This is a genomic window from Pseudomonas sp. 8 R 14 (genome assembly GCF_900005955.1).
GTDB classification, from domain to species: Bacteria; Pseudomonadota; Gammaproteobacteria; order Pseudomonadales; family Pseudomonadaceae; genus Aquipseudomonas; species Aquipseudomonas marginalis.
In genome coordinates this window covers 1-54,854 of sequence record NZ_CVTH01000045.1, presented here as the reverse complement: position 1 = coordinate 54,854, position 54,854 = coordinate 1, and the positions used below count along the sequence as shown (strand labels likewise).

Annotated in this window: 56 protein-coding genes, 4 tRNA genes, 4 pseudogenes and 1 riboswitch; of the genes and pseudogenes, 27 read left to right on the top strand and 37 right to left on the bottom strand. The window is 61.6% G+C overall.

The features are described 5' to 3' along the window. Positions 1-15 precede the first annotated feature (15 nt). From BFQ01_RS09640 to uvrB, 10 genes are all read right to left on the bottom strand, one after another. Positions 16-975, bottom strand: coding sequence for a tRNA dihydrouridine synthase (locus tag BFQ01_RS09640; protein WP_065925087.1), 960 nt, complete (start codon positions 973-975; stop codon positions 16-18). Positions 976-1,030: 55 nt separating this feature from the next. After that, complete coding sequence (locus BFQ01_RS09635) at positions 1,031-1,465, bottom strand: acyl-CoA thioesterase (protein WP_065925086.1); 435 nt, start codon at positions 1,463-1,465, stop codon at positions 1,031-1,033. A 39-nt stretch (positions 1,466-1,504) separates the two neighbouring features. Beyond that, the gene (locus BFQ01_RS09630) at positions 1,505-2,338 is read right to left on the bottom strand and encodes an alpha/beta hydrolase (RefSeq protein ID WP_065925085.1); all 834 of its coding nucleotides are present in this window, start codon (positions 2,336-2,338) and stop codon (positions 1,505-1,507) included. Positions 2,339-2,352: 14 nt separating this feature from the next. Next, a complete protein-coding gene (locus BFQ01_RS09625; RefSeq protein ID WP_027604060.1) occupies positions 2,353-2,892 on the bottom strand; it encodes a TetR/AcrR family transcriptional regulator in 540 nt (179 codons plus the stop codon). Positions 2,893-3,074: 182 nt separating this feature from the next. Continuing rightward, positions 3,075-3,150: transfer RNA gene (locus BFQ01_RS09620), tRNA-Glu, on the bottom strand. 80 nt (positions 3,151-3,230) lie between these two features. After that, positions 3,231-3,306: transfer RNA gene (locus BFQ01_RS09615), tRNA-Ala, on the bottom strand. Positions 3,307-3,356: 50 nt separating this feature from the next. Then, positions 3,357-3,432, bottom strand: a tRNA-Glu gene (locus BFQ01_RS09610). Positions 3,433-3,510: 78 nt separating this feature from the next. Then, positions 3,511-3,586 (bottom strand) — tRNA-Ala (locus BFQ01_RS09605). 147 nt (positions 3,587-3,733) lie between these two features. Further along, positions 3,734-5,215, bottom strand: coding sequence for a glutamate--tRNA ligase (gene gltX, locus BFQ01_RS09600; RefSeq protein ID WP_065925084.1), 1,482 nt, complete (start codon positions 5,213-5,215; stop codon positions 3,734-3,736). A 440-nt stretch (positions 5,216-5,655) separates the two neighbouring features. After that, positions 5,656-7,671 carry an excinuclease ABC subunit UvrB gene (uvrB, locus tag BFQ01_RS09595; protein ID WP_065925083.1) on the bottom strand — a complete coding sequence of 672 codons (2,016 nt, stop codon included), beginning with the start codon at positions 7,669-7,671 and terminating at the stop codon, positions 5,656-5,658. 342 nt (positions 7,672-8,013) lie between these two features. On the opposite strand from uvrB, the gene BFQ01_RS09590 reads away from it, so the two are divergent. Continuing rightward, entirely contained in the window at positions 8,014-9,210 is a 1,197-nt protein-coding gene (locus BFQ01_RS09590; RefSeq protein ID WP_065925082.1) for an amino acid aminotransferase, read from the top strand. Between the two features lie 101 nt (positions 9,211-9,311). Beyond that, positions 9,312-9,521, top strand: a complete 210-nt coding sequence (locus BFQ01_RS09585; RefSeq protein ID WP_016970937.1) for a hypothetical protein — start codon at positions 9,312-9,314, stop codon at positions 9,519-9,521. On the opposite strand, the gene BFQ01_RS09580 is transcribed toward BFQ01_RS09585, so the two are convergent. Further along, positions 9,518-10,390, bottom strand: a complete 873-nt coding sequence (locus tag BFQ01_RS09580; RefSeq protein WP_065925081.1) for a putrescine utilization regulator PtrR — start codon at positions 10,388-10,390, stop codon at positions 9,518-9,520. The two genes, BFQ01_RS09585 and BFQ01_RS09580, sit on opposite strands and share 4 nt — an antisense overlap. A 103-nt stretch (positions 10,391-10,493) precedes the next feature. Between BFQ01_RS09580 and BFQ01_RS09575 the strand changes: the two genes are divergently transcribed. From BFQ01_RS09575 to BFQ01_RS09565, 3 genes are all read left to right on the top strand, one after another. Then, a complete protein-coding gene (locus tag BFQ01_RS09575) occupies positions 10,494-11,885 on the top strand; it encodes an aldehyde dehydrogenase family protein (RefSeq protein WP_065925080.1) in 1,392 nt (463 codons plus the stop codon). Positions 11,886-11,958: 73 nt separating this feature from the next. Next, positions 11,959-13,401 (top strand): ATPase domain-containing protein, encoded by a 1,443-nt coding sequence (locus tag BFQ01_RS09570; RefSeq protein ID WP_065925079.1) that lies wholly within the window; start codon positions 11,959-11,961, stop codon positions 13,399-13,401. 23 nt (positions 13,402-13,424) lie between these two features. Beyond that, on the top strand, positions 13,425-13,781 hold the full coding sequence (locus tag BFQ01_RS09565) for a response regulator (protein WP_027604054.1): 357 nt from the start codon (positions 13,425-13,427) through the stop codon (positions 13,779-13,781). Between the two features lie 2 nt (positions 13,782-13,783). On the opposite strand, the gene BFQ01_RS09560 is transcribed toward BFQ01_RS09565, so the two are convergent. Then, entirely contained in the window at positions 13,784-14,089 is a 306-nt protein-coding gene (locus BFQ01_RS09560; RefSeq protein ID WP_027604053.1) for a protealysin inhibitor emfourin, read from the bottom strand. A gap of 14 nt (positions 14,090-14,103) precedes the next feature. After that, positions 14,104-15,165 (bottom strand): M4 family metallopeptidase, encoded by a 1,062-nt coding sequence (locus BFQ01_RS09555; RefSeq protein ID WP_065925078.1) that lies wholly within the window; start codon positions 15,163-15,165, stop codon positions 14,104-14,106. 129 nt (positions 15,166-15,294) lie between these two features. On the opposite strand from BFQ01_RS09555, the gene BFQ01_RS09550 reads away from it, so the two are divergent. The 4 genes from BFQ01_RS09550 to BFQ01_RS09535 all read left to right on the top strand — a co-directional run bounded on the left by BFQ01_RS09550 (position 15,295) and on the right by BFQ01_RS09535 (position 19,343). After that, positions 15,295-16,224, top strand: coding sequence for a DNA/RNA non-specific endonuclease (locus tag BFQ01_RS09550; RefSeq protein WP_065925077.1), 930 nt, complete (start codon positions 15,295-15,297; stop codon positions 16,222-16,224). 36 nt (positions 16,225-16,260) lie between these two features. Next, positions 16,261-16,455: riboswitch (cobalamin riboswitch) on the top strand. 115 nt (positions 16,456-16,570) lie between these two features. Then, the gene (locus tag BFQ01_RS09545) at positions 16,571-17,581 is read left to right on the top strand and encodes an ABC transporter substrate-binding protein (protein ID WP_065925076.1); all 1,011 of its coding nucleotides are present in this window, start codon (positions 16,571-16,573) and stop codon (positions 17,579-17,581) included. Then, positions 17,578-18,582, top strand: a complete 1,005-nt coding sequence (locus BFQ01_RS09540; protein WP_065925075.1) for a FecCD family ABC transporter permease — start codon at positions 17,578-17,580, stop codon at positions 18,580-18,582. The genes BFQ01_RS09545 and BFQ01_RS09540 overlap by 4 nt, the downstream gene beginning before the upstream one ends. Beyond that, on the top strand, positions 18,579-19,343 hold the full coding sequence (locus tag BFQ01_RS09535) for an ABC transporter ATP-binding protein (RefSeq protein WP_065925074.1): 765 nt from the start codon (positions 18,579-18,581) through the stop codon (positions 19,341-19,343). The genes BFQ01_RS09540 and BFQ01_RS09535 overlap by 4 nt, the downstream gene beginning before the upstream one ends. A 417-nt stretch (positions 19,344-19,760) precedes the next feature. Here BFQ01_RS09535 and BFQ01_RS09530 read toward each other — a convergent pair whose 3' ends face one another. The 5 genes from BFQ01_RS09530 to BFQ01_RS09510 form a co-directional block, all read right to left on the bottom strand. Continuing rightward, entirely contained in the window at positions 19,761-20,129 is a 369-nt protein-coding gene (locus BFQ01_RS09530) for a GNAT family N-acetyltransferase (protein ID WP_256097717.1), read from the bottom strand. Then, positions 20,126-20,665, bottom strand: coding sequence for a hypothetical protein (locus BFQ01_RS09525; RefSeq protein WP_074847333.1), 540 nt, complete (start codon positions 20,663-20,665; stop codon positions 20,126-20,128). The genes BFQ01_RS09530 and BFQ01_RS09525 overlap by 4 nt, the downstream gene beginning before the upstream one ends. 208 nt (positions 20,666-20,873) lie before the next feature. Next, entirely contained in the window at positions 20,874-21,800 is a 927-nt protein-coding gene (locus tag BFQ01_RS09520; protein ID WP_065925073.1) for an alpha/beta hydrolase fold domain-containing protein, read from the bottom strand. Further along, entirely contained in the window at positions 21,800-22,240 is a 441-nt protein-coding gene (locus BFQ01_RS09515) for a tryptophan-rich sensory protein TspO (RefSeq protein ID WP_065925072.1), read from the bottom strand. The genes BFQ01_RS09520 and BFQ01_RS09515 overlap by 1 nt, the downstream gene beginning before the upstream one ends. 68 nt (positions 22,241-22,308) lie before the next feature. Further along, the gene (locus BFQ01_RS09510; protein ID WP_065925071.1) at positions 22,309-22,881 is read right to left on the bottom strand and encodes a nucleotidyltransferase family protein; all 573 of its coding nucleotides are present in this window, start codon (positions 22,879-22,881) and stop codon (positions 22,309-22,311) included. 129 nt (positions 22,882-23,010) lie between these two features. On the opposite strand from BFQ01_RS09510, the gene chrA reads away from it, so the two are divergent. Both chrA and BFQ01_RS09500 read left to right on the top strand, forming a co-directional pair. Next, positions 23,011-24,219 (top strand): chromate efflux transporter, encoded by a 1,209-nt coding sequence (gene chrA, locus BFQ01_RS09505; RefSeq protein WP_065925070.1) that lies wholly within the window; start codon positions 23,011-23,013, stop codon positions 24,217-24,219. A 317-nt stretch (positions 24,220-24,536) separates the two neighbouring features. Beyond that, entirely contained in the window at positions 24,537-24,767 is a 231-nt protein-coding gene (locus tag BFQ01_RS09500; protein ID WP_065925069.1) for a DUF6124 family protein, read from the top strand. 3 nt (positions 24,768-24,770) lie between these two features. On the opposite strand, the gene BFQ01_RS09495 is transcribed toward BFQ01_RS09500, so the two are convergent. Then, on the bottom strand, positions 24,771-25,004 hold the full coding sequence (locus tag BFQ01_RS09495; protein ID WP_027604039.1) for a hypothetical protein: 234 nt from the start codon (positions 25,002-25,004) through the stop codon (positions 24,771-24,773). Between the two features lie 182 nt (positions 25,005-25,186). On the opposite strand from BFQ01_RS09495, the pseudogene BFQ01_RS32855 reads away from it, so the two are divergent. Continuing rightward, a pseudogene (locus tag BFQ01_RS32855) lies at positions 25,187-25,357 on the top strand (VOC family protein); the annotation flags it as partial. A gap of 300 nt (positions 25,358-25,657) precedes the next feature. Further along, positions 25,658-26,815 (top strand): tetratricopeptide repeat protein, encoded by a 1,158-nt coding sequence (locus tag BFQ01_RS09490; RefSeq protein ID WP_256097716.1) that lies wholly within the window; start codon positions 25,658-25,660, stop codon positions 26,813-26,815. A 261-nt stretch (positions 26,816-27,076) separates the two neighbouring features. Here the strand turns inward: BFQ01_RS09490 and BFQ01_RS09485 are convergent, their stop codons facing one another. The 3 genes from BFQ01_RS09485 to BFQ01_RS09475 form a co-directional block, all read right to left on the bottom strand. Further along, positions 27,077-27,763: a tetratricopeptide repeat protein gene (locus BFQ01_RS09485; RefSeq protein WP_174562739.1), complete on the bottom strand. Its 687-nt coding sequence runs from the start codon at positions 27,761-27,763 to the stop codon at positions 27,077-27,079. A gap of 14 nt (positions 27,764-27,777) precedes the next feature. After that, complete coding sequence (locus tag BFQ01_RS09480) at positions 27,778-28,443, bottom strand: hypothetical protein (protein WP_083244860.1); 666 nt, start codon at positions 28,441-28,443, stop codon at positions 27,778-27,780. Between the two features lie 346 nt (positions 28,444-28,789). Next, the gene (locus BFQ01_RS09475; RefSeq protein ID WP_065925066.1) at positions 28,790-29,398 is read right to left on the bottom strand and encodes a LysE family translocator; all 609 of its coding nucleotides are present in this window, start codon (positions 29,396-29,398) and stop codon (positions 28,790-28,792) included. A 112-nt stretch (positions 29,399-29,510) separates the two neighbouring features. Here BFQ01_RS09475 and BFQ01_RS09470 point away from each other — a divergent pair, with 112 nt between their 5' ends. The 4 genes from BFQ01_RS09470 to BFQ01_RS09455 all read left to right on the top strand — a co-directional run bounded on the left by BFQ01_RS09470 (position 29,511) and on the right by BFQ01_RS09455 (position 31,719). After that, the gene (locus BFQ01_RS09470) at positions 29,511-30,374 is read left to right on the top strand and encodes a LysR family transcriptional regulator (RefSeq protein WP_065925065.1); all 864 of its coding nucleotides are present in this window, start codon (positions 29,511-29,513) and stop codon (positions 30,372-30,374) included. 41 nt (positions 30,375-30,415) lie between these two features. Then, positions 30,416-30,787 carry a hypothetical protein gene (locus tag BFQ01_RS09465; protein ID WP_065925064.1) on the top strand — a complete coding sequence of 124 codons (372 nt, stop codon included), beginning with the start codon at positions 30,416-30,418 and terminating at the stop codon, positions 30,785-30,787. Between the two features lie 78 nt (positions 30,788-30,865). After that, entirely contained in the window at positions 30,866-31,297 is a 432-nt protein-coding gene (locus tag BFQ01_RS09460; protein WP_065925063.1) for a YeeE/YedE family protein, read from the top strand. Positions 31,298-31,299: 2 nt separating this feature from the next. Then, positions 31,300-31,719 (top strand): DUF6691 family protein, encoded by a 420-nt coding sequence (locus tag BFQ01_RS09455; RefSeq protein WP_065925062.1) that lies wholly within the window; start codon positions 31,300-31,302, stop codon positions 31,717-31,719. 38 nt (positions 31,720-31,757) lie between these two features. Here BFQ01_RS09455 and BFQ01_RS09450 read toward each other — a convergent pair whose 3' ends face one another. Continuing rightward, positions 31,758-32,480, bottom strand: coding sequence for a hypothetical protein (locus tag BFQ01_RS09450; protein ID WP_065925061.1), 723 nt, complete (start codon positions 32,478-32,480; stop codon positions 31,758-31,760). 142 nt (positions 32,481-32,622) lie between these two features. Here BFQ01_RS09450 and BFQ01_RS09445 point away from each other — a divergent pair, with 142 nt between their 5' ends. The 3 genes from BFQ01_RS09445 to BFQ01_RS09435 all read left to right on the top strand — a co-directional run bounded on the left by BFQ01_RS09445 (position 32,623) and on the right by BFQ01_RS09435 (position 35,148). After that, complete coding sequence (locus BFQ01_RS09445) at positions 32,623-33,003, top strand: cupin domain-containing protein (protein ID WP_065925060.1); 381 nt, start codon at positions 32,623-32,625, stop codon at positions 33,001-33,003. A 162-nt stretch (positions 33,004-33,165) separates the two neighbouring features. Beyond that, positions 33,166-34,422, top strand: a complete 1,257-nt coding sequence (locus tag BFQ01_RS09440) for a hypothetical protein (RefSeq protein ID WP_065925059.1) — start codon at positions 33,166-33,168, stop codon at positions 34,420-34,422. 99 nt (positions 34,423-34,521) lie between these two features. After that, positions 34,522-35,148, top strand: a complete 627-nt coding sequence (locus BFQ01_RS09435; protein WP_065925058.1) for a glutathione S-transferase family protein — start codon at positions 34,522-34,524, stop codon at positions 35,146-35,148. A 29-nt stretch (positions 35,149-35,177) separates the two neighbouring features. On the opposite strand, the gene BFQ01_RS09430 is transcribed toward BFQ01_RS09435, so the two are convergent. From BFQ01_RS09430 to BFQ01_RS09420, 3 genes are all read right to left on the bottom strand, one after another. After that, on the bottom strand, positions 35,178-36,917 hold the full coding sequence (locus BFQ01_RS09430; protein WP_065925057.1) for an OPT family oligopeptide transporter: 1,740 nt from the start codon (positions 36,915-36,917) through the stop codon (positions 35,178-35,180). A gap of 131 nt (positions 36,918-37,048) precedes the next feature. Next, positions 37,049-37,507, bottom strand: coding sequence for an REP-associated tyrosine transposase (locus BFQ01_RS09425; protein ID WP_065925056.1), 459 nt, complete (start codon positions 37,505-37,507; stop codon positions 37,049-37,051). Between the two features lie 702 nt (positions 37,508-38,209). After that, a complete protein-coding gene (locus tag BFQ01_RS09420; protein ID WP_065925055.1) occupies positions 38,210-39,118 on the bottom strand; it encodes a hypothetical protein in 909 nt (302 codons plus the stop codon). 126 nt (positions 39,119-39,244) lie between these two features. Here BFQ01_RS09420 and BFQ01_RS09415 point away from each other — a divergent pair, with 126 nt between their 5' ends. Continuing rightward, on the top strand, positions 39,245-40,366 hold the full coding sequence (locus BFQ01_RS09415) for a lactonase family protein (RefSeq protein ID WP_065925054.1): 1,122 nt from the start codon (positions 39,245-39,247) through the stop codon (positions 40,364-40,366). 59 nt (positions 40,367-40,425) lie between these two features. Here BFQ01_RS09415 and BFQ01_RS33300 read toward each other — a convergent pair whose 3' ends face one another. The 4 genes and pseudogenes from BFQ01_RS33300 to BFQ01_RS33185 form a co-directional block, all read right to left on the bottom strand. Beyond that, complete coding sequence (locus BFQ01_RS33300; protein ID WP_370671250.1) at positions 40,426-41,118, bottom strand: methyl-accepting chemotaxis protein; 693 nt, start codon at positions 41,116-41,118, stop codon at positions 40,426-40,428. A 1,676-nt stretch (positions 41,119-42,794) separates the two neighbouring features. Next, the gene (locus BFQ01_RS09405; protein ID WP_065925052.1) at positions 42,795-43,490 is read right to left on the bottom strand and encodes a tRNA (adenine(22)-N(1))-methyltransferase; all 696 of its coding nucleotides are present in this window, start codon (positions 43,488-43,490) and stop codon (positions 42,795-42,797) included. A 13-nt stretch (positions 43,491-43,503) separates the two neighbouring features. Then, positions 43,504-44,214, bottom strand: a complete 711-nt coding sequence (locus BFQ01_RS09400; protein ID WP_065925051.1) for a FadR/GntR family transcriptional regulator — start codon at positions 44,212-44,214, stop codon at positions 43,504-43,506. A gap of 61 nt (positions 44,215-44,275) precedes the next feature. Continuing rightward, positions 44,276-44,365: pseudogene (locus BFQ01_RS33185) on the bottom strand (outer membrane lipoprotein carrier protein LolA); the annotation flags it as partial. A gap of 275 nt (positions 44,366-44,640) precedes the next feature. On the opposite strand from BFQ01_RS33185, the gene BFQ01_RS09395 reads away from it, so the two are divergent. Further along, a complete protein-coding gene (locus tag BFQ01_RS09395) occupies positions 44,641-46,002 on the top strand; it encodes an MFS transporter (RefSeq protein WP_065925050.1) in 1,362 nt (453 codons plus the stop codon). A gap of 19 nt (positions 46,003-46,021) precedes the next feature. After that, complete coding sequence (gene gudD / locus BFQ01_RS09390; protein WP_065925049.1) at positions 46,022-47,347, top strand: glucarate dehydratase; 1,326 nt, start codon at positions 46,022-46,024, stop codon at positions 47,345-47,347. 186 nt (positions 47,348-47,533) lie between these two features. Here the strand turns inward: gudD and BFQ01_RS09385 are convergent, their stop codons facing one another. Both BFQ01_RS09385 and BFQ01_RS32850 read right to left on the bottom strand, forming a co-directional pair. After that, the gene (locus tag BFQ01_RS09385; protein ID WP_065925048.1) at positions 47,534-47,923 is read right to left on the bottom strand and encodes an addiction module antidote protein; all 390 of its coding nucleotides are present in this window, start codon (positions 47,921-47,923) and stop codon (positions 47,534-47,536) included. 1 nt (position 47,924) lies between these two features. Next, a pseudogene (locus BFQ01_RS32850) lies at positions 47,925-48,226 on the bottom strand (type II toxin-antitoxin system RelE/ParE family toxin). Positions 48,227-48,451: 225 nt separating this feature from the next. On the opposite strand from BFQ01_RS32850, the gene BFQ01_RS09380 reads away from it, so the two are divergent. Further along, complete coding sequence (locus tag BFQ01_RS09380; RefSeq protein WP_141691263.1) at positions 48,452-49,093, top strand: hypothetical protein; 642 nt, start codon at positions 48,452-48,454, stop codon at positions 49,091-49,093. Positions 49,094-49,192: 99 nt separating this feature from the next. Further along, on the top strand, positions 49,193-49,639 hold the full coding sequence (locus BFQ01_RS32845; RefSeq protein ID WP_065925046.1) for a hypothetical protein: 447 nt from the start codon (positions 49,193-49,195) through the stop codon (positions 49,637-49,639). Between the two features lie 14 nt (positions 49,640-49,653). Here BFQ01_RS32845 and BFQ01_RS09370 read toward each other — a convergent pair whose 3' ends face one another. From BFQ01_RS09370 to BFQ01_RS09355, 4 genes are all read right to left on the bottom strand, one after another. Beyond that, positions 49,654-49,896: a hypothetical protein gene (locus BFQ01_RS09370; protein ID WP_065925045.1), complete on the bottom strand. Its 243-nt coding sequence runs from the start codon at positions 49,894-49,896 to the stop codon at positions 49,654-49,656. Between the two features lie 12 nt (positions 49,897-49,908). Beyond that, a complete protein-coding gene (locus tag BFQ01_RS09365) occupies positions 49,909-50,388 on the bottom strand; it encodes a hypothetical protein (RefSeq protein WP_065925044.1) in 480 nt (159 codons plus the stop codon). Positions 50,389-50,526: 138 nt separating this feature from the next. After that, the gene (gene msrA, locus BFQ01_RS09360) at positions 50,527-51,033 is read right to left on the bottom strand and encodes a peptide-methionine (S)-S-oxide reductase MsrA (protein ID WP_065925043.1); all 507 of its coding nucleotides are present in this window, start codon (positions 51,031-51,033) and stop codon (positions 50,527-50,529) included. A gap of 94 nt (positions 51,034-51,127) precedes the next feature. Further along, on the bottom strand, positions 51,128-51,709 hold the full coding sequence (locus BFQ01_RS09355) for a CGNR zinc finger domain-containing protein (protein ID WP_065925042.1): 582 nt from the start codon (positions 51,707-51,709) through the stop codon (positions 51,128-51,130). Positions 51,710-51,805: 96 nt separating this feature from the next. Here BFQ01_RS09355 and BFQ01_RS09350 point away from each other — a divergent pair, with 96 nt between their 5' ends. After that, entirely contained in the window at positions 51,806-52,741 is a 936-nt protein-coding gene (locus BFQ01_RS09350) for an alpha/beta fold hydrolase (RefSeq protein ID WP_065925041.1), read from the top strand. Between the two features lie 444 nt (positions 52,742-53,185). Further along, positions 53,186-53,515 (top strand): annotated as a pseudogene (locus BFQ01_RS09345) (DUF6124 family protein); the annotation flags it as partial. Between the two features lie 49 nt (positions 53,516-53,564). Here the strand turns inward: BFQ01_RS09345 and BFQ01_RS31290 are convergent. Then, a protein-coding gene (locus tag BFQ01_RS31290) for an IS3 family transposase (protein ID WP_370467938.1) occupies positions 53,565-54,784 on the bottom strand; the annotation gives its coding sequence in 2 pieces (ribosomal slippage) (positions 53,565-54,439 and positions 54,439-54,784; 1,221 coding nt in all). Positions 54,785-54,854 lie beyond the last annotated feature (70 nt).

The following is a 54,854-nucleotide window of genomic DNA, read 5'->3' as shown; positions in this document are numbered from 1 at the left end:
CAGCGCTTTAAGAGGTCAGGCTGCGACCGGAGTATCCATCCCCAACAACCGGCTGACCTGCTCCAGTTCGGTCTCGCGGCGCAACGCGGTAAACAGCGCGACAGCTTCGGGGTAGTTGCGCGTCAGCATTGCCAGCCACTGCTTCAACCGGCCAGGGGCCTGGCGCTCGGTCAACTGTGCGACCGACTGGGTCCAGAAGTCCTGGAGCATGGGTTGCATTTGCGCCCAGGTCATTTCCACGACGTCTTCGCCTGCACGCGCGGCGGCGATTTGCCGGGCCAGGTCCGGGCGCGCCACCAGGCCGCGACCGAGCATGATGTCTTCGACACCACTGATCTCCCGACAGCGCCGCCAGTCTTCGACGCTCCAGATATCGCCGTTGGCGAACACCGGCACCTTGACCACCTCCTGCACACGCGGAATCCACTCCCAGTGGGCGGGCGGTTTGTAGCCATCGGTCTTGGTGCGCGCATGCACCACGATATGCGCCGCACCGCCTTCGGCCAGGGCCGTGGCACACACCAGCGCGCCATCCGGGCTGTCGAAGCCCAGGCGCATCTTGGCGGTCACCGGGATATGGGCAGGCACGGCACGACGCACGTGTTCGACGATCTGGTTGAGCAGCTCCGGCTCCTTGAGCAGCACCGCACCGCCGCGGGATTTATTGACGGTCTTGGCCGGGCAGCCGAAGTTCAGATCGATCACCTCGGAACCCAGCTCGCAGGCCAGGGCGGCGTTTTCCGCCAGGCATACCGGGTCGGAACCGAGCAATTGCACGCGCAACGGCACACCGGCTGCGGTGTGGGCACCGTGCAGCAGTTCCGGGGCGAGCTTGTGGAAATACGCCGGGGTGAGCAAGCGGTCGTTGACGCGGATGAACTCGGTCACGCACCAGTCGATACCGCCCACGCGGGTCAACACGTCCCGCAGGATGTTGTCGACCAACCCCTCCATGGGCGCCAAAGCAATTTGCATGGAAAACACTCAACAAAAATCGTGGCGCAGTTTACTGGGTTTCCCGCGGCAACCGTTAACCCCCTGTCAGGGCGGGACCATAACCGTCGAGAAATTCGGCCGGCATGCGCTTGGGCCTGCCGCTGGACAATTCGATGCAGACAAAGGTGGTGTGCGCCCGCAGCAAGGTGGCACCGTCACGCGGGCGTACCAGCTGGAAACGACGGGTCATCTTCAGGCGCCGGTCCCAATCGACGATCCAGGTGGCCAACTGCAACTCGTCGCCTTCGTAGCCTGCCGCGAGGTAATCGATTTCATGGCGCACCACGGCCATGGCACGGTCCAGGCGGCGGTACTCGGTGAGGTCCAGCCCCAGACGCTGGGAATGGCGCCAGGCGCAGCGCTCGAGCCAGGACACGTACACCGCGTTATTGGCGTGCCCCAGGCCGTCGATGTCTTCAGGGGCGACCTGCAGATCGATGATAAACGGCGTTGCCAAATCCCAGCCCATGCCTTGCTCCAGTCGATTGATGTCGGCGGGAGCAGTGTATCAGGCGGTTTGCCGGTCCTGTAGACGACGGCCGGCCAACAGCGCCAGTACGCCCTCGATCACCCGGGGATCGGCCAGCACTTTCTGGTGCCCGCCCTGCTCCAGGCGCAGCAGGCGGCTGTCGAACCAGGCTTCGTGGATGGCTTGAGACGCCTTGACCGGAACAAAGGTATCGTCCTCGGCGTGCACGACCAGGCCAGGGATGTTCATTTGGTAGTGCGCCACATCCAAGTGCTTGAGCGGCATTCCGAACGCCAGCTCCACCTCCTGGATAAACGCCGAGCGTGCCCGCGCCGGCAGACCGACCATCGTGGTAAAGCCGCGCAGCACATCCAGGAAGCGCGACGGGGCGGCGATGCTCACCAACGCCTCGGTACGCAGCCCCAACTGCACTGCCAGCATCGCACTGGCGCCGCCCATGGAATGCCCGATCACGGCGTGCAGCGGCGGCAGTTCGGCAGCCGCCTCCAGCATGGCTCGGGCGAACAGCAGCACGTGAGCTTCCCGTCCCGGCGAACGACCATGGGCCGGACCGTCCAGGGCAATCACGGCGTAACCGTTGCCTACCAACGCGGTGATCAAGCTGGCGAACTGGGTTGGCCGGCCTTCCCAGCCGTGCATCAACAACACCGCAGGGCCTTGGCCCCAGCGCAGGGCCGACAGACCGAAACGCAAGGTGATGCGCTCCGATTGCGCCAGCAGCGGCAGCTCCCAGTCACGTGGCGGCAGGTCGCGCGGCGTCATGAAGGCACGCCGCATCTTGTTGGCCACGGTTTGCGGTGCCAGGTGTCCAACGGTGCCGTTGAAGCGACGAATCCAGGTTAACGCGCCCATCCTCGCACCCTCTTCTAACGCACAGCCGACTTGGCCGCGCGTAACACTCGGTCCGACAACTCGCCCGGCCCCAGGGCACGCGCCAAGGCCAGCCCGCCGATCATCAACGCCATATCAGCCAAGGCTTTGTCAGTGTCTTCGGGACTCGCGGCAAGCTGGGCCGCCATCAGTTCCACATGCTCGCTCAGCGCCTCGCGGAAGGCGTCCGGCAGCCGCGCCATCTCGCCCACTGTGGCCGGTATCGGGCATGCCTGGACTGTTGAATCGCGGTGCTTGCGTGACAGATAAAACGCCGCCACCAGGCCCCTGCGCTCTTCTCCCGTCAGCTGTGCGTCCATATCGTCGATAGATGCACGCCGCCGCGCCAACAACTGGGTGAACGCCTCCAGCATCAAGGCGTCCTTGCTTTCAAAGTGTGCGTAGAAACCACCGACGGTCAGCCCCGCCGCGCCCATGACTTCGCCCACACTAGGCTCGGCCGGACCACGCTGGGTCAATGCAGCGCTGGCGGCTTGCAGAATACGTTCGCGGGTTTGCGCTTTTTTATCGCTCATCGTTGCCTCCGACTTTCATGGGTTGAATATTATTACCATAATAATATTTGGCAAGCGACAAGCATGACCACTGGTCAGCAAAGCAAAGGGAATGGGGGGAGAGAATTGGCCAAACGCCAGACAAACAAAAGGGCCATTCAATAATTGAATGACCCTTAAAAATCCCGCAGAGCGGGTAATCGTGGCGTCCCCTAGGGGACTCGAACCCCTGTTACCGCCGTGAAAGGGCGGTGTCCTAGGCCACTAGACGAAGGGGACACAAACCTTCTATACACCTGATCAGCGCTGAGAACTGATCTGATTCAAGGATGGTGTGGCCAGACCTTGAACCTGTAAATTGGTGGAGCTAAACGGGATCGAACCGTTGACCTCTTGCATGCCATGCAAGCGCTCTCCCAGCTGAGCTATAGCCCCGGATTTTTCGCCTCGCGGCGCAGCAGACCTTTCGAACTGCTTGTTGAAACTGGCGTCCCCTAGGGGACTCGAACCCCTGTTACCGCCGTGAAAGGGCGGTGTCCTAGGCCACTAGACGAAGGGGACAAAACCTTCTGTACAACTGACCAGCGCTGAGAGCTGATCGATTCAAGGACGGTGTGGCCAGACCTTGAACCTGTAGATTGGTGGAGCTAAACGGGATCGAACCGTTGACCTCTTGCATGCCATGCAAGCGCTCTCCCAGCTGAGCTATAGCCCCTCATCGGTGAGGACGGGGCGAATCTTAATGGCGGTTTGGAAAGGTGTCAAATTTATTTTCAACATTTTCCAAAATTTTTTGCCGGGATAACAATCACTTACCGACGAAACCCCGGAAAACCTGGGTTTCGTCGCTGCAATGGACTGCTTAAGCGATAGCGCCCAACAGCTTTTCCCACTCTTTGTTTTCTTTCTTCGATACACCACCAAGCAAATCAAGGGCTTGGCGCAGGCGGAAACGGGTCAGGTCCGGGCCGAGAATTTCCATCGCATCCAGCACCGACACCGAACTGGCCTGCCCGGTGATCGCGGCAAACATCAGCGGCATGGCATCGCGCAATTTCAACTCAAGGGATTCCACCACCGCCTGGATCGTCGCAGTGATCGCATCCTTCTCCCACTGGCGCAGGCTTTCCAGCTTCCACAGGATCAGTTGCATCAACTGGCGCACCTGATCGCCCGAGAGCTTCTTGGATTCGAACAGCCTGGTATCCGGGTTCACACCACCGGCAAAGAAGAAGCTGGCCAACGGGGCAACCTGGCTGAACGTCTCCACCCTGCCCTGCACCAGTGGCGCGATCTTCATCATGTATTCAGGGTTCAGCGCCCATTGCTGCACGCGGCTGGCGAATTCTTCCACCGGCAGATCACGCAGCCACTGGCCATTGAGCCACGAGAGTTTCTCGATATCGAAGATCGGCCCGCCCAGCGACACGCGGGACAGGTCAAAGTTATCGACCATTTCCTGCAGCGAGAACTTCTCACGCTCGTCCGGCATCGACCAGCCCATGCGGCCCAGGTAGTTGAGCATCGCTTCAGGCATGAAGCCCATGCGCTCGTAGAACGTCACCGAGGTCGGGTTCTTGCGCTTGGACAGCTTGCTCTTGTCCGGGTTACGCAGCAGCGGCATGTAGCACAGCTGCGGTTGTTCCCAGCCGAAGTATTCGTAGAGAAGGATCAGCTTCGGCGCCGATGGCAGCCATTCTTCACCCCGCAATACGTGGGTGATGCCCATCAGGTGGTCGTCGACCACGTTGGCCAGGAAGTACGTCGGCAGGCCGTCGGTCTTCATCAACACCTGCATGTCCATGCGGTCCCACGGGATTTCGACATCACCGCGCAGCATGTCCGGCACCACGCACACGCCTTCGCTCGGCACCTTCATGCGGATAACGTGAGGTTCACCGGCGGCCAGGCGGGCAGCCACCTCCTCTTTCGACAGCAGCAATGCGCGGCCATCGTAGCGCGGGGTTTCGCCACGGGCCTGTTGCTCCGCGCGCATCTGGTCGAGTTCTTCAGCGGTGCAGAAGCATGGGAACGCATGGCCCATGTCGACCAGTTGCTGGGTGTACTGCTTGTAGATGTCGCTGCGCTCGCTCTGGCGATACGGACCGTGCGGGCCGCCTACGTCCGGGCCTTCGGCCCAGGTAATGCCCAACCAGCGCAGGGCATCGAAAATCTGCTGTTCCGACTCACGGGTGGAGCGCAGTTGGTCGGTGTCCTCGATCCGCAGGATGAATTCACCGCCGTGCTGCTTGGCAAAGCAGTAGTTGAACAAGGCGATGTAGGCAGTGCCGACGTGGGGATCCCCAGTAGGCGATGGCGCGATGCGCGTGCGGACGGTGGTCATGGCAGGTCTCGAATGGGCGATATAACTGAAATTGAAACAAGGGGCGAATGGTAACAGCCTGGGTGATTTCTGGAAAACCGAGGCGCAACCATCGGGGGCAAGCCCCCTCCCACACTTTGACTTGTGAGCACCGTCAAATGTGGGAGGGGGCTTGCCCCCGATGAGCATGGGTATCTACACAACTTCCAGTGAATACGGAATCTATGGCAATTAGGCTTCTGTGGTGAGCGGGCTTGTCGAATCGTCGCACCGCCCGCGCTGGGCTGCGAAGCAGCCCCAAAACCAGCCTCTACAGAGTGCCTGATACACCGCGTTCTTCTTTACTGGGGCTGCTTCGCAGCCCAGCGCGGGGCAAGCCCGCTCACCACAGAGTTATGTGTCAGCCTTTAAGAGTTGTGTAGATGCCTATGCCCCGATGAGGCCAGTCTAGTCACCGCAGATCAGACAGCCAGCAACCGCTCACGCAACTTGCCAATCTCATCCCGAGTCTGCGCCGCAGCTTCAAACTCCAGGTCCCGCGCCAACTGGTACATTTTCTCTTCCAACTGGCGAATCCGCTTGGTGATCTCACTCGGCGAGCGCAGTTCGTTTTCGTACTTGGCGCTTTCCTCGGCGGCCTTGGCCATGCCCTTGCGCTTCTTGCTGCGCGAGCCCGGCACGGTGGCGCCTTCCATGATGTCGGCAACGTCCTTGAACACGCCTTTGGGCGTAATGCCGTTTTCCAGGTTGAAGGCAATCTGCTTGTCGCGACGGCGTTGCGTCTCGCCAATCGCCCGCTCCATGGAACCGGTGATGCGATCCGCGTAGAGAATCGCCCGGCCATTGAGGTTACGCGCCGCACGACCGATGGTTTGGATCAGCGAGCGTTCAGAGCGCAGGAAGCCCTCCTTGTCTGCATCGAGGATTGCCACCAGCGACACTTCCGGCATGTCCAGGCCTTCGCGCAGCAGGTTGATGCCCACCAGCACATCAAAGGTGCCCAGGCGCAGGTCGCGGATGATTTCCACGCGCTCCACGGTGTCGATGTCCGAGTGCAGGTAACGCACGCGCACGCCGTGGTCGGCGAGGTAGTCGGTCAAGTCTTCGGACATGCGCTTGGTCAGCGTGGTGACCAGCACCCGCTCTTCCAGGGCCACACGTTTATGGATCTCCGACAACAGGTCATCCACCTGGGTCAGCGCCGGGCGGATTTCGATTTCCGGGTCGACCAGGCCGGTGGGACGCACCAGTTGCTCGATCACACGGCCGGCATGCTCGGCCTCATAGTTGCCCGGCGTGGCCGACACAAAGATGGTCTGCGGGCTGATGGCTTCCCACTCGTCGAAGCGCATCGGCCGGTTATCCAGTGCCGACGGCAGGCGGAAGCCGTACTCCACCAGGGTTTCCTTACGCGAGCGGTCGCCCTTATACATCGCGCCCACTTGCGGCACGCTGACGTGGGACTCGTCGATCACCAGCAGTGCGTCGTCTGGCAGGTAGTCGTAGAGGGTCGGCGGCGGCGCGCCGGACTCACGGCCCGAGAGGTAGCGCGAGTAGTTTTCGATGCCGTTGCAGTAGCCCAGCTCGAGGATCATCTCCAGGTCAAAGCGCGTGCGTTGCTCCAAACGCTGGGCTTCCACCAGCTTGTTGTTGGCGCGCAGGTACTCCAGGCGCTCGGCCAGCTCGACCTTGATACCCTCGATGGCGCCCATCAGGGTTTCGCGCGGGGTCACGTAGTGGCTTTTCGGATAGAAGGTGAAGCGCGGCAGCTTGCGGATCACTTCGCCGGTCAACGGATCGAAGGCCGACAGGCTCTCGACTTCATCGTCAAACAGCTCGATGCGGATCGCCTCCAGGTCGGATTCGGCCGGGTAGATGTCGATCACATCGCCACGCACGCGGAAGGTGGCGCGGGCAAAATCCATGTCGTTGCGGGTGTACTGCAGGCTGGTCAGGCGGCGCAGCAGCTCGCGCTGGTCGAGTTTATCGCCGCGGTCGACGTGCAGCACCATCTTCAAATAGGTTTCCGGGCTGCCCAGGCCATAGATGCACGACACCGTGGTGACGATGATCGCGTCCTTGCGCTCCAGCAACGCCTTGGTCGCCGACAGCCGCATCTGCTCGATGTGGTCGTTGATCGACGCATCCTTCTCGATAAAGGTATCGGAGGACGGCACATACGCTTCGGGCTGGTAGTAGTCGTAGTAGGAAACGAAGTATTCCACCGCGTTGTTCGGGAAGAACGCCTTGAACTCGCCGTACAACTGCGCGGCCAGGGTCTTGTTCGGGGCCAGCACCAGCGTGGGGCGGTTGATCTGCGCAATCACGTTGGCGATGCTGAAGGTCTTGCCCGAACCGGTCACCCCGAGCAGCGTCTGGTGCGCCAGGCCGGCCTCGATGCCTTCGACCATCTGGCGAATGGCCTCGGGCTGGTCGCCGGCAGGTTCAAAGCGGGTGACTAGTTGGAAATCCGACATAACGTACCTCTTGAAGTCACCCCAGACTGTAAACCCGTCGGGGACGAAAAAGACCACAACCCGCGAAGTTTCAGAGCGGGTCGTAGGAAAAAACCATGATAGCTGTAGAAGTGGTGGCGAATGTGACGGGTTTCAAGGCAATCGTCCTGCCTGCCGTGGTTGATCAATGTTGCAATAAGACTAACGGTCGGCAAATAAACCGAAAAACTTGGCCGAAAAGCCGTTTCGGTTGTCGCCCTCAGCGGTGATGGCCTCTATACTAGCTCCCCGTTTGTGCACCGCTCTAGTGCATTCGGCTGGAGCGCGACACGTCCCTCCCTTCCCCCATAGAGCTGCCGCAAAATGAGCCTGTTCTCCGCTGTCGAAATGGCACCACGCGATCCAATCCTGGGCCTCAACGAAGCATTCAACGCCGATACACGAACCACCAAGGTTAACCTTGGCGTGGGCGTTTACTGCAACGAGGAGGGGAAGATTCCACTCTTGCGTGCCGTTGCCGAAGCGGAAGCCATTCGCGTGGCGCAACACGCCGCCCGTGGCTACTTGCCGATCGACGGCATCGCCGCCTACGACAAGGCCGTGCAGACCCTGCTGTTCGGCGCTGAATCGCCACTGCTGAACGCTGGCCGCGTCACCACCGTACAAGCGGTAGGCGGCACCGGCGCCCTGAAGCTGGGTGCAGACTTCCTCAAGCAATTGCTGCCAGGCGCCGTCGTTGCGATCAGCGACCCGAGCTGGGAAAACCACCGCGCCCTGTTCGAAACCGCCGGTTTCCCGGTGCAGAACTACCGCTACTACGACGCCGCCACCCACGACGTGAACCGTGCCGGCCTGCTCGAAGACCTCAACGCCCTGCCGCCCCAGTCCATCGTGGTGCTGCACGCCTGCTGCCATAACCCGACCGGCGTCGACCTGAGCCCGGCCGACTGGCAGAACGTGCTGGACGTGGTCAAGGCCAGGAACCTGGTGCCGTTCCTCGACATGGCCTACCAGGGCTTTGGCGACGGTATCCACGAAGACGCCGCCGCCGTGCGCCTGTTCGCCGAATCGGGCCTGACCTTCTTTGTCTCCAGCTCGTTCTCCAAGTCGTTCTCCCTGTACGGCGAGCGTGTGGGCGCGTTGTCCATCGTCGGTGACTCCAAGGAAGAAAGCGCGCGCATCCTGTCCCAGGTCAAGCGCGTGATCCGCACCAACTACTCCAACCCGCCAACCCATGGCGCAGCGATTGTTGCCGCGGTGCTGAACAGCCCTGAGCTGCGCGCCCAGTGGGAAGCCGAACTGGCCGAGATGCGCCTGCGCATCCGTGGCATGCGTGAGCAGATGGTTGCCGAGCTGGCCAAGGCTGCTCCGGGCCACGACTTCAGCTTCGTCGGTCGCCAACGCGGGATGTTCTCCTACTCCGGCCTGACCGTTGAGCAAGTCACCCGCCTGCGCAGCGAGTTTGGTATCTACGCGCTGGATACCGGGCGTATCTGCGTGGCGGCGTTGAACCAGTCGAACATTGCTGCGGTAACAAAGGCGATTGTTCAGGTTCTATAAGCCTGACGGCGTCATACGAAGGGGGAAGCCGATGGCTTCCCCCTTTTTATTGGCGAACCCACTAGACTGAACCCTGATTGCCCCTTTGCTGTGAGAGCCCTATGAGAAACGACGACCTGGACCTGCGCGCCGACCGCGACGAATTGCACGACTACACCCCGCGCGCGCCCCAAGCCAAGCGCCAGAAAAGCCTGGTGTTGCAGGTGGCGCTGGGGGTGTTCCTGGGCGGTTTGGCGTTGTGGCTGGTGCAATTGGGCGCGACGGCAATCATGGCCAAGCTGGCCATGGGCACCTTCCAGTTCGGCGGCTAGGCCGACGCCACACCCTGCTCTTCCAGCAACTTCACAAAACTGTTCAAACTCTGCGACACGGTGCCCCGGCGCCAGATCAGCCAGGTATGCAGGGTGCGAAAACTGTCCGTCAGCGGCCACACGCTCACCGTGGTAAACCCCGGCATGCTTTCCAGCATGCTGCGTGGCATCAGCGCCAGGCCGGCCCCGGCGCTGACGCAGGCGAGCATGCCGTGGTAGGACTCCATCTCGAAGATCCTCCCCGGCACCGCGCCGTCCTGTGCGAACCAGCGCTCGAAATGGTGCCGGTAGGAACAGTTGGAGCGAAAGGTGTAGATGCTCTCCCCGTTCACATCCTGCCCTCGCGTGATCGGACCGTGGTGCAACGGCGCAATCACCACCATCTCCTCCTCGAACACCGCCACGCCTTCCAGGGTGGCATGCAATACCGGCCCATCGACGAACGCCGCCGCCAGCCGTCCCGACAACACGCCCTCGATCATCGTGCCTGAAGGCCCGGTGCTCAGGTCCAGCTCGACCTTGGTGTGCTTCTGGTTGTAGGCCGCGAGCAGCGCCGGGATGCGCACCGCCGCCGTGCTTTCCAGGGATCCCAGGACAAACGCGCCCTGGGGCTCCTCCCCCGCCACCGTCGCGCGGGCTTCCTGCACCAGGTCGAGAATACGCCGCGCATAGCCGAGGAAATTCCATCCGGCGGGCGACAGGCGCAGGCGACTCTTCTCGCGGATAAACAACTCCACGCCCAAATCCTGCTCCAGTTGCTTGATGCGCGTGGTCAGGTTCGACGGCACCCGATGAATCAACTGCGCGGCGGCGCTGATGCTGCCTTGCTCGGCAACGGCCTTGAAGATTTCCAGCTGCACCAGATCCAAGTCATTCTCCAATCGTGAACGTATTGCTCAATATTATTCAGTTTCCAGAAAACATGCATCCCCGTAGGCTGAACCCATTCCACTCATTCAGCCGGACGGTGCCATGAACGCTATTTCTCACCAGACCCACGCCCTGTCGATCAACCCCGCCACCGGCGAAACAGTCGGCAGCTACCCCTACGAAACCGCGTCGCAACTGGACGCCGCCCTCGACCGTGCCACCGCCGCCTTCCGCACCTGGCGCCGCCAGCCGGTCAGCCAGCGTGCCGAATTGCTGCTGGCCCTGGCCGGCGCCCTGCGCGATCAAGCCGAAGAAATGGCGCAGATGATCACCCTGGAAATGGGCAAGCCCATCACCCAGGCCCGCGCCGAAATCGAAAAATGCGCCCAGCTCAGCGAGTGGTATGCCGCCCACGGCCCGGCCATGCTAGCCCCGGAACCCACCCTGGTGGACAACGGCAGCGCCCACATCGAATACCGCCCGCTGGGCCCGATCCTCGCCGTGATGCCGTGGAACTTCCCGGTATGGCAAGTGCTGCGTGGCGCCGTGCCGACCCTGCTCGCCGGCAATACCTACGTGCTCAAACACGCGCCGAACGTGATGGGCAGCGCGTACATGATGAAAGCGGCGTTGCAGAAGGCCGGATTCGCTGAAGGCCTGTTCGAAGTGATCAACGTGACCCAGGACGGCGTATCCACCGCCATCGCCGACCCGCGCATCGCCGCCGTCACCCTCACCGGCAGCGTACGCGCCGGCATGGCCATCGGCTCCCAGGCCGGCGCTGCGCTGAAGAAGTGCGTGCTGGAACTGGGCGGCTCCGACCCGTTCATCGTGCTCAACGACGCCGACCTCGACGCCGCCGTGCAGGCCGCCGTCATCGGCCGCTTCCAGAACAGCGGCCAGGTCTGCGCCGCCGCCAAGCGCCTGATCATCGAAGCCGGCGTGGTGGACGCCTTCACCGCCAAGTTCGTCGAAGCCAGCCGCGCGCTGGTGATGGGCGACCCGACCTCGGCCAGCACCTACGTCGGCCCGATGGCGCGCTTCGACCTGCGCGACGAGTTGCACGGCCAGGTCCAGGCCACCCTGGAAGAAGGCGCCACCCTGCTGCTGGGCGGCCACAAAGTTGCCGGTGTCGCCAACTACTATGAGCCGACCGTACTGGCCGACGTCACCGACCAGATGACCTCGTTCAAGCAGGAACTGTTTGGCCCCGTGGCGTCGATCATCACCGCCCGCGATGCCGACCACGCCGTGGCCCTGGCCAATGACAGCGAGTTCGGCCTCACCGCCAGCCTCTTCACCACCGACCCGGCCAAGGCCCGCGACATCGCCAACCAGCTGGAAACCGGCGGGATCTTCATCAATGCGTTCAGCGTGTCCGACCCTCGGGTGGCGTTTGGCGGCGTGAAGAAGAGCGGGTTCGGGCGCGAGTTGTCGCATTTTGGCCTACGCGAATTCTGCAATGCGCAGACCGTATGGCTGGATCGCAAGTAGCAGCAGTGAACAAATGGCGTTAGCATTCTGTCCACTCGGCTTAACAGCATGTTTTTAGGGTCAGGATCGCACTGTGGAAAAGCTAAATCGCCTTCAAAGCGGAATCGAAGGGCTGGACGCTCTGCTCAAGGGAGGGCTGGTGTCTGGGGCGTCCTACATCATTCAGGGCCGCCCCGGCTCAGGTAAAACCATCCTTGCCAACCAGCTGGGGTTTCATCACGCGCGCAATGGCGGCCGAGTCCTGGTTGCCACGCTGTTGGCGGAATCCCACGACCGCCTTTTCCAGTTCCTCTCTACCCTGAGCTTTTTTGACGCCTCCCGTGTCGGCGCCGAAATCCAGTTTGTCAGCGCCTTCGACACCCTGGAAAACGAAGGCCTCGACGAAGTGGTCAAGCTGCTCAGGCGTGAGATCAGCAGGCAGAGGGCCACCGTCATGGTGGTGGACGGCTTGTTGAACGCGCGTTCCAAGGCCGACTCGCCGATCGACACGAAAAAATTCATTTCCGAACTGCAAGGGCATGCCGCCTTCGCCGGCTGCACGGTGCTGTTTCTCACCAGCTCACGCCTGGATGACGGCAGCCCCGAGCACACCATGGTCGATGGCGTGATCGAAATGGGCGAGGAACTGTTCGGCACCCGTTCCGTGCGCCGTATCCAGTTGCGCAAGACCCGCGGCAGCGGCGCGCTCACCGGCCTGCACGAGTGTGAAATCAACGACGACGGCCTGGTGGTGTACCCACGCCTGGAAAGCCTCTATGGCCGCCCGTCCGCACCCGACAGCGCCGACCTGACGCGCATCGCCAGCGGTATCGGCTCGTTGGACGGCATCCTCGGCGGCGGGCTGCACAGTTCCAGCGTGACCCTGGTCATGGGGCCGTCGGGCATTGGCAAGACCACCCTGGGCCTCAAGTTTCTCTCGGAATCGACGGTAGACGCTCCCGGCCTGCACTTCGGCTTCTACGAAAGCCCTCAGCGCCTGCGGCTCAAAGGCCAATCCCTGGGCATCGATATCCAGGAGATGGAAGACAGTGGCGCACTGACCATCGCCTGGCAGCCCACTACCGAAGGTCTGCTGGACGGGCTGGGTGCGCGATTGCTGCGCCTGGTCGAGGAAAAGGGCATCAAGCGGCTGTTCATCGACAGCTTGAGCGGCATGACCCGCGTCTCCAACAACCCGGCGCGGATCACCGATTTCTACAGCGCACTGATGAACGAACTGCGTGCCAGGGGCGTCACGGTGTTTGCCACGTGGGAGATGCATGACCTGTTCGGCTCGGAGGTCACTTCCCCCGCGTCTGAACTGTCGAGCATTGCCGACAACCTCATGCTTATGCGTTTCTTCGAGATTCAGTCTGAACTTAGAAGGACGCTTTCCATTCTTAAGGTCAGAGACAGCTTTTATGACCCCTCATTATTAGAGGTGGTGATCCGTGACCAAGCCGTTGACTTAAGAAAGGTTTCAACAAATGCCCCCTCAGTTGCATCCAATTCAGCGCTGCCTGGTTCAGCTTTTTAAGTCTTTGGGTAGGTTGAATTGACATGGCCACCATCCTGGTCGTCGATGACGAGTACTTGATCGCCGATATCCTTGCCTACGCACTGGAAGATGAGGGGTTCATGGTCGTCACAGCTGGCAATGGGAAAAAGGCGCTGGAGGTGCTGGAGCGAGAACGGCCGTCGCTGATCATCACCGATTTCATGATGCCGGTGATGGACGGTGAGGAGTTCGCCGAAGCGGTCCGTGCACTGCCGGCCGTCAAGCACCTGCCGATTATCCTGATCAGCGGCGCGCAGGCCCATATCGGCATGCAGCGCTCGGACCTGTTCGATGCGGTGCTGGATAAGCCGTTCGACATCAACAAGCTCATTACCAAGGTGAAGGAACTGCTGGGGTGACCTCAACTGCGGATATGCCGGCGCACACACTGCACCAGCCCATCCAATGCCTGCGACTTCACCGGCGCGAGCACGCACACCGTATGTTCCTGCTGGCCTTCCTTCACGGTCAGGGTGTAGTGCACCTGGCCCGGATTTCCGGGCTCTGGCGTGGTGCTCTGCGGCAACTGAAAGAAGTTTGAAGCCTCGATCAGCTGCCGCAACTCTTGTTGGTCCGGCTCGGGCAACGTGTTCAACTCCACAGTACGAGGCTTGGTCAAACCCGGAAAAAACGCCGGCCCGCCGTTTTCCTTGATCGAAATTTGCATGGCTGTTCCTCACGTCAGACGTTAATGCCAACCGCTTTCCAGCCCTCCTTGACCGCCTTGTGCTCATCCTTGTTCGCGCCGTAGAGACGGCCGGCGATATCGTAGGTTATACGCGCAAAACGTAAAAAACCCGAGTTCGGCCGCAACCGCGCATCGCGCAGCGCGTCATACCAGATACGTCCTGCACGCTCCCAGGCAAACCCGCCAATCCGGGTCGCCACCTGATAGAACGCATGGTTGGGAATGCCGGAATTGATATGCACCCCGCCATTGTCCTCGTAGGTCTGGACAAAATCATCCATATGCCCTGGCTGAGGGTCCTTGCCCAGCAGCTTGTCATCGAACGCGGTGCCGGGGGCCTTCATCGAACGCAGGGCGACGCCTTTGATCTTCTTGGTGAACAACCCTTTGCCGATCAGCCAATCGGCGTCTTCGGCGGTTTGCTTCAACGCATACTGCTTGATCAGTGAGCCGAACACGTCCGAGAGTGACTCGTTCAAGGCACCGGACTGATTGAAATACATCAGCTTGGCCTCGTCCTCGGTGACGCCGTGGGCCAATTCATGGCCAATCACATCGAGGGCCACCGTGAAGCGGTTGAACAACTGCCCATCGCCATCGCCAAACACCATCTGGGTCGAGTTCCAGAACGCATTGTTATAGTTCTGGCCAAAGTGCACGGTGGCATCCAGGGCCATGCCGGCGTCGTCAATGGAGTTGCGGTCGAACACCTCTTCGAAAAAATCGAACGTGGCACCCAAGCCGTCATAGGCTTCGTCCACGGCGGCGTCGCCACTGGCGGGCTGGCCTTCACCGCGGACCAGCTTGCCCGGCAGGCTGTCGGTGCCTTCGGCGGTGTAGATCGAGCGCCGTTTGCCGGCGCCCATGACCAGGGCCATGTGGGCCGGCCCCTTGGCGGGCACTGCGACCATGCGCAGCGAACGGAACGTGCTGTCCTTGGCGCGGGTGCGCAGCGCGATGTCGCGCTGGGCCTTATCACCGTGACGCGCGATCTGGTCGAGCATATACGGCGGGATCAGGCAGAAAATCGGGTTGCGGTGGTGGCGATCACACATTAGCTGGCTCCCTGTTGGCATATGGTGTAGCTCCGGTAACCGTTTGAGGATAGCCCCCCAGGGTTAACCCGTGTCATCAATTGTCATCAATCTATGTTGCAGTCGTGTTTATCCAAGGAGGACTTACCCATGCCAGCCCGCAAAGCCAAAATCGATCTTGCGCACCGCCCACGACTCGCCGATCTGCGCCCGTTGATCGCGACCAATCCCACCCTGATGGAAGCCCGGGCGGCGACGCCCCGTGTCACCGCGGCTAAGGATCTACAGGACCGACAGGGCTACGCCGAGGACTTTCTCAGCAGCTTCGCAGTGCCCTGGCCCACCGCCGATGAGGCATTGGCGGACGACGTCCAACCGCTGCGCCTGGACTACACGCATTTCTCGGTGACGATGTCCCGTTCCCGACGACTGGCGCTCTACGTGGGCGTCAATATCGACGGCGGGCAGCATGTGGAGATTATCCGCAGCAACGACACCTGGGCCTACGATGGGCGCCTGCCGATCAGCGCCCAGGTGGGCGAAGAGCTCTATGCCAGCAATGGCCTGGATCGCGGTCACCTGGTACGGCGCCAGGATCCTAACTGGGGCGACGCGGCAAACACCGCCAACCTCGACACCTTCCACTTCACCAACTGCTCGCCGCAGATGAGCGGGTTCAACCAGAAGACCTGGCTGGAACTGGAAGACTACATCCTCAATAACACGCAGCGCTGGAAAGCCCGGGCAACGGTGTTCAGCGGCCCGGTGTTCGCCGACGACGACCGCCTTTACCGTGGTATCAGAATCCCCAAGGCGTTCTGGAAAGTGGTGGCCTACCTCAGCGATGACGGCAAGCCCTCCGCCAGCGCCTACATGATCGACCAAAGCCGCGAGCTGGGTCAGCTCGACCTGATGTTCGGCCAGGTCAGGACCTACCAGCGCAGCGTGATCCAGATCGAACAATTGACCGGCATCCGCTTCGCCAACCTGGCGGACTACGACGGCTTCAGCAACGAAGAGCGCGCTACGGGCACGCGAATTGAAGCGCTGATCCGCGGCCCCGAGGATATTCGTCTCTGACCGGGCGCCCTTCGGGCTGTATCGCCTCGCCCTAATCAACTACCATACCGCGCCGGTTCCCGAACGGGACTAATAGGGAATCCGAAGCGCGGTACACCGCGTCAATCGGAACTGCCCCCGCAACTGTAGGTGCCGAGCCTGCTCCCCACTGCCACTGGACCGCGTCCGGGAAGGCCGGAGCGTGGCGACGACGCATCAGTCAGGAGACCTGCCGGCCCAGCACAATCACTCACCGGCGGGGTGTCCGGGAAGGACATCCTTGCCTGCCCGTTCGCCGGCGTTCGAGGGCGTATTTCCGAACCGTACCTAGCCTGTTTCCACGTACGGTCCACACGGAGATCGCCTCATGCTGCCACGCGTTACCGCCCTGATCAGCGGCCTGGGTTTCTGCGCCCTGGCCCACGCCGCGCCCACGCACTACCCGCTGACCCTGGAAAACTGCGGCAGCACCCTCACCTTCCCGCAGGCGCCCGCGCGCAGCGTGACCATCGGCCAGGCCGCCACCGAAATGCTCTATGCCCTCGGCGTGGCTGACCGCGTGGTGGGCACCTCGCTGTGGTTCAACAGCGTGTTGCCGCAGTTCAAGGCGCAGAACGACAGCATCGAGCGCCTGGCCAACAACGAGCCCAGCTTCGAAGCGGTGATCGCCAAGCGCCCGCAACTGGTGGCCGCCGAGCTGGAATGGGTGGTGGGCCCGCAAGGCGTAGTCGGCACCCGCGAGCAGTTTCACGACCTGAAGATCCCCACCTACCTGCTGCCCTCCGACTGCGAAGGCAAGGACAACCTGGTGGGCGCCGACGGCACGCGGCTGGAGCCGTTCCGTATCGAGACGATCTACAAGAGCATCCGCCAGCTGGCGCAGATTTTCGATGTGCAGGATCGCGGCCAACAGTTGAACGATGAGCTCCAGGCGCGCCTGGCCCAATCCGTGGCCACCGTGCAGAGCAAAGGCCTCAAGCAGGCCAGCGCGCTGGTGTGGTTCTCCAGCGCAGAACTGGCCAGCGACCCCTACGTGGCCGGCCACAAGGGCATTCCGGAGTTCATGCTCGAAACCCTCGGCCTGCACAACGTGGTGCAATCCGATGAAGAATGGCCCGCCGTCGGCTGGGAAACCCTCGCCAAGGCCAACCCGACCTTCCTGGTGATCGCCCGCATGGACCGTCGCCGCTACCCCGCCGACGACCATGAAAAGAAACTCGCCTTCCTGCGCAGCGACCCGGTCACGCGCAACATGGACGCGGTGAAAAACAACCGCATCATCATCCTCGACGCCCTGGCGCTGCAGGCCAGCATCCGCATGTTCGACGGCCTTGAACACCTGGCCACGGCCATCGACGGCTACGACCTGCCGCAATGATCCGGACCTTACTCGCCCTGGCGCTATTGCTGATCGCCGTGCTCGCCGGCGTGGCCATCGGCGAAACCGCCATCTCGCCCCAGGTGGTGCTGCAGGTGCTCGCCAACAAACTGTGGGCGGCCGGTTACGTGCTGGACCCCATCGATGAAGGCGTGGTGTGGAACTACCGCCTCACCCGTGCCCTGGTGGCCGCCGCCTGCGGTGCCGGGCTGGCCACCTGCGGGGTGATTTTGCAGTCGTTGCTGCGCAACCCGCTGGCCGATCCGTACCTGCTGGGCATCAGCGCCGGCGCTTCGACCGGCGCGGTGCTGGTGGCGTTGATGGGCGTGGGCGGCGGGCTGATTTCATTGTCGGCCGGCGCCTTTGTCGGCGCGATGGCGGCGTTTGCCCTGGTGATTTTGCTGGCGCGGGCCAGCGGTTCGTCCAGCGGCACCGGGCAGATCATCCTCGCCGGCATCGCCGGGTCGCAGTTGTTCAATGCGCTCACGGCGTTCCTGATCACCAAATCAGCCAGCTCCGAACAGGCGCGCGGCATCCTGTTCTGGCTGCTGGGTAACCTCAGCGGCGTGCGCTGGCCGTCGGTGTGGCTGGCAGTGCCGGTGGCGATCACGGGCCTGGTGGTGTGCCTGTGGCATCGTCGCGCGTTGGATGCGTTCACCTTCGGCACGGATTCGGCCGCGTCCCTGGGCATCCCGGTGCGCCGCGTGCAGGTTGTGCTGGTGGGTTGCGCGGCGCTGGTGACGGCGGTGATGGTGTCGATTGTCGGCTCCATCGGCTTTGTCGGCCTGGTGATCCCCCACGCGGTGCGCCTGCTCCTCGGCACCGGGCATTCGCGCCTGCTGCCCGCCAGTGCGCTGGGCGGCGCGTTATTTTTGATTGCGGCCGATGTGTTGTCGCGCACCTTGATCAAAGGCCAGGTGATCCCGGTCGGCGTGGTGACGGCGCTGGTGGGCGCGCCGGTGTTTGCGCTGATCCTGATTGGCCGGAGGAATGCGCGATGAGCGTACTGAGTTGCACCGGCCTGGGCTTCAAGGTGCGTGAGGCGGAGTTGCTGCGCGATATCCACCTGGAGGTTCAGTTGGGTGAAACCCTGGGGATTGTCGGGCCCAACGGCTCCGGCAAATCCACCCTGCTCAAACTGCTCGCCGGTCTGCGCACACCGGCCAGCGGCGACGTGCGCCTGGGCGGCCAACGCCTGGGCGACCTGTCCCGCCGCGCCATCGCCCAACAGCTGGCGGTGGTGGAGCAACAGGCCGACACCGACGACGCCATCCGCGTATTCGACGCCGTAGCACTGGGCCGTACACCGTGGCTGTCGGCGCTGAGCCCGTGGTCCGGCGACGACGACGCCATCGTGCGCCAGGCCCTGCATGATGTGGACGCCACCCACCTGAGCCACCGCGCCTGGCGCAGCCTCTCCGGCGGCGAGCGCCAGCGCGTGCACATCGCCCGCGCCCTGGCGCAACGGCCGCAGATACTGTTGCTGGACGAGCCGACCAATCACCTGGATATCCAGCATCAACTGGCGATTTTGAAAGGCGTGCAAGGTTTGCCGGTGACCACCCTCATCGCCCTGCATGACCTGAACCAGGCGCTGACCTGCGATCGCCTGGCCGTGCTGGACCGTGGGCGCCTGGTCGCGCTGGGCAAGCCGCTGGAGGTGCTAACGCCGGAGCGCTTGCGGGAGACATTCGGGGTGCAGGCGCACTACCTGACGGACCCGTTCGATGGGGCGCAGATACTGCGGTTGCGGTCTAACTGAACACCACAATATCGACTCCACCCGAGATCCTAATGTGGGAGGGGCTTGCCACCGATAGCGGTGTGCCAGTCGACATATGCATCACCTGACAGACTGCTATCGGGCATAGGTATCTACGCACCGTTGGCTAAACGCTGAACGCTGGACAGATAGGGCTGTTGTGGCGAGCGGGCTTGTCCCGCGCGCGGCAAGCTCATCGTCGGGCAAACCAAACACACTGAGAAATGGACCGGGAGCAAGGCCCGTAATGCGGAAGTTCATGGTGGGCGCCTCTTAGGGTGAGCCCCATGAGACGAGCACCTGGACAGCGGTGGCTATCCGATTCTTGCGGTGATATTCACGGGCGGCTGGCTCGCTCGTAGCAAAGGTAGTCGTTCGAATCTGTGCCCACACAGACAAACCCGGCGCGCTCATACATCAGCCGGGCAGGGTTATCGGAACGTACGATCGCAACGTCAAGAAGTCATTCTGCCCAGCCGCCGCCGCGTAAGCGTCCAGCAACGTCCGACCGATCCCCTGGCGTCGGTGAACGTCACTGACGTTGATCGTACAAAGCTCGGCAACCCCCTCCTCTGCAGTCCACAGCGAATAACCGGCAAACTGCCCGCCCAGCATCGCGATCGTCAAGCGTTCGAAGTTATCGACCCAGCGTGTAAGGTGGCGCTCCAACTGGAGCCGCCAGGCTGCTTCGTGGTCGGGCTCCCAGCGGCGGATGTAGTCCTGCTCTCCCCGATAGATCGACGGCAGATCAGTCACCGTCGCCGGCCTCAACGTCAGCGCGTTCACTCACGCAACTCACACACAGCGCTGCCCTTCATACCGGAGGCATGTACGCTCACGTGGCGCACGGAAAAACCGGGCTTGTCCACGAGTTTCCTCTCTTCCCAGGCCCCACCGCTGGCGACCTGATAACCAATGGCGCCGTCCGCTTGCCAGGTCAGGCGCAACGTATACACACCGCGTTGGTCGGGGGCCCGATGGAAGAAGGTATCGATGACCGGCTTGGCTTTGTTGAAGGTGCGCAGTTGGAACAAGCGCTGGTCGCTGTCGGCTGGCGTGTAGCTGGAAAGAAACAGGGTGTCGTCCTCGGCAGCGTCCTCGGCCGCCGCAAGAATCACCGACGGCACCCACTTTTCGCCGCGGTCCTGGTTGTCGGTGGTGACCTTGCAGGTCAACTGGCCTGTTCCGGTGACGTTCTGGCGCAGAACGGTTTCATACATCCCATAGGGCACATCGAACGTCAGTGTTTTTTCGGTGACCTGGCCACAGCCTGCCAGCAGATACAGCGCCGATAGACCGATGGCTCCTTGGAGAATCTTCACGTGCTTTCCTTTGCTTGGGGGGAATGTGTGGAAAAAAGAGGGTACCCGGCCTGCTGATAAAAGATAAGGCGATTGTAGTGAATCGGTGCTTTCTGTGGGAAGCGGGCTTACTCTGCACTGGCTGGTTTTGGGGCTGCTTCGCAGCCCAACGCGAGCAAGCTCGCTCACCACAGAGGAATGGGTGAGCCTTAGAGAGGCGCCTATCCAGTTATGCCTGTTCGCCATCAATGCACTGAGTGATCCACTGTCGGCTATAGGCCAACACCCCATCCGCCATCGCCACCGGAAAATGAATAAACCCATGGACCGACTCCGGCAGCAGGTGTGCTTCAGCGTGGGGCCACCGCTCGGCAATCAGCAGCGTGTCATCCTTAAGCGGGTCCAACTCCCCCACAAACATCAACGCCGGGGGCAGCCCTTCAAAGTCGCCATACAACGGCGACAACGGCGGCTGTCGGCGCTCATCATCACTCAGCCCCGGCGTGAGCATGCGCAACGCTTCCACCATCCCCGGCCCGTCCAGCAGCAACGTTTCAGGCCCGGCCGCGCGTACGCTCGGTGTGCCGGTCAGGTCGTAAACGCCGTAATACAACACCGCGCCGCTTATGCGCTTGAGCAGTTCAGGCCATTGCTTGAGGGCCAGCAACGTCGCCGCCGCCAGATGCCCACCGGCCGACTCACCGACGACGATCACCGGCAGCCCGGCAAATTCATCATCCGTGAGCAGCCAACGTGCGGCGTTCAGGCAGTCTTCCATCAAGCCTTCAACCGGCGTATCCACCGCCAACCGATAATCCACCGACACCACCGCCACGTCGCACGCCTGCAGCATGCCCAGGTTGAGGTCGTCATCCATCTGCGCATTGCCGATCACCCAGCCGCCGCCGTGGATATCCAGCACTACGCCCTTGGGCTTGCCGCTTGGCCGCAGGATGCGCACCGGGACGTTGTCGACAACCCTGCTTTCAGCCGGTGTGGCGCGCTTGAGCGTTTGACTGACGCGCAACAGCGCCTGGATCAAACGCGGCGTAACGCGATTGCGGATCTTGAAGCGCGGCAGCCAGGCGAGCTTCTGATTGAAGCGGCGCATCTGGGCCAGTTCCGCCTCGTTGGCGGGCCACGGTTGGTGAGCCATCAGCGGTTATTACGCAGGATCGAGAAATTCAGCGCCGCCGCCACACACAGCCACGCCAGGTACGGGAACAGGATCAGGCCGGTGATCAGGTCCAGGCGCACGGCCAGTACCACCATCGCCGCCACGGTGATCCACAGCAACACGATGATCACCATCCCGGCCAGCAGGCGATGCGCGCCGAAAAATACCGGCGTCCACAGGGTATTCAGGGCAATTTGCGCAGCCCACAGCGCCAGCACCATTTGACTGCCGGGGATCAGGCTCAAGCGATAGCCGGCCCAGGCCAGCAGCAGGTAGATGATCGTCCAGGCCACCGGAAACAGCCAATTGGGTGGGGTGAAGCTGGGTTTGACGAGGGATTCATACCAGGCGCCGGGTTTGAAAATGACGCCGGTACTGGCGGCGGCGGCGCAGGCAAGCAGGAAGATAAAGAAGGTCATCGTCTGTCCTTGGCGGGAGTGATTTGAAGCTTGGACGTGCGACACCTACCTAAAAGTTCAGCGCCAATTCATTCCGGTATCTCCACCCCGACAATCCTCAGCCAAGGCCACCGCGCCTGATAACTGCGCGCCTTCTGCTCAAACAACGCCTGCTCCGGATGCAGTGGATTAATCCGCAAAATCCCCAGTTCCACATCCTCCAACCCATACGGCGCATACACCTGGCCCGTGGCAATCTCCAAGCCGATGCACGTACCGGCCACCAGATAACGGTCGACCCCGTCGCACGCCGACTGCAACTGCGGGTAGGGCCGACCAAAGCGTTTGCCGTACCAAAGGTGCACCCGCGCCTGGTTCTTGACCTCGACATTCACGCCCAGGTCTTTGAACAGTTCATCCGCCGCACGAATTACCGCATCCTCCGCCTCGTAGGACAGGTCGGTATCGAAGTAAAAAACGTCGTAATCCTTCACGCCCTGATCAGCCGGCAGATTCGCCTGATGATTCCACACCGCCTGGAACAGGCAACCCGCCGTGAGCATGCACTGGTCCACCCCGAGGTCGGGCAGGCGCGCAGTGATTTCGGCGTTGACGGGGTTGGCCATGGCCAGTTCGAGCAGGGTATCGACAGTCAATGTCATGCTGACTCCTTCGTCATCGGTACGGTCCAGGGGAGCAACGGTACAACATTGAGCGCTGGCGCCGCTTCTTCACGTCATCAAAATTCGCTAAGGTGCCGCGATGCCCTGTCCTCACCGAGACCGCCCGCCTTGGCTGACTCCCCAGCAAATCGACGCGAAAGCCCCTGGTCAGTGTTCCTGATTTTCCTGCGCCTGGGCCTTACCTCCTTTGGCGGCCCGATTGCGCACCTGGGTTATTTCCGGGACGCGTTCGTGACCCGGCGACGCTGGCTGAGCGAGCGCAGTTACGCGGACTTGGTCGCGCTGTGCCAATTCCTGCCCGGCCCCGCCAGCAGCCAGGTCGGCATCGCCCTCGGCCTGTCGCGCGCGGGGTACGGCGGCGCATTGGCGGCGTGGCTCGGGTTTACCCTGCCGTCCGCCGTTGTGCTGATCCTGTTGGCCTTGGGCATCACCCGGCACAGCACCGCCATCCCGCCCGGCGCGTTGCATGGCCTTAAAGTGGTGGCCGTCGCCGTGGTCGCCCAGGCCGTGTGGGGCATGGCGCGCAACCTGTGCACCGACGCCCCGCGCGTGGCCGTGATGCTGCTCGCCGCCTGCGTGGCCCTGCTGCAAACATCGGCGTGGGGCCAGGTCGGCGTGATCCTCATCGCGGGCATGGCCGGCCTGCTGCTGTTCAAGCCCACACCGCCCACCGCGCACGACGCCCTGCCCGTGACCATCAGCCGTCGCGCCGGGGCGCTATGGCTGTCGCTGTTTGTGCTGTTGCTGGCCAGCCTGCCGATCCTCGCCCAGTTGATGCCCAACCCAACCCTGGCCGTGACCGACGCCTTCTACCGCACCGGCGCGCTGGTATTCGGCGGCGGCCACGTGGTGCTGCCCTTGCTGCAAGCCGAAGTCGTGCCCCGCCACTGGGTGAGCAACGACGTGTTCCTCGCCGGCTACGGCGCCGTCCAAGCCATGCCCGGCCCGCTGTTCACCTTCGCCGCCTTCCTCGGCGCCTCGATGACCCAAGCGCCGAACGGCTGGCTCGGTGGCCTGCTCTGCCTGCTGGCGATCTTCGCACCGTCGTTTTTACTGGTGCTGGGCGCACTGCCCTTCTGGGAAAGCCTGCGCCGCAGCCCGCGCACCCAAGCCGCGCTGGCGGGCGTGAACGCGGCGGTGGTCGGCCTGTTGCTGGCGGCGCTGTACCAACCGGTGTGGACCAGCGCCATCTTCACCGCCCAGGACGTCGCCCTGGCGCTGATTGGCCTGGTGGCGCTGATGGTGGGGAAACTGCCACCGTGGCTGGTGGTTGTAGGAAGCGGCGCGGCGGGATGGTTATTAAGTCTTACGGTGTGAGCCGCGCAGCCACCGTGCCTTGCTCCCTTGCCTACGCTTGCGTCAGAATCCGCCGGCTTGTGCGCTGGGATGGCCGTCTCTAAGGTGGCTCGGTCGCTGAATCTCTCGGTGATCGGGTTTAGTAGCCCACGGTTTAACCTAACAAGTGCACAAGCTTCATCTGTCAGACGTGCCTGTCTGTGCTCGATGGTGGCTGTGCGTAGGGCGCCCTCGGGCGCGCCGGTTTTGTTAGGTTCCACCGGTCTACTAACCTGCGTACAGCTACCGCCTTATCGTTTAGTAGCGATCAGGTAGTGGCCCAAGCAAGGAACTTAACAATGGCTACAGATTCAACCGCTCTCTTCAGCGTCGCTCCCGACGCCAGCAACGAAACCCTCATCACCAACAGCTACGAAACCTTCGCCTCAGTCAGCATACTGCTGCTCGACTTGTCCGAAGACCTATGCGGCAAACACCGCGAAATCGCCCTCGCTATCCACCAACTGAGCGAGCTGGGCGTACTCCTCACGGCCAAATTGCTCGACCGCGAAGCGCCCTGCTCCGGTTAATGCCTAGCCCTTCAATTCACTAGAACGATTACTCGCCGCATCGTCATAGGCCACATACAACGACTCGGCGATTTGGCTCTTGATGGCTTTGGTGGATTCCAGACCAAGCACAAAGCCTTCAGCCTTGCCGCCAGCGCGGTTGAGTTCTTCATGGGTGGCGGCGCCAGTGATGGCGTCGAGGAGCTTGGCGGCGTGAGGGCCTACGCCTTTGGGGAGGGAGATTTGGTCGATGGACATTGCGATACCTTTAAAAGTTGAGTCGGTAGCGCGTGCAACCACTGCCGGGGGTGGCATGGTAGACCGGTTGGCTTAGAAAGGGGGGGCTTTCGACCAGAAGCGTATGCTCCCGAGAGCAACGGTTGCTAACGGGCCCAGAGTGTGTAAAAAACTCTGGGCCATTAGTTGTCACTCGACGCGACATCCAAAAACTTGATCAGGCTGGCTGTGCACTCTATCGAGAATGCAAAGACACTTGGTATCGGGCTGACAATGTAGAAGTAGGCCAGCGCGAATTCATCGTCCAGGATCCCGACGGTTATCTTGTAAGGTTGGTAGAGCGATTGGGTGAGCGACCGACTTGCTCAATCTGAACCTGAACCGACAGTCAGCTACGGGTCGTTTGCTACCCACAGCTACCAGCTAGCTCGCTCGAAAGCTGCCCTCCGGTAAGCGAGTAATCAAAACAGGTTCAAGTAACCCGAAAGTGATCCTGACCTTCACTGCATGCCTACCGTAATGATGCTCCCCGACCAACCCATCACAGCGCAATTTGCCCTGCTGGGCGCGATGTACCATCGCCATCAACGCCTACATGGGCCTGCACATGCGCCGCTGGTTCGCAGCGCCGAAAGCGATTAAACCTGTTGTAGCAAGGCATCTATGTACGGCGCATGAGCATCGCTACACTGCCCGTCCACACCTCACGAATGGATTCGAAATTGCGCCGGCTTGTCGTTCCTTTGGTTGCGTTGCTCCTGGGCTGTCTGGCCTATCTTTTAATCACGTTCGCTATCACCGTATGGCGCAGTCCGCACAGCGTCACGCTGCTGATGGGTGCGTTCTACGACGAAGGCCTGGTGGTCGATAAAAACCCGGTCAAGGCGGCAGAGTGGTATTTGCGCGCTGCTGAAAACGGCGAACCTGTCGCGGAGTATAAAACCGGTATTTTCACCTACTACGGGCGCGGCGTAGCGGTGAATCATTCCAAGGGCCTGGAGTGGATCACTCGGTCGGCCAAGCATGGAAACCCGGATGCCCAGTATTTCCTGGGGATTTCCAATATTGCAGGCCAGGATCAACCCAGGAGTTTCGTCCAGGCAGCCATGTGGTTTCAAAAAGCCGCCGAACAAGGACATGCCAAAGCGCAAGGAGACCTCGCGAGGCTTTACTACCGAGGTGATGGCGTTAAGGCGAGCGACCAGCAGGCGTTCGCATGGGCAAGCAAGGGCAGTGCTCAAGGGGATGCCGAGTCGGTCATACAGTTGGCAACGCTTTACGCACAGGGCAGAGGCGCGCCGGTCGATCTTGAGCGATCGGTCAAGCTACTTGCTCAGGCAGCCGACAGCGGCAATGCCAAGGCTTACGAAATGATGGGCCTCGCGATGCTCAGTGGTAGCGGCACACCCAAGGATGTTCCCGCCGCAGTGCAGTGGTATACCCGTGCTGCCGAGCAAGGCCGGGCCGATGCGCAGTTCATTCTCGGCTACCTCTACAGCAAGGGTGATGAAATACCGGTCGACTACCCGGCAGCAAACCGGTGGTTGCTCAAGGCTGCGGCGCAAGGGCACGCGTTTGCAACCGCTCTCCTCGCTGTGCAGATGGACACAGGTCGAGGTTTCGAACGTAACAAGCTCAAGGAATGCGGGCTTTTGCGCGTAGCCTTGAAGCGCAAGCTGCCGAAAAATGAAGAGGACATGCGCGCCCAGCTTGAGCACGAAGAAAAGGCCCTTTCGCCAGGCCAACTGGCCGAGGTTGCGGCGCTGGAAAACCTCTATTCAACTCCGGAAGGGCTCGAACAACTGTTGGCAGATATAACGAGCGTGCAGTAAGCAAACCAACACCAAACCAAGCCTTCAAACCGCTGCGCTATGGGCCAAGAAGCATGCGACAGCAGCCGCGAACTGACCAAGGCAAACGCTCCCCCTTGTGGCGAGGGAGCTTGCTCCCGTGGGGCTGCGCAGCAGCCCCCAACCATTCGCAGCACAGATGAACCACAGAGCCTGGCCACCCTGTTCCACTGCCTGTGCTTTCTCAAAATCCGTCGGATTATCCAGACAAGGTGCACATTCGCCCCTAAGCGGGTGTTCCAATTACGGCATGGAAATCCTGTACTCCGCGAGCTTGGCCTTGTTCTCCTGCTCCAGGTACTTCTTGTCGACGATCTGCGAGAACTTCATGAAGTCGGCCTTGGCGTCTTCCCTATTGCCCAAATGGTCGTACGCGATCCCGCGCGCATAATAGGCCCAGGCATAGTCCGGCTGGCGCTGAAGGCCGGTACTGAATGCTTCAGCGGCCTCCCGGTACTGACCCAGGTCTGTCAGTGCGAGGCCCAGATGATAGTAGGTCGGCATATTGAAGCCGGCCCCCTTTCCTGCTTCTCCCATTCCGTTGTCAAGGTTGAACTGCACGAGCTCAAGGGCTTTTTTCGGGTTACCAGCGGCGCGATACATGGCGCTCAAGTCCAGGTAGGCGCGCGGCTCAGGCTTGACCACCAGTTGCATGGATTTCTCCTTGGCGGCCAAGGCTTCGGGAAAGCGCTTGAGGTTGAGGTAGGCGTCGGCCTGCACCGCATAAATCAAACTATGCAGCGAGGCAGGCAGCGTAGCTTTCTGCAGGCATAGATCACCTTCCTGCAGCACCAAGGGGTAGTTTTCGGCTTTGGACGCCTTTAACTGATTAGCGCAGTGGGCAAGGTTGGCTTTTTGCGGGTTCTGCATCCCTGCACAACCGGTGAGGAGGGCGGAGCAGGCAATCAGTGCGAGCCAGCGAGTATTCATGATCAGCATCCTTGTCAGTCGAGCAGATGAGCGTTGAGGTCAGGGCGATAGACCTGCAGGAGCGGCGCGGTCACGGTGCCTTGCAGCGAGCAGAACACGGTGGTGTGTCCCACGAGCGACGGTGACGTGTCGCCCGCGTCGACCATCAGCACGCGGTCTACGAAACCAAACGGCGTGGCGACACCAGGACCGGTCAGCCCTTCGGTGCGCCATTGGCCGATCGGGTCACCGACACGGCGGATTTCGGCGCGGGTAAGGGCTTTGCCCTGACTGACAAAACGTGCGTTATCAACGATCAGCGGCTTGAGCTTTGCGGCCACCTCTTGCGGCGAGCCATCGGTTACAAACCCCCAGAACAGAAAATTGCCGACGTCCTTGATGGTTTGGGCCTGGTTGTAATAGCCGACCATACGCACGCCGTTAACGATCAGGGGCGTTTCGAAGTGTTGGTAAGTGCCACCTTCCTGCAGCGGACTCATGATGGTCGGTGCCTTGACCGAGCCGTAGTCGCTCAGGCGCAAGGTACCTGCTGGCAAGCGCGCATCGCGCAGGCTCTCGAAGAAATGCGCATCGCAACGAGAGAACTCGGTCAGCAGCTGTTCGGGCGTGGTGACGGTACGGGCTTGGGCAGTGCAGGCGACGGCGAGCAATGCAACGCCGGAAAAAAGAGAGCGGAACATTAAAATCATCCGTGAAGTGGGAACAAAAGCTGTCGGCGGGTGAGTGGGAAACTTTAGCAATACGGGCGTGCGTTGAAAATATCCGTGTGCCGCTGGTCCCGCCCCCCCCTGACTACTGCCACCCGCTTGCGCACACTGCTAACCTGCGGCCTTTATGCCTGCAAAAGGAAGGTTTACATCGCCATGGAGATTCAGGAAATCAAGCACCACCTGGCCCGCCCTGCCGTGAAGTTTGTGGCTGGCGGCTCCAGTTGCTCTTCAGCGCCGGTAAGCTTCGTGCCAAAGGCGGGTGCGAATTCCGGATTTTGTACAAATTGGGGCGACAAGCTCCAAGGCAGCCTTGCCTTCAACTATGCACCGGCAAGGCCAACCCAAACAGTACAAAAAAACCACCGCAGACTTTATTGAATCGGCGCCCGGTGCGGGCCAGCCAGGGCCGGATGCGGTTGGCTGCGCTGGCCACCAGGTACTCAACGACGAATTCCACCACGGCGTAGGTCAGCGCGATGGCAGCCGTCTGCGCGATGATGCTTCTATGCGGGTCCAGAAACGGTGGGATAAACGCGGTGAACAGCAGCAGTGCCTTGGGGTTTGAAATCGCCGAGACCAGCCCTTGGCGGAACAGCGACCAGCGCCGCAAGCTGATTGTGCCGCTGGCCTCAAGGCTGACGGGGGGCGCGCGCCACAGGCCGAAACCGAGCCAGATCAGGTAGAGCCCGCCGGCCACCTTCAAGGCGGTGAACCCACTGGCCGATGCCTGGATCAGTGCCCCCAGGCCCAGCGCGCACAGCGTCAGCACCAGGGCAAAACCGAGCACGCCGCCGCTGATGGTGAACAGCGTCCGGCGACTGCCGTGCAGGGCCCCATGGGTCAGCACCAGTAATGCATTGGGCCCTGGTACCACGGCGATGCCGAAGCACGTCATCAGGTAGAGCAACCAGGTATCAAAGGGCATGATCCACTCCAGCAGGTGGGTATTGAGGCCAGTATCTTGCGAGTGAAGAAAAGTCCTGAAAAGCGCATTATTCACGTTGCAGCCATTCGATTAACGAATAAAGGAAACCGCCATGCCCTCCAGCGATTTGCAGATCGATTGGCTCAAGTGCTTCGTGGCGGTGGTAGATGCCGGTTCGCTGTCGGCTGCGGCCCATGAGGTCAATCGCTCGCAGTCCGCCGTCAGCATGCAGATGAAGAAGCTCGAAGCCGCCCTTGGACGCCCGCTGTTGAGCCGTGGCCCAAGGCATCTGCAACTCACCGATGACGGCCAGACGCTGCTCGGCTATGCCCGTCGCATGCTCGCACTGCACGCGGAAACCCAGGCGGCCTTTAACGGGGAAGCGATCACCGGGCGAATCCGCCTGGGCGTCGCGGAGGACTATGCGGCGAAATACCTCACGCCGCTGCTGAAGCGTTTTTCACCGCGCTACGCCGGTGTGGAAATAGAACTGACCTGCGAGCAGTCAACCACGCTGATCCCGCGTGTGCGCAGCGGCGATCTTGATCTTGCGCTGGTGTCCAGGGACTCGCCCCACAGCGGCACCTTTCTGTTCAAGGAACCCATGGTCTGGGTGGGCTCGCCCCAGTTCGAACTGTGGCGGCGCGACCCGCTGCCTATCGCCGTCTACGAAAGTGAAAGCCTGGCGCGGCGTTATGCGGTGCATTCACTGGCCCAGCAAGGGCGACAATTCAAGGTGGTCTACAACAGTTCCAGCCTCGCCGGCCAGGTGGCCGCGGTGGAAGGTGGGCTGGCGATTGCCGCGATCACGCAGTGCACCGTGCAGCCATCACTGCAGGTGTTGAGCAGCGAGCATGGCTTGGGAAGCATTGCGCCCATGGAGGTTTCGATTCTGCGTAGCCGAGCTTCTCGGGGGGCCAAGGCGGTTAATAGCCTGCATGCGTTTATCATCAATGCGCTAAGAGTTCAGGTGTAGCTGGTTTAATACACACGCTGAACACCCACCTGGAGCCCTTTATGCCAACCACCCCACGCGACAACGCCCGGCTTGAACGTCGCCTCATCGCCGCCCTCACCGACGCCTGCGAAACCGCCAAAGCCGAAATCCCCGGCTTCGACTGGCTGACCCACACCGTCGACTACAGCGTCTTCCCCCAAAGCCTGCGGGTGATCTGGGTGTTCGACAGCTGCGCCAACAAGGAGCACGCCCTCTCGACAGGGGCAGACACACGCATGCGTGAGCTGACCGCCGCCGCGCTCAACGACGCCGAGGTACACGTCGCGCCCATGGAGCGCTGCGTACACTTCGACTCCGACGAAGAATGCCGCCTGCGCCATGACGGCGATTGGCGCGTACGCCTGGCCAAGGTGCATACGGCCAAGGTGTAAGTGCGCATCGTCACTCGTTGGGTTCATGGATAAAACTGTGGTATCGATGCACGTAGTCCAACACACCCAGGCCCCACCATGACCCTCTCCGCCCAGTTCACCCCCTGGACCGCCCTGCTCGGCGGCGCCCTGATCGGTTTGTCCGCAGGCCTGTTCATCCTGCTCAACGGCCGCATCGCCGGGATCAGCGGCCTGCTCGGCAGCCTGCTCTCCAGACGCGGCGAAGGACGTGGGGAGAAACTGCTGTTTGTGCTCGGGCTGCTGGTCTCGCCCTGGATCTGGTCGTTGTTTGCCAAGCTGCCTGAGTCATCGTTCCAGGCCGGTGGCTACGCGCTGGTGCTGGCCGGGTTATTGGTCGGCATCGGCACGCGCTATGGCGCCGGTTGTACCAGTGGGCATGGCATCTGCGGGCTTTCGCGGTGGTCGCTGCGCTCGCTGGTAGCGGTCGGTTGCTTCATGGGCAGCGGGTTTGCCGGTGTCTACTTCATCCGCCACGGGCTGGGAGCCTGAGCATGCGCAAATTCATGGCATTGATGGCCGGTCTGATCTTCGGCCTGGGACTGCACCTCAGCGGCATGACCAACCCGGAGAAGGTGCTCGCGTTCCTCGATCTCGCCGGCGATTGGGACCCTTCATTGGCCCTGGTCATGCTCGGCGCCCTGGTGGTGAGCAGCGTGCCCTTTTACGTCGTAAGGCATCGTCAGGTTTCGCTGCTGGGCGCACCGATCCAGATGCCGACGCAACGCACCCTCGACCGCCGCCTCGTGCTGGGCAGCCTGGTGTTCGGCATGGGGTGGGCGATTGCGGGGTTGTGCCCCGGACCGGCAGTGGCATTGCTGTTGACGGGGCAATGGCAGGTGCTGGTGTTCACGCTGGCGATGGTGACGGGCATGCTGGTTTTTGCGGGGATTGAATCGCGCAGGCGGGGTTGAACCGCCTGCACGGCTTCATTTTTACCCCACACAGTAGGTCAGGCCTGCGTACTGAACCGCTGCACTCCACGCCGCTCAAACATCGCCGCGTCCGTCTGTTGCGTCGCCAGTTCGCCTTTGGAGGCCAGTTGATTAATAAAAATCCGATCCCTGGACCCTTTGAAGTCAGACGGGTCGAAGTCTCTTAAGAGCGGCGCCAGATCAATGGTCTTGGCGAAGTTTTCGTTAGTCAGGCTGTAAAACCCCAAGCCCGACCAGACAGAATCGGCGTCCACCGTGTCGATGGCGGCATTGCGGTAGGCAATGGCTGCGGTTTTCAGGCCCAGGGATCGGTTGAGCAAATCCGTCAGCCGCTGGGTATCCGAGCTGCTGAGCTGGCCGGCCGAATCCAGCACTTTCAGGCGGCCATCGGCTTCGACGGTGAAGCCGTATTTTTTGCCGGCCAAGTCGGGAGCGGTGGTCGACAGCGCTGACTCGAATGCCTTGAAGGATGCCTTCAGCGTATTGAGCGCGCCGGTGGAAATTTCGACGAGCCGAGGGTGGTCTGGCGCCTGGGTCCGACCGACCCAGACGTCGACCACCTCCGGCGGTTCCACCGTGGTGCTTGCTGATCCACTGGGATGGTAGACGGCCGCCGGGGCGGCGTTTGCCAACACTTCCTTCGCGGCATCTGTCAGAGGCTGGGCCACGAGCTTCTGGTCGGAAGGTGTAAGGCTGGTGTTGGCCGGCGGGAGATAGGCAGCGCTGACGGAAAGAGCCATTTAATCGGTCCATGATTGGCGGGTTCATACAGGTTATCGACGGAAATCGGCCGAGCTTTAGACGACCAACCTGCAGGATCGTAAAAGCCAGGCGCTCCGCGGCCTCGATAGTCTGGCCGTCTTACCTACCAGAGGATGGATCATGGCTACGTCACAGCACTCGGCACAACCGGTAAACCTCGCGCAAAAGGCATCGCTCATCGACGCGCAGTGGAGCCCCAGGGTCGTCGCCGAAATGAACGACTACCAGTTCAAGGTGGTGCGCATCGAAGGGGAGTTCATCTGGCACTCGCACCCGGAAACCGACGAAGCGTTCCTGGTGCTCGAAGGGACGCTGCGTATCGATCTACCGGAAGGCCCGGTGTATGTGGCGGCGGGCGAGCTGTATGTGGTCCCGCGTGGCGTTGAACATCGGACCGCCGCCGAAGGTGAGGCGAAGCTGATGATGATTGAGCCTCGGGGCATTTTGAATACCGGCCATGAAGGCGGTGAACGTACGGCCATGAATGATCTGTGGATCTGAAAAGTGGCGCGGGTGAACCCATAGCCTTACAGCGTGAGGCTTTTGTAGTGAGCGGTGGCAGCCGTCAAAGGTGTGTAGATACTCTCCGTCATTGAACCGAGCCTTTAGCGGGTAATTTCTGGATAATGCCCAGCTCCCGCTCCCGATACGGACATCCCCTCGATGAAGTTGCCCACCGCCGCCCTCCTCCTCGCCTCTACGCTGCTGCCTTCCATCGCCCACGCCGACGACGCCGCGCTGACCGACACGCTCAAGGCCTTCACCCGCTGCGACGCGACGTTCTTCAGCCGCCTGAACAGCCACCGCGACGCCTGGCAGCCCTACGCACCGCTCAAGCAGGACAAAGACTTCGCGTGGATCGCGGTAGTCAACCGCGCGGACCGCAAGGCCAACGCGGTGCCGGTCAGCACGCCGCCCATCGCCGGCTTGAAGCTGTTGTCGTACGCCGACGAGGCCACCGACCTCGGCAACCTGGGGCGCTACTATTACTGGGGCTTTGTTGTGCAAGGCACTATCGACGAGGTTGCCCAACGCCTTGCCCCGCTGCTCGACCAACCTGCTCGCCTGCAAAAGGGCGACGGCGCCTACATCCGCAGCGAGCTCAAGGTCGGCGACCGCTGGCAGGCCATCAAGCCACGGCCCGGCGTCGCGCCGGGCACACGCGAAGTCGAGCGCGTGCTGCTGGTAGAACCGGAGGGCAGCGACGGCACGCAATCGCGCATCAGTTGTTCGTTGCAGGGCGGTGTCGATGCGGCGCTGCTGGCCTGGTCGCGTCCGGACATCCAACCGGTTGACTACCCGCGCACCGTCGTAGAACCAAGCATCAACGACGTCGCCGTCCCCGCCAGCGTGCTCCAGCGCCTCGACTCGGCCCTGCTGCAGCCGAAGTTCAAGACGTTGAGCTACACGTACCTGTCGAAAAAAAGCGATGGCAGCAACGACAGCCCCACCTCGGTGACCTTCACGGCGGTGGGTGGCTTGCTGAACAAGAACGAGATCTACAGCGACACCTTCCATGTCGAGCGCCTGGTGCAGGCGGACCTGATCCAGTTGAAGTCGAAGATGAACGGCGTGGGCGACGGCCAGGTGCTGCTGACCCGCGAAGCCGAGCTGAGTATTCCGAGCAGTTGGACGCCTGGCCAGACGCTGAGCGCCAACCTGCACATGGCGAACGTGCCCGGCAAACCGACCGATACCCCGCTCGAGACCTCCGTGAGCTGCAAGGTCGGCCAGCGCTTCCCGGCCCGACAGGTGTTTGCCTCGTTGACCGGCGACGCCATCAAGCTGGAGTGCGAGCAAGGCGACTACAAGACCTCGCGCGCGTTTATCGAAGACCTGGGCATTGCCCTGACGCTGGAGACGACGTCAAGCAAAATGCGCTCGGCGTATGAATACACGGCGTTCGAGGTGGTGCGTTGATCGAAGGGGCGTTTGCCAAGCAAACATCCCGCTGATTCAGGGCACTCTACGTTGTCGCAGCAGTCTGTTCCTACACACCCCATGCCCCGCGGAGTTCCCATGATCATTGTCCATCACCTCAACAACTCACGTTCGCAGCGCATTTTGTGGCTGCTGGAAGAGCTTGGCCTGCCGTACGAGATCAAGCGCTACCAGCGCGACCCGAAAACCAACCTTGCGCCGCCGGAGCTCAAGGCGATCAATGCGCTGGGTAAATCCCCGGTGATCGAAGACGGCGCCAACGTGGTGATCGAGTCCGGCGCCATCGTCGATTACCTTATCCGCCGCCATGGCGACGGTCGCCTGCAGCCGGACCCGGCCACGGCCGCCTACGACCAGTACGTGCAATGGCTGCACTTCGCCGAAGGCTCGGCCATGCTGCCGCTGATGCTTAACCTGTACGTCGGGCGCCTGGGCGATGCCGGTGCACCGCTGCATCCGCGTATCGAATCGGAAGTGGCCAATTACCTCGGTTACCTCAACGAGGCGCTGGCACATACGCCGTATCTGCTGGGGGATGACGTGAGCGGCGCGGACATCCAGATGAGCTTTATCGGCGAAATCGCCAAGGCCCAGGGCAAGCTGGCGGCGTACCCGCACCTGGCGGCGTGGGTACAGCGGTTCCAGGCTCGCCCGGCTTACCGCCAGGCGCTGGAACAGGGTGGGGAGTATGCGTTTGCCAAGTGAGTAGCTTGCCCTCGACCGCGTGACAGAGGCTAAGGCGCCGCCATCTGCCACAGCGAAGCGCCCACGCCGGTGATGCTCTCCCCCGCAATCAACCCCGCCGCTGCGGTAATCGCAAACCGCTCGGTGAGGCTCGGCCAGCGGCAGCTCACCAGCCAGGTGAGCACCGCACCCAGGGCCATCATCAGCGACACCGAAGCTGGCAGCACAAACGCCAGCCCCAACGCGGCGGCACTGGGCAAGTAGCGGGCGCGATGGGCGGGCAACAGGCTGTCGAGCACGCCCAGCAACACCCCGGCCAGCCCTGCGATACCGATCGCCCAGCGAATGCTCGCCGACAATGAATCCAGCCCATGGGTAAGGGTTTGCGCCACGGCTTTCCAGGTTGCGACCGCCGGCGCCGGCCACTCCTCGGTGAGCAGCATCGATTGCGGATCAGGAATCAGCGCCAGGTACGCAAACACCCCGACGATGCTGCCAATGAAAATCCCCAGGATCTGGGCGATGACTTGCTTGTGCGGCGTGGCACCAATGGCCTTGCCGACCTTGAAGTCGTTCATCAGGTCGGTGCACTGCCCCGCCGAGCCGCCGGCGGTGTTGGCGCTCATCAGGTTGATCGGCACCTGCCCCGGCGCGACGATGCCGAAGCTCAGCTGGGACAACTGCCCGATGGCGCCAATCGGCGGAATACCGGTGGCGCCCACCACGCGGGCGGCGACGGCGGCCAGGCAGATCGCCAGGGGAATGGTCAGCAACGCCATCCACAGGTTGATGCCGAACAACAGCGCCTGCAGGCTCACCACCAATACGATCGACAGCACAAAACCAGCGGCCGGCCCGGGTTTGGGTACGCTCCAGGCTTGCCCGCCGGCGGACTTGGTCGAGGTGTATAACGCCCACAGACGAATCGTCAGCGACGCCAAGGTTGAGCACACCATCAGGCTCACTCCCGGCCACAGCAACCACTCCACCAACGCCGCAAATTGCGGGCCGCTGCTGCCGGCCGGCAAGGTCACCAGGCCTTGCGCCAGCAACCACGGGCCCAGGCCGCCCCAGGCGAGCAAGGCGCCGAGCAGCAGGGTCAGGCCGACGCGAATGCCGATAATGCCGCCAAACCCCAGCAGCAACAGCGAGGGGTCGGCGGTGAAGGTCAGGCGCTCCAGCTGGGCGGATGGCGACCAACGCGGGAAGGCCCACACAAAGGTGTCCACCCACTTCACCAGCCCGGACAGCAACGCCGCGCTGAGCAGCACCTTCAAACGCGTCGCCGCTTCGCGCCCATGGTTGTAGATATGCAGCAGGGTTTCCAGGGTGGCCATGCCTTCGGGAAATTTCAGCGCCTTGTCATTGAGCAACGAAGGCCGCAGGTACCAGGCGATCCAGATGCCCAGGAAACTCACCGAGAACACCCAGGCGATCATCGGCAGCGCGTCCAACTGGTTGCCGGTCAGCAGGGTATAGGCCGGGATCGGCGCCACCAGCCCACCGGAAATGATCGAAGCAGCGGCCGAGGCGACGGTCTGGTTGATATTGCTTTCATGCAGCGTCCACGGCAGCTGCTCCGACGACCGCTTCGCCAGGCCCTGCCAGATCGCATACCCCACCAGCAGGGCAATGATCGACATGTTGAACGACCAGCCGATCTTCAACCCGGCGTACACGTTCGAAGGGGTCAGCAGGATACCGAGCAACGTGCCGGTGATGACCGCGCGCAGGCTCAGTTCGCGTTCGACGGGGGGATGAAGGGGGACCGTTGATGAGGTGGCATGCATGCGGATTCCTTTCGGCTGGGGAACAGGGCGACATAACAAGTGAGCCCCTCAAGGCCTGAAGGTTCCTGTGCGGCAAGCGGGCGCCTTTTTGTGATGAGCGGGCTTCAACCACTACACCATCAATTACTCAATCAGAGCCATGCAGCATCCCATAACGAATAATCCCCTACCTGCGCCACCAACCCGGCCCGCAAGGGGTTGGCAATGACGTAGCGAGCCATCTTGCGAACATCATCCTCCGCACGGACAGCCCTATCGTGATAACCGGGTTGCCAGACACGCTCCTTGCTTTGACGACGCCGGTTGATGGTCAGCGTGCTACGCGACTTCATACGCCGCACCACGTCGGGCAACGTCTTCTGCTTCAGCTCAAACAACCAGTGAATGTGGTCAGGCATGATGACCCAGGCCAGAGAGTCGACCAATCCCAGCTCATGAACCTGCCGGAATTCGGCCACCAACAGACGACCCAGATAAAGGTCGGTGAATAGGCGCTGACGGTGATGCACGACAACGGTAATGAGGTAACTGCGTCCGTATTCAGAGTAACGACCGTGACGCAGGCGATGGGATTGGGGTGTGGGGCGCATTCCGATGCTCCTGGGGACCGTCCTGAAGAGCATTAACACTAGCGCGCCGTAGCTGGCGAGCCAGTGTCATCGGGTGACTGAATGTATCCAGCCCGGAGTGACCTGGCTTTTGTGGTGAGCGGGCTTGCCCCGCGCCGGGCGGCGAAGCGGCCCCAAAATCTATCATCCGGGTTCACCTGGAAAAACGCGGTGTTCTTGATGAGGGCCGCTTCGCGGCCCGGCGCGGGGCAAGCCCGCTCACCACAAAAAGTCCGTTCACCACTACGCGGGCGCCCCATCACAAAAGATCATCCCATTGCAGAAAACCCGTCATCGGGGTGACTGAATGTATCCAGCCTGGAGTGACCTGGCTTTTTTGTGGTGAGCGGGCTTGCCCCGCGCTGGGCTGCGAAGCGGCCCCAAAAGCTGTTATCAGGATTCACCTGGAAAAACGCGGTGTTCTTGATGGGGGCGCCCCATCACAAAAGATCATCCCATTGCAGAAAACCCGTCATCGGGTGACTGAATGTATCCAGCCTGGAGTGACCTGGCTTTTGTGGTGAGCGGGCTTGCCCCGCGCCGGGCGGCGAAGCGGCCCCAAAAGCTGTTATCAGGATTTACCTGGAAAAACGCGGTGTTCTTGATGAGGGCCGCTTCGCGGCCCAGCGCGGGGCAAGCCCGCTCACCACAGAAGCCCGCTCACCACAAGAAGTCCGCTCACTACTAAGCGTGCGTAAAACCCGTTCCCCCGGCCACCTCGCCATCGGCTTGCGCCTTGTCCAATAGTTGCTGCACCCACGGCGCGTTCCGGGCATTGACCACGCCATAGCGGTCCGGCGGGAAAAACGCCCAGTGATGGGCGATTGCAGTAAGGCGCTTGAGCTCATCGGCCGCCAGCCAATACCCGGTGTCCAGCAAGGGCAGCGATTCGCCGTCGAAACGTCGGCCCAGCATCAGGTTGGTGCCGGGGGCAAAGGTAAAGGCCAAGTCCTGGCAGGGTTGCAGTTGTTTGTCCGGGGCCGGCATGCTCCCGACGCGGTTGTAGGTGAAGTCGCCGGGGTATTCGTCCTTGAATACCAGCCAGTGGCCCGCCGTGGTCTTGGCGACGATCCACTGCGATACCCCGCTGCTCTGGGTGCGTTCGAGCTGGCCGTTTTTCCATTGCATCAGGGCGTTGCAGTCGGGATCGTAGTCCGAGGCCCACAGGCTGGTGCCCGACACCAGCGTGTGGCGCTCCAGCTCGACCACCCCCTGGTCCGGCATGGCCTGCCAGTAGCGCTTGATGGGGTCACGGGTATCACGCAGGTAGTTGCGCAGCCCCCAGGCCGCCGTAAAGACCACCGCCGCCAACACCTGCCAGGCAAAGGTGTTGCCGATAACTCGGTCCACGTCCAGGCCAGGCGCGAACGCGGCCCCGTACAGCCACACGCCCAGCATGAACACCAGGCTGGGCAGGAACACACCAAAGCACAGCGGCGGCAGCAGCACTTCGATCCAACTGAAGTGATGCCCGGCTGCATGCTCCCGTGCCCAGGCCTGCTCCTCGGCGAGCATCGGCGCCTGTTCGCGCGGGCCGATGCCGGGATCGGGGGCCTTGAAGCGCCAGTAAAGTGCCACGGGGTCGTTATTCATGCCGCGCATCATGCCCTTGGCGCGGGCAGAGATACAGCGCCCCGACCACCGATAAAACAATCATTGCCGTGACCCGCCTACAGTCATACGATGACTGATCACACCCATAACAATAAAGGATCACCCGTGAACAAACCTTTGCTCCTGGCCGCCGCCGTTGTCTGCGGCCTCAGTGCCCACGCCCACGCCACCACGTTTGCGTATATCTCCAGCCCCGGTGACGGGCTGATTTCCCAGTACCGCCTCGACGAAAGTAACGGCGCCCTGAGCCTGGTCGAGCAAGTGACGGCCGGCGATCAGGTCAACCCCATGGCCCTCAGCCCCGACGGCAAGACCTTGTTCGCGGCGTTACGGGTCAAGCCGTTTCAGGTCCAGGGCTTCAGCATCGACCCGACTACCGGCCGCCTGACGCCGCAGTCCAAGGCGCCACTGGCCGAAAGCATGGCGTACCTGGCCACTGACCGCGCCGGGCGCTATTTGCTCGCGGCGTCCTACGGTGCCGACACCCTCAGCGTCCAGCCCATCGACAAGCCTGAACCTATCCACACCTACAAGACCGGCCTGCATGCCCACTCGCTGCGCACCGACCCAAGCAATCGCTTTGCCTACGCCGGCAACCTGGGCACGGACCATGTGCTGCAATACCGCTTCGACGCCGCCACCGGCGCACTCACCCCGATCGGCAGCGGCTACGTGAGCGTGCCAGCCAACACCGGGCCTCGGCACCTGGCGTTTTCGGCCGACGGCAAGTACCTGTATGTGGTCGGTGAAATGAGCGGCACCGTCACCGCGTTTGCCATCGATGACGGCACCGGCGCGCTGACCCAGATTGGCGTGGCCAATGGCATTCCCGAGCGTTTGAAACTGGCCCATGGTGAAGTGCGTGACGCGCGCAACAATGACCTGAAAGACGACCCGACGCCGCGCATCTGGGCGGCCGACCTGCGCCTGTCGCCGGACGGCAAGCTGTTGCTGATGAGCGAGCGCACCAGCAGTTCGGTGTCGGCGTTTGCGGTGGATACCGCCACCGGCGGCCTGCGCTTTGTCGACAACTACCCGGTCGAGGAGAAGCAGCCGCGCAATATCGCATTCTCCCCCAACGGGCATTGGCTGCTGGTGACCGGTGAGAAAAGCGACAAGGTCGGCACCTATGCAGTCAGCGCCAGCGGTGCGTTGAAGCGGGTGGGGGAAGCGGCGTCGGGCAAGGGGGCGCTGTGGATTGAGGTGCTGCATACCTCGGCCAACTGACCTGAACCTGTGGGAGGGGGCTTGCCCCCACAGGGTTGGATCTTGAGGGTGTACAGGCCTCAGCTCAGGCGAAACCGTGCGGTGTTATCACTCAACGCCTGGCTGCCCTTGCTCAAGGTGTCTGCCGCACGGTTTACCGCGCGGGCGCCGTCCAGCAGGCGCCCGGCGGCCTGGTCGACTTGCTGGATATTGCCGCTGACTTCATCCGCCGTCGCTGCCTGCTCCTCCACTGCCGTGGCGATTTGCGCCAGGGTGTCGGTGACGTTCTGCACCGCGCCGGCAATCTCGCCCAGGCGCGTGCCCAGGCCGGTGACGGACTCGGCATCGGTCAAGGCCTGCTCGCACGCGGCGCCCATCAGCGTCACCGCCTGGCTCACGGTGGCGCGCAGACTGTCGACGGTGCCGGCGATCTGCGCCGTCGAGGCCTGGGTGCGTTGCGACAGGCTGCGCACTTCATCGGCGACCACCGCAAAGCCCCGGCCTTGCTCGCCTGCGCGTGCGGCTTCAATGGCGGCATTAAGGGCCAGCAGGTTGGTCTGCTCGGCAATGCCGCGAATGGTGTCGACCACCGATTGAATCTGCTGGCCTTGCTGGCTGACCTGCTGCAAGGCGTCCGAGGTGTCGGTCAGGCGCTGGTTGAGCTGTTGGATGCTGGCGGTGGTGCGCTGGCTGTCGCGGCTGCTGTCTTCGGCGATGCGCCGGGTTTGCTGGGCACTGCCGGAGGCCTGTTCGCAGCTGCGCGCGACGCCCATGGACGTGGCGGCCAACTGCGTGGCGGCGGCGGCGATCTGGCTGATCTGGTGCTGCTGGTCTTCGACTTCGCTGAGGGTGCTGCCCGATTGCGAATTCAGGGTAAGCACCGCCGAGCCAAGCTGCTGGGTTTCGTGATTGACGCCGAGCAGGCTGGTGCGCAATTGCACCACCGCGACGTTCAACGCGGTGCTGATCGCCGCGAGTTCGTCGCGCCCTTCTACCGTCACGGCCACGCACAGGTTGCCGTCGCGCAGGGACTCGGCCAGCGTAGTGATGCCGCTGGCGCTGCGACGGATGGACGCTTGCAGGCACATGAACAGGTACAGCGCCGCCAACGCCAACAGGCTGAACGTCGCCGCCATCGGTATGAATTGCGTGTTCGCGTGTTCGTGGTAGTAGTCCAGGCGCGCATCCATCGACGTCAGCGACTGAACACGCAACGCGCCAAGCGAGGTGAGCATGGCGTCGATACTGCGCTCGAAACCGGCTGTATCCAGCTTGATGCTGCCGCCGAACACGCCGTCGTCGAGCACTTTGAGTTCGTTATCCAACAACTGCAGGCTGGTGTCGTATTGCGCTGTCCACGGTTCCATCCCGGCGTATTGCTTGGCCTTGAGCGAAGCCGCAGCCTTGACCAGTTGATCCCGCGCATCGCCGATGCGGCTGCGCAAGTCGCGCATCTGCAAACGGCTCTGCAAGGTGAACTGCCCCGAGGAAATCGAGGACTGCCCCACACTGGCCATCCGCCCGATACGCTCGATCAGGTCGGGCGTTTGCTGGGTGCCCATCTGCATGAGCATGTAGGTTTCCAACCAGGGATCGAGGATCAGGCCGGCGTCGAGGGTGATCTGTTCGCGCAGGGCCTGCATCGCCGTCAGCGCGGAGGTGAAGCGGTCGTAGCCATCCGGCCACCAACCCACGGTGCGCAGGGACGCCGAGTCCATGCCCTTGACCGTGGCCTGCAAAGCCTCGAAGCGGGCCAGGACGTCAGCGCCGGCGTTCTGGGTTTTCAGGGCATCACCGAGGGCCTGCAGGCTTTGCAGGATCAGTGGGAAATTGGCATCCACCTTATCCATCGCCGCCTTCGCCGCTGGCGTCGGGGCATGCAGGATGTCCGCCGCCTTCCAGCGCGCAGCCAGGTTACGTTGGGCGGTCAATTGGCCATCCAGCGCGTCCAGGGCCAACAGTTGACGAAGGCCGGACTGCTCAGCGGAAATCACGCTTAATTTGTCGCGATAGTCCTGGCCGATCATCCACAGGCTGCCCGCCAGGGGTAGCATGAACAGGAAGAACAGGATCTGGAACTTACGCGCGAAGCCGAAACGTCCGAGCAGGCGGATACCGGGTGATAAAAGGCTGTGCATGTCCACTCCCAAAAACAACCCACGCGTTAGACGGCAGGCGAAGCCTTGAAATGACTAACGGCAAAATGCCATGTCATTGATTAGGTTGGCACTAGCAAGATACGGGCCGCTGCTGCACAGCCCTGAAACAGGGCACGCGACGCGCCAAAGCGGCCCGAGGCGTGCGCGAAAATGGGGCAAAAGCACTCAGTCGCGACACAGGCATTGTCACCCGCAGAGACGACTGCCCGAGGCGCGCGCTGAAACGCCCTCAATCACCACAGCCTATCGGCCGCCCATGGGGAGAACTTGAAGGGAGTCCGGCGGCCTATTTACGCCAGCAGTCGGGTAATCCACTGGACCTGCTGGGCGATGGCTTGCGCCTTCGCCTGCGGCACCCGCTGCCGAGCCTGCTCAAAGCCCGCCAGGGTGCGTTTTTTCAGGCGCAACGCACGCTGCCACTTGGCGAGGAACGCCGGGCTGCGGGCCTGCAGGTGCAAGGGGCCGAAGTACAGCTCCTCAGCGCTGTACACCACGGGCTCGGCGCGCTCGGCCATGATGATTTCATAGTAGAAGCGGTTTTCGTGCAGCAACTCCTCACTGAGGATGCGGTAGCCATTGCTCATCAACCAATAGCGCAACGGCTGTTCGCCGCCGTTGGGTTGCAGGATCAGACGTTCGCGGCCGCTGAGGTGGGCCTTGCCGCTGTCGAGGATGTCGCGGATCGTCTCGCCGCCCATGCCGCACACGCTGATCGCGGTGATCGCGTCCGCTGGCTCTATCGCCGCCAACCCATCGGCCAGGCGCACCGTGACGTGCTGCTCCAGGCCATTGTCGCGCACGGTGCGCTGCGCCGCGTGGAACGGCGTGCTCGCCACCTCGCCCGCCACCGCCGCCTCAATCACGCCACGGCGCATCAAGGCCACCGGCAGGTAGGCGTGGTCCGAGCCGATATCGGCCAGCCGCGCGCCCCTCGGCACCTGCGCGGCCACGCGCTCCAGGCGCATGGACAAGGTGTGTTCGTTCAACCTGTGTTCCTTTTTATTCGCCGGAAAATCGATCGCGGCTGTTGGTCAGATGCAACACCATCGCCGCCCTTGCGGCATCCGGGTCCTGGCGCTTGATCGCGTTGAAGATCGCCTCATGCTCCAGGTTCGCCAGTTGCCCGAGCTTGGCAAAGTCCGCCCCGCCGCGCTCGTCACCCTTCACCTGGGTACGCGGAATCATCGCATTGCCCAGGTGCTGCATGATCTCGGTGAAGAACGTGTTGCCGGTGGCTTCGGCGATCAACTGGTGAAAACGCTTGTCCTCTTCCACGCAGCTGTCGTTGTTGGCCAGCGAGGCCTGGTAGTCGTCGAGAGCGGCGCGCATGTGGGCCAGCTGCGTGTCGGACCTACGCACGGCGGCCAGCGCCACCGCCTGCACTTCCAGGCCCAGGCGCAGCTCGAGCATGTTGCGCACGCTGGCGACGGTGTCCACATGCAGGCGCAAGCCTTGCTGGGCCCGTTGCGCCAGCACAAAGGTGCCGATGCCATGGCGCGTCTCCACCAGCCCCGAGGCTTGCAGCTTGGACAGCGCCTCGCGCACCACGGTACGGCTCACCCCATGCTCGAGCACGATGGTGGATTCGGACGGCAGTTTTTCACCGGGCTTCAACTGCCCAAGCAGGATGCGCTGGGTCAGGGCGTCGAGCACGCCTTGGGCCAGGTTGTTGGAGCGTCTACGGACGGGAGGTCCGCTTTCAATGGGCATAGTTACGAATCCACGGGGTTGGGCAGGAGCGAGCTTAACATCCCGCCCCACGGCGTAACCCCACTGTAGGAGCGAGCTTGCTCGCGAAAAACCTGAGGGCGCCGCGTTTATCCAGGATGCCCGCATTATCGTTGACGTTTTTCGCGAGCAAGCTCGCTCCTACAGGTTAGGGCGCGAGTGAAAAAAGCGCCAAACTTGTATGACAACTAATATTTATGGCCGCCAGCCCCACCCTTTCCAGAAGCCTCCTCAACCTTCTTAAAAACCCACACAGACCCGCAAAATAACCAGATCATCACTAAAACCTGGCCCTTACAAACACAAAAACATCATCACCGCATTGCGAACCTAAGAAGCTCACTTGTATGATGTCTATCAACAAAACACGCAAACCCGCATAAAAACAATCAGGGGGAGTTTTGAATTGTGAACAATTCAAGCCATGCATCTGCCGCACCAGAAAGTGATCCGGTCCTCGCGCGCGCCGTGAGCAAAGTGAAGGGCCATGTGCTCCCACTGTTCGTGATCATGTTCATCCTCAACTACATCGACCGAGTCAATATCGGCTTTGTGCGTACGCACATGGAACATGACCTGGGCATCGGCGCCGCGGCCTATGGCTTCGGTGCCGGGCTGTTTTTCATCGGCTACGCGCTCTTTGAAGTGCCCTCCAACATGCTGCTGCAAAAGGTTGGCGCGCGCATCTGGCTGACCCGCATCATGTTCACCTGGGGCATCGTCGCCACGCTGATGGCGTTCATCCAGAACGAAACCCACTTCTACATCCTGCGCTTCCTGCTGGGCGTGGCCGAAGCCGGGTTCTTCCCTGGGGTGATCTACTACTTCACGCGCTGGCTGCCGGGGGTTGAGCGCGGCAAGGCCATAGCGATTTTCCTCAGCGGCTCGGCGGTGGCCTCATTGATCTCCGGCCCGCTGTCAGGCGCGCTGCTGCAGATCGAAGGGTTCGGCTTCCACGGCTGGCAGTGGATGTTCGCCATCGAAGGCCTGGCCTCGGTAGTGATCGGTTTCTTTGTGTGGTTCTGGCTCGATTCCAAGCCCCACGACGCCAAATGGATGACCCGCGAAGAACAGGATGCGCTGGTCAACGCCATCGACCAGGAACAGCGCGAGCGTGAAGCCCTGACCAGCGTCAAGCCGACCCTCGGCAAGCTGCTCAGGGACCGTCAGATCCTGCTGTTCTGCGCCCTGTACTTCTGCATTCAACTGACGATCTACGCGGCGACGTTCTGGCTGCCCAGCATCATCAAGAAGATGGGTGACCTGAGCGATGTGCAGGTGGGTTTCTTCAACTCGATCCCATGGCTGATCTCGATCATCGCCATGTACGCCTTCGCGACGCTGTCGGGCAAATTCAAGTTCCAGCAGGCCTGGGTTGCGGCTGCGCTGTTGATTGCCGCAGCAGGCATGTTCATGTCCACCACCGGCGGGCCGATCTTCGCGTTCGTGGCGATCTGCTTTGCGGCCATTGGGTTCAAGTCGGCGTCTTCGCTGTTCTGGCCCATCCCACAGGGCTACCTGGACGTGCGCATCGCCGCAGCCGTGATTGCCTTGATCAACTCCATCGGCAACCTGGGTGGCTTCGTTGCACCGACCACCTTCGGCTTTCTGGAGCAGACCACCGGCTCGATCCAGGGCGGCCTCTACGGCTTGGCCGGCACCTCGGTGCTCGCCGCTATCCTGGTGTTCTTCGCCAAGACCTCGCCCGCTGCCGTATTGGCCTCGCCGGGCGCCGTGCCCACCGGCGCTGCCATCAGCAAATCTCTCTGAGCCTCTTTAGGAATTAGCCATGAATACTCCCGTCATCACCCACTTCCAGGTCATCCCGGTGGCCGGTCACGACAGCATGCTGCTCAACCTCAGCGGCGCCCACGGCCCTTACTTCACGCGCAATATCGTGATTCTCAAGGACAGCAGCGGCAACACCGGCGTCGGTGAAGTGCCCGGCGGCGAACGCATCCGCGAAACCCTGGAAGACGCGCGCAGCCTGGTGATCGGCCAACCCATCGGCCAGTACCAGCGCGTCCTCAACCAGATGCGCAGCACCTTTGCCTCACGGGATTCGGCGGGCCGTGGCCTGCAAACCTTTGACCTGCGCATCACCATCCATGCCGTCACCGCCATGGAAGCCGCCCTGCTCGACCTGCTGGGCCAGTTCCTCGAAGTGCCGGTGGCCGCCCTGCTCGGCGAAGGCCAGCAGCGTGATGCAGTGAAAATGCTCGGCTACCTGTTCTATGTCGGCGACCGCAGCGCCACCGACCTGGCTTACCGCAACGAAGCCGACAACGACGACGCGTGGTTCCGGCTGCGCCATGAAACCGCCCTGACCAGCGAGGCCGTGGTGCGCCTGGCCGAAGCCGCCAACGCCAAATACGGCTTCAACGACTTCAAGCTCAAGGGCGGCGTATTGAGCGGCGACGCAGAGATCGAAGCCGTCACCGCCCTGGCTGAACGCTTCCCCGATGCGCGCATCACCCTCGACCCGAACGGGGCCTGGTCATTGAAAGAAGCCATCCGCCTGTGCCGCGACCAGCACCACGTGCTCGCCTACGCCGAAGACCCATGCGGCGCCGAAAACGGTTACTCGGGGCGCGAAGTCATGGCCGAATTCCGCCGCGCCACGGGCCTGAAAACCGCCACCAACATGATCGCCACCGACTGGCGCGAAATGGGCCACGCGATCCAGCTGCAATCGGTGGACATCCCCCTGGCCGACCCGCACTTCTGGACCCTGCAAGGCTCGGTGCGCGTGGCGCAGATGTGCCATGAGTGGGGGCTGACCTGGGGCTCGCACTCCAACAACCACTTCGATATTTCCCTGGCCATGTTCACCCAAGTGGCCGCCGCCGCCCCGGGCGACATCACCGCCATCGACACCCACTGGATCTGGCAGGACGGCCAACGCCTGACCCGCGAACCGCTGAAAATCGAAGGCGGCTATGTGAAAGTGCCGGCCAAGCCCGGCCTGGGCGTGGACATCGACATGGACGCCGTGGCCAAGGCCCACGAACTGTACAAAGGCATGGGCCTCGGCGCACGGGATGACAGCGTGGCGATGCAGTTCCTGATTCCGGGGTGGCGTTATAACAACAAGCAGCCTTGCCTGGTGCGCTGAAGCGCTGGGTTCTGGGGGCGGCTCGGTCTCCAGAACACCATCAATCCCATGTGGGAGGGGGCTTGCTCCCGATTGCGGTGTGTCAGCCAGCCATGTATCGACTGACACTCCGCCATCGGGGCAAGCCCCCTCCCACATGGGTCCTCGGTGTTTTACAAGGGTTGTGGTCGCTCGCTAAACCGCGCGTCAGGGTTTACCGGCCAAAGCCCGCTTTGCTCTTGCAGTTTTCTTGACTGCCACCGCCGCAATCGGCTGCACAGTCAGTTCCACGCCTAACGCCAGCATCAACTTCTGAATCGTCTCATAGCGCGTTTTAGAACCGCCTTTCAGCGTCTTATACAGGCTCTCGCGATTAACCCCCGCAGACTCCGCCACCTTGTTCACGCCCTGGGCCTTGGCGACCTCGGCAAGCGCTTTCATGAGCACCTGCGGGTCTTGAGATTTCATGCTCTGCGCCAGATAAGCGCTGATGGTTTCCGGGCTATCGAGGAAGCGCGACGCTTCATAGACGCTGGTACCGGAGGTATCAAGATCGAGGATCGGCATGTCCTCTGGTTTGAATTTCGATTCGCTCATTTCATCTACCTCTCAGGGCATCAAGGATCTCTTTTGCCCGTTTGATTCCTCTGTTCTGGTCGGTTTTATCACTGCCCCAGAGCATCAGGTAAGCAGTGATGCCCGTACGCACAAAGTAAATTCTGTAGCCGGGCCGACAAACACACGCATTTCACTCACCCCATCGCCTACGGGTGCACAATCGCCGAAATTGTTTTCCTCGGCTCGGTCTAACCGTGTGAGAACAGCGGTTTTTCCATAAATATCGCTCATGCCGTCGAGCCATGTATCGAACTCCGGCGTCCTGCCGATCAGATTGGTCACAGAATTTTTTGTAGCCTACTGGCTACTCCTTGTCGATGCCAGTGAATTTTGAGTCCGGAATACTCCGGAAGAAAAATCCTAGTCCAGCGCTCGCATAAGCAGCCGATCGATACTATTAGCGCCTGTGTCTAACCTTCACCACACCTCAGCACCTGCGCATTCGCCCGCTATCACGGTGGCTGACACTCCGCCATCGGCGGCAAACTGAGGCGGCAAATGATAGAGATGAAGCCCAAAGAAAACGTCCTGCACAGCCGCTTCACTTTGCGTAAAATGCGAGCCGTTCTCGATCAGGAAAACTCAACCCAGGAGGGGTACCGCTTGAAACCGCTTGACACCCACGCGTCACAACACGCCGACACGGCCGTCACACGACTTAAGCTCAAAGACCAGCTGGCCGTAGACCCTTACAAGGCATTGGCACTGCTGGAAAGCACCCTCCTCTGTTTGGTAACGACGGCCCTTATGCTGTTCGTTGCACAAAGCGTCGGCCTAACCGACACATTCAAGAGCAACGTCCTCTATGGAGGCACCCTGGGTGCATGCATAGGGGCGACCTACAGGATGTACCACGATGCCGCCCTTTCCGAGTGGTGCATGGCCAGCCCTGTCAGCCCTGCGGCGCTGCAAAACGCGATGCTTGCCTTGAAGTATTCCGAGACGCAGGAAGGCGTTTACTGCCCCAAGAAACGTATGTTCACCCCATTCCATCGGTGCGATTCAGAGCGGATCACGCTCACCACACTGGATGGAGGCACACGCTTCACAGGCCCCTATTTCAAGCTGAAAGCGCTGTCGGCCACGCAACTTGCTGATGCGCCCGAAGCGCAAGAAACCGACCTCACGCCACCAACGGTGCACGTCTGATCAATTACGCGGGTTCCTGCCTCGGTATCGGAACGCACCACTGAGTCCGTGAGGCCGTCGCGCCGCCACTGCGGACCTCAAACGCAAGGAAACCAGGACATGGCAACAGCAAAAACCAAAAAGGCGTTTGTGTATTCGGCATGGGGGCTACTGTTTTTGAGCCTGGTCGGGGTTTTAGTCATACAGGCCTTCCAGGAAACACCCCAGCCCAGTAAAACCACCTTCCTCAGCGACCTCATCATCGTGACCGCACGAACGACGCCCGGGAATCGAAAGATCGACGAGCATCTAACCTTCGTTCGCGCGGAAGCGGCCAACAGTCACGCCCTCAAGTTCTATTACACGTTGGTCGATTACGATACCCATCCCGAGGACGTTGACTTGGGCGTGATGAAATCAAGCATCACCAAGGCTGTCTGCGCCGCGCAAATGCCAAGGGACCAGTCCATCATTTCATTGGGTGGCACCTTCATTTACATATTCGGCAGCAAAAACGTAAAAGAGGTTGGGCGGTTCGAAATCAACAAGCAGAGCTGTAATGGCTAATGAGCTGGCCCCCTTCAACCAACTCGCTCGAACCGCCGCCGCTTCAGGAACAACCCCACCCCCAGCGCTACCGCAAAGATCGACAGCAGCCCCAGGTCAGCCCCCCATGGACGGACCTGGCTCGCCGCCACGCAGCCGACCACCCCCGCCGCCACCAGCAGCCCACCCAGCCACGTGCGAAGCAGGTACGGTTTGACAAACCGATCGAGCAGAAAAAACAGCACCAGGGCCAGGACCAACTGGGTAATGTCAGACATGTGCTTCTCCCGTCAGGTCTTGATGATCAGTGTCGAGGCGCTGCGTTGCGGGCCGATGCCGCCGTTGACCTGCGCTTCGATGCTGACCAGTACGTCGCCGGCATGATAGGTGGGCAGGATTTCATTGGCATACATGCGCACACCCGCGCCAACAGGAACACCCACGTAAGGGGAAGCCACAGCAGAAGTGGCGCCAGCGAAGGCACTGGCGGCCAGGTTAGCGATCCTGGTGCGCTGGGCATTGAGGGCGTCGCCCTGTTGCCGCGTCAGTGGCTTGGAGATGCCGATCATCATCACGCACGGCAGGCTCTTGGCCAACATCTTGTCGTACACCTCGACGACCTTGCTGTTGACCTCGTAGTGGGCACTTTTCGCCTCGCCAAAATGCAGCTCGCGCAGGCGTCCGCGTTCACTATCGGTAAGGGTGATCTGCGAAACGTTGAACACGATCCCGTGATTGCCCATGTATTGGAACGTCCCTTCGAACTTCATCGCACGCATCCTTTCGAGCCAAAGGCGGGGATTCTCTAGAAGGCGGGCAGTGGATTCAAGGCAAAAGAAACGAAATGAGGAAACGGAGGGCAGGCCGACCTCCCCTGTCGCGACCTTTGCCCCCGCCGCTACTCACGCTCACGCCCGCGTGGGCAACTTCCAGTTCGGCCGGATGAAGTGGCAGGTATAGCCGTTGGGTATCCGCTCCAGATAATCCTGATGCTCCGGCTCCGCCTGCCAAAACTCCCTGGCGGGTTCAATTTCCGTGACCACAGGCCCCGGCCACAGGTTGGAGGCATCCACGTCAGCCGCGGTAGCTTCGGCAATCTCCCGTTGCTGCTCGCTCAGGTAGTAAATCGCCGAACGATAGCTTGGTCCCAGATCATTGCCCTGCCGATTCGGCGTGCTCGGGTCATGGATCTGGAAAAAGAACTCAAGGATCTGCCGGTAGGAAATCACCGCCGGGTCAAACACGATCTCAATCGCTTCAGCATGGTTGCCATGGTTGCGGTAGGTGGCATTCGGCACATCGCCACCGGTATAGCCGACGCGCGTGTGCAGCACGCCGGGGTAGCGTCGCAACAGGTCCTGCATGCCCCAGAAGCAGCCGCCGGCGAGGATGGCGGTTTCGGTTGGGTTGGTCATGGTCTGTCCTTGCGGTTAATGGAGACAGGGATAGTTATGGGGCAATGCTGGGCAATACCAAGTTCAATCAAAGAAAAACTGCCCCCCTATCGACTCAAGGTTTATTCCTGGAACGAAACGCCGCCACCTTCATCCGGTTACCGCACGTCGCCATGCTGCACCAGCGGCGGCGGTGTGATTTGCTCAGGTCATGGAACAGCAGCACGCAGTCGTGGGCCTCGCACTGGCGGACGAATTCAAACTTATCGTTCGTGACCAAGCCCACCAGCGACTCGGCCACCGGCCCAAGCAGGCTGGCCGGGCTGCTGTCCCGAGGACGCGTGGCAAGCCGAAATGCCTTGTTCTCCTGCGCCCATTCCAGCCTGCTCACCGGGCGACCCGCTTCAAGCACCTGATTGATCACCGCGAGATCGACGGGAACGCCTGTCATTGCCGCATTCACCACCGCCCTTGAACTCGCACGAAGCGTACGAGCGAGGGCCAGCAGCCCACTCGGCGCCTTCGGGTCAAGCTGCTCGGGCAACAGGCCCGCCTGGGTCAGCCAGCTCATCACGCTGTGATCATCGGTGAAGCAGTCATGGCGCTGATCCCCCACCCCGTACTCGGAGTTGATGAAATCAAGGGCCAGGTTGTCGGCTAGAAAAAGTGCGCCTGCGGCAGTGCTGTTCGGATTCATGGGCGGCCAGTAACCAATAAAATATGTTTGACAGGTTACCAAACCCAGGCATAACCTTCAAACACCAACTTTAACGGTTACACAGGAAGCCACATCATGACCACGTCCAACGCCACGGCCGCTGCCGGACTCACCGCCGCCTTGCTGATCAGCGGCGCGGCCCATGCAGACAACACAGTGCATTACCGCTACGAGCAGGTCGGCGACGTAAAGGTGTTCTACCGCGAGGCGGGCGACCCCAGCGCGCCGACCGTGTTGCTGCTGCACGGCTTCGCCGCCTCATCCTTCATGTTCCGCGAACTCATGCCCGAGCTTGCCGACCGCTACCACGTCATCGCGCCGGACCTGCCGGCATTTGGCTTCACCGAAGCCCCGCCGCGCGGCGAATACGCCTACACCTTCAGCCAACTGGCGAAGACCATCGGCCAGTTCACCGAACAGCTCAAACTCGATAAATACGCACTGATGGTCCACGACTACGGCGCCCCCGTAGGCTGGCGCATGGCCGTCGCCCATCCGGAGCGAGTGACCGCGATCATTTCCCAAAACGGCAACGCCTACGAAGAAGGCCTGGGCGCCGGCTGGGCCCCTATCCAACGCTACTGGCACGCCCCGACCCAACAAAACCGTGAAGCCCTGCGCGACTTCCCCACCCCCGCCTCGATCAAGTGGCAGTACCTGGAAGGCGTGGCCGACAAAAGCTCGGTTTCACCCGATGGCTACACGCTGGAAGGGCTGCAAATATCCCGTCCAGGCAATGCCGACATCCAGCTCGACCTGGTGCTGGACTACGCCTCCAACGTCGCGATGTACCCGGCCTTCCAGTCCTACTTCCGCCAGTACCAGCCACCGCTGCTCGCAGTATGGGGCAAGAACGACCCGTTCTTCCTGCCGGCCGGCGCCGAGGCGTGGAAGCGCGATATCCCCAAGGCGGATATTCGTTTTTATGACACCGGGCACTTCGCGCTGGAAACCCATGGAAAGGCGATCATCCCGGTTATACGGGCGTTCCTGGACAAGAACCTCCAGTAATCGACGCAACCCTATGTAGGAGCGAGCTCGCTCGCGAAAAACGTCAACGATAACGCCGCGACTCCGGTTTCACGCAGCGCTCCAAGACTCTTCGCGAACAAGCTCACGCCTACCTGTAGACAGGTCCTACAGCAAGCTTCACCACCTTGCTCCGTTACCTACAGTTGCGTCAGAATCCGCCGGCTTGTGCGCTTGAGTGGGCGTCTCTAAGGTGGCCCGGTCGCTGACAACTCAGTGATCGGGTTTAGTAGCCCGAGGGTCAATTACACTTAGTGCATGAGCTTCATCTATCAGACGTTCCTGTCTTTACCTGATGGTGGCTGTGCGTAGGGCGCCTTCGGGTGCGCCGGCTTTGTGTAATTCCCCGGTCTACTAACCTGCGTACAGCTGCCACCCTTCTTGTGTAGTAGCGAAAGGGTGTCAGCCTCATTCAGGAATTACACCATGTCCAAAATAACGCCTAATCCTCCGAACGGCCCCGACCTGAAACTGAATCAGGCGGCGCATCGTGCGATTGATCACTACCTCAACGCGGGCGCCGAACCGCCAGGGCCGCCTCCTCCACCTTCGAATACGCTGTTCAGCGTTGCGGACGATGTCAGCAGTGAAGTGCTGATTGCCAATAGCTATGAGACTTTTTCTTCGGTGACTGCGTTGTTGCTGGACCTGTCGGATGAGCTGACGGGGAAGCAGCGGGATGTGGCGTTGGCGATTCACCAGTTGAGTGAGTTGGGGGTTTTGTTGGTGGATAAGTTGATGGAGCGTGAGGGGGCTGTGGCCGGCGGCTGGACTTGCCCCTACAAAACCGGACACCAACTCCCCGTCAAATTGATGCTGCTGCCAAGCGCCTGAACTCCCTCGGTGAGCGATAGTTCAAGGCGCTGTGCGGATGCTGCTCGTTGTAATGCTCGAAGGCAATTGCCAGGTTGCGCAGCGCCGTTTCTCGATCCGGCTTGGGCATGTGCGCAACGTAGTCACGTTTGATCGTCTTCACGAAGCTCTCGGCCATGCCGTTGCTCTGCGGGCTGCGCACCGGGGTGGTCACCGGCTGCAAACCGATCTGTCGAGCAAACAGGCGTGTCTGTTCGGCGGTGTACGCCGAGCCGTTGTCGCTTAGCCATTGAACCGGCGTTGCAGGCAGTTGATCACCGAAGCGTTTCTCTACGCTCTCCAGCATCAAGTCGCGGATGTCATCGCCGCTGTACCCGGTCGGACTCGCGACCCAGCCGATGGCTTCGCGGTCACAGCAATCCAGGGCGAAGGTCACGCTCAGTTTGGCGCCGTCCTCACAGCGGAACTCAAAGCCGTCCGAGCACCAACGCGTATCACTGGTTTGCACCGCAATACGACCCTCGTGCCGACGCGGCACGCCGGGCTGTTTGATGCGCCGCGCCAACAGCAGGTCGTGATCGCGCATGACCCGGTAAACCCGTTTCACATTGATCGCCGGCAGCGACTGGGTTTCACGGGCACGACGCAGCAATCCCCAAACACGACGGTAGCCATAGCTGGGCAGTTCGCTGATCTGTTGCTGGATTTCAACCACCAGATCAGCATCGTCCACAGGCCTGCGGCGCCGTACTTTGAGCGATACCGATTGCTTGATTCGAACCGTTAATTGCGAGCGCGCCACACCGAGACATTCGCTGACCAGCTTCACTGGTCGTCCCCCGGCAACAAGGGTGAGTGCGCAATCCATTTTCGCGACCGGGCGATCTCCACGGCCTCTTTGAGGATTTCTGCTTCCATCGTTTTCTTGCCCAGCATCCGTTGCAGTTCACGGATCTGCTTGAGCGCATCGCTCAACTCCGAGGCGGGCACAACGGCTTCACCGGCACTGACCGCCGACAGACTGCCGTCCTGATATAACTTGCGCCATAGGAACAGCTGGTTGGCATTGATGCCGTTGCGTCGAGCGACCACCGAAACGCTTTGCCCTGGCTCAAGACTCTCGCGAACCATGGCCAGTTTTTGCTCCGGGCTCCAGCGGCGCCGCCGCTCCTGGCCCAAAAGCTCCCCACTCTTGTCGTTGCTATTAGTCATAAACATAACCGTTTGCCTATCCCTTATCGTAAGGGGGAAACGGTGTCCTGTCTTTCATGGGGCTCGTTCA

Bases quoted from the DNA above. Each gene is read 5' to 3' on its own strand.
- BFQ01_RS33300 (WP_370671250.1), bottom strand. From the start codon at position 41,118: ATGGGCGTCGCGCGCAGCTGCGAACAGGCCTCCGGCAGTGCCCAGCAA.
- BFQ01_RS09545 (WP_065925076.1), top strand. From the start codon at position 16,571: ATGCTGCCACGCGTTACCGCCCTGATCAGCGGCCTGGGTTTCTGCGCC.
- BFQ01_RS09420 (WP_065925055.1), bottom strand. From the start codon at position 39,118: ATGAATAACGACCCCGTGGCACTTTACTGGCGCTTCAAGGCCCCCGAT.
- BFQ01_RS09365 (WP_065925044.1), bottom strand. From the start codon at position 50,388: ATGAAGTTCGAAGGGACGTTCCAATACATGGGCAATCACGGGATCGTG.
- BFQ01_RS09350 (WP_065925041.1), top strand. From the start codon at position 51,806: ATGACCACGTCCAACGCCACGGCCGCTGCCGGACTCACCGCCGCCTTG.
- BFQ01_RS09510 (WP_065925071.1), bottom strand. From the start codon at position 22,881: ATGACATTGACTGTCGATACCCTGCTCGAACTGGCCATGGCCAACCCC.
- gltX (WP_065925084.1), bottom strand. From the start codon at position 5,215: ATGACCACCGTCCGCACGCGCATCGCGCCATCGCCTACTGGGGATCCC.
- BFQ01_RS09555 (WP_065925078.1), bottom strand. From the start codon at position 15,165: ATGTGTGATCGCCACCACCGCAACCCGATTTTCTGCCTGATCCCGCCG.
- BFQ01_RS09440 (WP_065925059.1), top strand. From the start codon at position 33,166: ATGAAGTTGCCCACCGCCGCCCTCCTCCTCGCCTCTACGCTGCTGCCT.
- BFQ01_RS09520 (WP_065925073.1), bottom strand. From the start codon at position 21,800: ATGGCTCACCAACCGTGGCCCGCCAACGAGGCGGAACTGGCCCAGATG.
- BFQ01_RS09585 (WP_016970937.1), top strand. From the start codon at position 9,312: ATGAGAAACGACGACCTGGACCTGCGCGCCGACCGCGACGAATTGCAC.
- BFQ01_RS09465 (WP_065925064.1), top strand. From the start codon at position 30,416: ATGCCAACCACCCCACGCGACAACGCCCGGCTTGAACGTCGCCTCATC.
- BFQ01_RS09460 (WP_065925063.1), top strand. From the start codon at position 30,866: ATGACCCTCTCCGCCCAGTTCACCCCCTGGACCGCCCTGCTCGGCGGC.
- uvrB (WP_065925083.1), bottom strand. From the start codon at position 7,671: ATGTCGGATTTCCAACTAGTCACCCGCTTTGAACCTGCCGGCGACCAG.
- BFQ01_RS09535 (WP_065925074.1), top strand. From the start codon at position 18,579: ATGAGCGTACTGAGTTGCACCGGCCTGGGCTTCAAGGTGCGTGAGGCG.
- BFQ01_RS09385 (WP_065925048.1), bottom strand. From the start codon at position 47,923: ATGAGCGAATCGAAATTCAAACCAGAGGACATGCCGATCCTCGATCTT.
- gudD (WP_065925049.1), top strand. From the start codon at position 46,022: ATGAATACTCCCGTCATCACCCACTTCCAGGTCATCCCGGTGGCCGGT.
- BFQ01_RS09455 (WP_065925062.1), top strand. From the start codon at position 31,300: ATGCGCAAATTCATGGCATTGATGGCCGGTCTGATCTTCGGCCTGGGA.
- BFQ01_RS09480 (WP_083244860.1), bottom strand. From the start codon at position 28,443: ATGTTCCGCTCTCTTTTTTCCGGCGTTGCATTGCTCGCCGTCGCCTGC.
- BFQ01_RS09625 (WP_027604060.1), bottom strand. From the start codon at position 2,892: ATGAGCGATAAAAAAGCGCAAACCCGCGAACGTATTCTGCAAGCCGCC.
- BFQ01_RS09355 (WP_065925042.1), bottom strand. From the start codon at position 51,709: ATGAATCCGAACAGCACTGCCGCAGGCGCACTTTTTCTAGCCGACAAC.
- BFQ01_RS09370 (WP_065925045.1), bottom strand. From the start codon at position 49,896: ATGTCTGACATTACCCAGTTGGTCCTGGCCCTGGTGCTGTTTTTTCTG.
- BFQ01_RS09475 (WP_065925066.1), bottom strand. From the start codon at position 29,398: ATGCCCTTTGATACCTGGTTGCTCTACCTGATGACGTGCTTCGGCATC.
- BFQ01_RS09400 (WP_065925051.1), bottom strand. From the start codon at position 44,214: ATGCCCATTGAAAGCGGACCTCCCGTCCGTAGACGCTCCAACAACCTG.
- msrA (WP_065925043.1), bottom strand. From the start codon at position 51,033: ATGACCAACCCAACCGAAACCGCCATCCTCGCCGGCGGCTGCTTCTGG.
- BFQ01_RS09435 (WP_065925058.1), top strand. From the start codon at position 34,522: ATGATCATTGTCCATCACCTCAACAACTCACGTTCGCAGCGCATTTTG.
- BFQ01_RS09495 (WP_027604039.1), bottom strand. From the start codon at position 25,004: ATGTCCATCGACCAAATCTCCCTCCCCAAAGGCGTAGGCCCTCACGCC.
- BFQ01_RS09450 (WP_065925061.1), bottom strand. From the start codon at position 32,480: ATGGCTCTTTCCGTCAGCGCTGCCTATCTCCCGCCGGCCAACACCAGC.
- BFQ01_RS09640 (WP_065925087.1), bottom strand. From the start codon at position 975: ATGCAAATTGCTTTGGCGCCCATGGAGGGGTTGGTCGACAACATCCTG.
- BFQ01_RS09425 (WP_065925056.1), bottom strand. From the start codon at position 37,507: ATGCGCCCCACACCCCAATCCCATCGCCTGCGTCACGGTCGTTACTCT.
- BFQ01_RS09470 (WP_065925065.1), top strand. From the start codon at position 29,511: ATGCCCTCCAGCGATTTGCAGATCGATTGGCTCAAGTGCTTCGTGGCG.
- BFQ01_RS09565 (WP_027604054.1), top strand. From the start codon at position 13,425: ATGGCCACCATCCTGGTCGTCGATGACGAGTACTTGATCGCCGATATC.
- BFQ01_RS09550 (WP_065925077.1), top strand. From the start codon at position 15,295: ATGCCAGCCCGCAAAGCCAAAATCGATCTTGCGCACCGCCCACGACTC.
- BFQ01_RS09380 (WP_141691263.1), top strand. From the start codon at position 48,452: ATGAAGCCCAAAGAAAACGTCCTGCACAGCCGCTTCACTTTGCGTAAA.
- BFQ01_RS09540 (WP_065925075.1), top strand. From the start codon at position 17,578: ATGATCCGGACCTTACTCGCCCTGGCGCTATTGCTGATCGCCGTGCTC.
- BFQ01_RS32845 (WP_065925046.1), top strand. From the start codon at position 49,193: ATGGCAACAGCAAAAACCAAAAAGGCGTTTGTGTATTCGGCATGGGGG.
- BFQ01_RS09515 (WP_065925072.1), bottom strand. From the start codon at position 22,240: ATGACCTTCTTTATCTTCCTGCTTGCCTGCGCCGCCGCCGCCAGTACC.
- BFQ01_RS09430 (WP_065925057.1), bottom strand. From the start codon at position 36,917: ATGCATGCCACCTCATCAACGGTCCCCCTTCATCCCCCCGTCGAACGC.
- BFQ01_RS09490 (WP_256097716.1), top strand. From the start codon at position 25,658: ATGAGCATCGCTACACTGCCCGTCCACACCTCACGAATGGATTCGAAA.
- BFQ01_RS09445 (WP_065925060.1), top strand. From the start codon at position 32,623: ATGGCTACGTCACAGCACTCGGCACAACCGGTAAACCTCGCGCAAAAG.
- BFQ01_RS09560 (WP_027604053.1), bottom strand. From the start codon at position 14,089: ATGCAAATTTCGATCAAGGAAAACGGCGGGCCGGCGTTTTTTCCGGGT.
- BFQ01_RS09500 (WP_065925069.1), top strand. From the start codon at position 24,537: ATGGCTACAGATTCAACCGCTCTCTTCAGCGTCGCTCCCGACGCCAGC.
- BFQ01_RS09630 (WP_065925085.1), bottom strand. From the start codon at position 2,338: ATGGGCGCGTTAACCTGGATTCGTCGCTTCAACGGCACCGTTGGACAC.
- BFQ01_RS09590 (WP_065925082.1), top strand. From the start codon at position 8,014: ATGAGCCTGTTCTCCGCTGTCGAAATGGCACCACGCGATCCAATCCTG.
- BFQ01_RS09635 (WP_065925086.1), bottom strand. From the start codon at position 1,465: ATGGGCTGGGATTTGGCAACGCCGTTTATCATCGATCTGCAGGTCGCC.
- BFQ01_RS09485 (WP_174562739.1), bottom strand. From the start codon at position 27,763: ATGAATACTCGCTGGCTCGCACTGATTGCCTGCTCCGCCCTCCTCACC.
- BFQ01_RS09575 (WP_065925080.1), top strand. From the start codon at position 10,494: ATGAACGCTATTTCTCACCAGACCCACGCCCTGTCGATCAACCCCGCC.